Genomic DNA, 57,126 nt, shown 5'->3' with positions numbered 1-57,126 from the left:
TGTGGTCGGCCAACAGCCGCTGATCGAGCCTGGCCAGAGCCACACCTACAGCAGCGGTGCGGTGATCAGCACCCGCGTCGGCACCATGCAGGGCAGCTATCAGATGTTCGCCGAAGACGGCAAACGCTTCGATGCCCAGATCGCCCCGTTCCGCCTGGCCGTGCCCGGGGCGCTGCACTGATGGCCACCTACGCCGTCGGGGACCTGCAAGGCTGTCTGCAACCACTCAAGTGCCTGCTCGAACGCGTGCGCTTCGACCCGGCCGTCGATCGCCTGTGGCTGGTGGGCGACCTGGTCAACCGCGGCCCCGAGTCCCTCGAGACCTTGCGTTATCTCTACTCGATCCGCCATGCGCTGGTCTGCGTGCTGGGCAACCATGACCTGCACCTGCTGGCCGCCTGGCACAACGTCGAGCGCCTGAAGAAGAGCGACACCCTGCGCGAAGTCATCGAAGCCCCGGACGCCGACCAGCTGTTCGAGTGGCTCCGCCAGCAGAAACTGCTGCACTACGACGAAACCCGCGGCATCGCCATGGCCCATGCCGGTATCCCGCCGCAATGGACCCTGGGTAAAGCGCTGGAGCTGGCGGCGGAGGTCGAGGAAGTGCTGCGCGACGACAATCGCCTGAAACTGTATCTGGACGGTATGTACGGCAACGAGCCGAACAAGTGGAGCAAGGACCTGGCCGGCGTCGAACGCCTGCGAGTGATCACCAACTACTTCACCCGCATGCGCTTCTGCACCGCCACCGGCAAGCTCGACCTCAAGAGCAAGGAAGGCGCGGACAGCGCGCCCAAAGGCTATAAACCATGGTTCGCTCACCCGGACCGCCGCTCGCGCCATGTGAAAATCATCTTCGGTCACTGGGCAGCCCTCGAAGGCCGGGTCGACGCCCCCGGTGTGATTGCCCTGGATACCGGCTGTGTCTGGGGGGGCGCGATGACCCTGTACAATGTCGACAGCGGCGAATTCCACCGCTGCGACTGCACCCGCGAAGGCACCCCTCGCCCGCCGGCATCTCTCAACGATCAGCCATGAAGGAACCGCACCCATGAGCGAATTCAAGCGTATCTCCCCAGAACAAGCCCTCGCCCTGCGTGCCGAAGGTGCGATCGTTGTCGATATCCGCGACCCACAGGCGTTTGCCGCCGGCCATATCGCCGGCGCCACTCATCTGGATAATCACTCGGTAGCCGACTTCATCCGCAGCGCCGACCTGGACGCGCCTACACTGGTAGTCTGCTACCACGGCAATTCCAGCCAGAGTGCCGCCGCCTACCTGGTCGGCCAGGGCTTCTCCAACGTCTACAGCATCGATGGTGGCTTCGAACTGTGGCGTAACACCTACCCGGCGGAAACCGCCCAGGGCAGCGCCGAATAATTTTTTCATTTTTCCTGCAGCCCGCGCTTGGCGCGGGCTAGCGCCCGACCTGACGAACGGTCGTAGGCGTCTTCTCCGCTCCCCGCCCTTGACCTCTCGTATAACCAACTATCCTTAAGCCCAGGCCATCCAAAAAAGGGGAGAGCCGGTACACCGGCGTGCGGGTCATCGGTAGCGTTACAGGGTGTTCTGGGGGGTATACAGCAACCGGCAAAACCGGTTGCATGCCAGCATCGGCTGACTGATCCGGCGTCGTCTCCACGTATCGAGCGAGGTGACGTCATGAGCATTTTTAGCCACTTCCAACAACGTTTCGAGTCCACCCGCCAGGAAGAACTTTCGCTGCAGGAGTACCTCGAGCTGTGCAAAGAGGATCGCAGCGCCTATGCCTCGGCGGCCGAGCGGCTGTTGCTGGCCATCGGTGAACCAGAGCTGATCGACACCTCAAGCAACTCCCGGCTGTCGCGGATCTTCTCCAACAAGGTGATCCGCCGCTATCCGGCCTTTGCCGACTTCCATGGCATGGAAGAGTGCATCGACCAGATCGTCTCCTACTTCCGCCACGCAGCCCAAGGCCTGGAAGAGAAGAAACAGATCCTTTACCTGCTGGGTCCGGTGGGCGGCGGCAAGTCGTCGCTGGCCGAAAAACTCAAGCAGCTGATGGAAAAGGTGCCGTTCTACGCCATCAAGGGCTCGCCGGTCTTCGAGTCGCCACTCGGGCTGTTCAACGCCACCGAGGACGGTGCGATCCTCGAGGAAGAATTCGGCATTTCGCGCCGCTATCTCAATACCATCATGTCGCCCTGGGCCACCAAGCGCCTGCAGGAGTTCGGCGGCGACATCAGCAAGTTCCGGGTGGTGAAGCTCTATCCGTCGATACTCAACCAGATCGCCATCGCCAAGACCGAACCAGGTGACGAGAACAACCAGGATATCTCGGCCCTGGTCGGCAAGGTGGATATCCGCAAGCTCGAGGAGTTTCCGCAGAACGACGCCGATGCCTACAGCTACTCGGGCGCGCTGTGCCGGGCCAACCAGGGCCTGATGGAATTCGTCGAGATGTTCAAGGCGCCGATCAAGGTGCTGCACCCGCTGCTCACCGCTACCCAGGAAGGCAACTACAACAGTACCGAAGGCCTGGGGGCGATCCCCTACACCGGTATCCTGTTGGCCCACTCCAACGAATCGGAATGGCACACCTTCCGCAACAACAAGAACAACGAAGCGTTCATCGACCGTATCTACATCGTCAAGGTGCCGTACTGCCTGCGCGTCAGCGACGAGATCAAGATCTACGACAAGTTGCTGATCAACAGCTCGCTGGCCAAGGCTCATTGCGCTCCCGACACACTGAAGATGCTCGCCCAGTTCACCGTGCTTTCACGCCTCAAGGAGCCGGAGAACTCCAACATCTACTCGAAGATGCGCGTCTACGACGGCGAGAACCTCAAGGACACCGACCCCAAGGCCAAGTCGATCCAGGAGTACCGCGACTCCGCGGGCGTCGACGAAGGCATGAACGGCCTGTCGACCCGCTTCGCCTTCAAGATCCTCTCCAAGGTATTCAACTTCGATCCGCATGAAATTGCCGCCAACCCGGTGCACCTGCTGTACGTGCTGGAACAGCAGATCGAGCAGGAGCAGTTCCCCGCCGAAGTACGCGAGCGCTACCTGCGCTACCTCAAGGAGTACCTGGCGCCGCGCTACATCGAGTTCATCGGCAAGGAAATCCAGACCGCTTACCTGGAGTCCTACAGCGAGTACGGCCAGAACATCTTCGACCGCTACGTGCTGTATGCCGACTTCTGGATCCAGGATCAGGAGTACCGCGACCCGGAGACTGGCGAGATCCTCAACCGCATCGCCCTCAACGAGGAGCTGGAGAAGATCGAGAAGCCGGCCGGCATCAGCAATCCGAAGGACTTCCGCAACGAGATCGTCAACTTCGTGCTGCGCGCCCGTGCCAACAACAATGGCAAGAACCCCAGCTGGCTCAGCTACGAGAAGCTGCGGGTGGTGATCGAGAAGAAAATGTTCTCCAACACCGAAGACCTGCTGCCGGTCATCAGCTTCAACGCCAAGGCCAGCAAGGAAGACCAGCAGAAGCACAACGATTTCGTCACCCGGATGGTGGAACGTGGCTACACCGACAAACAGGTACGCCTGCTGTCGGAATGGTACCTGCGGGTCAGGAAATCGCAGTAAAAGCGGCACGTCCCGGGCGCTTGGCGGTGTGCCCCGGCACACCGCCGGCCCGTGGCGGCAGCGACTGCTTTTACTTGCAGCTCGTAGCTTGAAGCTTGCAGCTGTACCCAGCTACCGGAGGGCCCATGAGCTACGTTATCGACCGACGCCTGAACGGCAAGAACAAGAGCACGGTCAACCGCCAGCGCTTCTTGCGGCGTTACCGCGAGCACATCAAGAAAGCCGTCGAAGAGGCCGTGAGCCGCCGTTCCATCATGGACATGGAGCACGGCGAGCAGATCAGTATCCCGGGGCGTGACATCGACGAACCGGTGCTGCACCACGGTCGCGGCGGCAAGCAGACCATCGTTCATCCAGGTAACAAGGAGTTCACCGCCGGCGAACACATCGCCCGGCCACAGGGTGGCGGCGGTGGCGGCGGGCGCGGGAAGGCCGGCAACTCCGGCGAGGGCATGGACGATTTCGTGTTCCAGATCACCCAGGAAGAATTCCTCGAATTCATGTTCGAGGACCTGGAGCTGCCCAACCTGGTCAAACGCCACCTTACCGGTGCCGACACCTTCAAGACCGTGCGCGCCGGCATTGCCAACGAGGGCAACCCTTCGCGCATCAACATCGTGCGCACCCTGCGCTCGGCCCACGCCCGTCGCATCGCCCTGACCGGCAGCAGCCGTGCGCTGCTGCGCGAGGCGCAAAAGGAGCTGGACCGACTCAAGGTCGAAGAGCCCGACAACTTCACCGACATCCAGGATACCGAGGCCGAGATCGAGCGCCTCAAGGCGCGCATCAATCGCCTGCCCTTCCTCGACACCTTCGACCTCAAGTACAACCTGCTGATCAAGCAGCCCAACCCCAGCTCCAAGGCGGTGATGTTCTGCCTGATGGATGTCTCCGGCTCCATGACACAGGCTACCAAGGACATCGCCAAGCGTTTCTTCATCCTGCTGTACCTGTTCCTCAAGCGTAACTACGACCGCATCGAGGTGGTGTTCATCCGCCACCACACCAGCGCCCGCGAAGTGGACGAGGAAGAGTTCTTCTACTCCCGCGAGACCGGCGGCACCATCGTCTCCAGCGCGCTCAAGCTGATGCAGGAAGTCATGGCCGAGCGCTACCCGGCCAGCGACTGGAACATCTATGCCGCCCAGGCCTCGGACGGTGACAACTGGAACGACGATTCGCCGATCTGCCGCGACATCCTCGCCAACCAGATCATGCCGCATGTGCAGTACTACACTTACGTCGAGATCACCCCACGCGAACACCAGGCGCTGTGGTACGAGTACGAGCGCATCGGCGAAGCATTTCCCGACACCTTCGCCCAGCAGCAGTTGGTATCGGCCGGCGATATCTACCCGGTCTTCCGTGAACTCTTCCAGCGCAGGTTAGCCACATGACCGCCAGAGAGCAGAGACGCCAACCCATTTCCACCGGCTCCGAATGGACGTTCGAGCTGATCCAGACGTACGACCGCGAGATCAGTCGCCTGGCCGCCCGCTACGCCCTGGATACCTACCCCAACCAGATCGAAGTCATCACCGCCGAACAGATGATGGACGCCTACGCCTCGGTCGGCATGCCGCTGGGCTATCACCACTGGTCCTACGGCAAACAGTTCCTCAGTACCGAGAAGTCCTACAGTCGGGGTCAGATGGGCCTGGCGTACGAGATCGTGATCAATTCCGATCCGTGCATCGCCTACCTGATGGAAGAAAACACCATGTGCATGCAGGCACTGGTGATCGCCCACGCCTGCTATGGCCACAACAGTTTCTTCAAGGGCAACTACCTGTTCCGCACCTGGACCGACGCCAGTTCGATCATCGACTACCTGGTGTTCGCCAAGCAGTACATTGCCCAGTGCGAGGAGCGTCATGGCATCGACGCCGTCGAGGACCTGATCGACTCCTGTCATGCGCTGATGAACTATGGCGTGGATCGCTACAAACGCCCCTACCCCATCTCCGCCGAAGAGGAACGGCGCCGGCAGAAGGAGCGTGAAGAGCACCTGCAACGGCAGATCAACGACCTCTGGCGGACCATTCCCAAGGGCGCCGAAAAGGGTGGCGACAGGGACGATGCGCGCTTCCCGGCCGAGCCCCAGGAGAACATTCTCTACTTCATCGAGAAGCATGCCCCGCTGCTCGAACCCTGGCAGCGCGAGGTGGTGCGCATCGTGCGCAAGATCGCCCAGTACTTCTACCCACAACGCCAGACCCAGGTGATGAACGAAGGTTGGGCGACCTTCTGGCACTACACGCTGATGAACGATCTCTACGACGAGGGCCTGATCACCGAGGGCTTCATGATGGAGTTCCTCCAGTCACATACCAGCGTGGTGTTCCAGCCAGGCTTCGACAGCCCCTACTACAGCGGCATCAACCCGTATGCCCTGGGCTTTGCGATGTACACCGACATCCGTCGCATGTGCGAGGCCCCCACCGAGGAAGATCGCCGCTGGTTCCCGGACATCGCCGGCAGTGACTGGCTTTCGACCATCAAGTTCGCCATGAGCAGCTTCAAGGACGAAAGCTTCATCCTGCAGTACCTGTCGCCCAAGGTGATGCGCGACCTCAAGCTGTTCAGCATCCTCGACGATGACCAACGTGACGACCTGCTGGTCCCGGCGATCCATGACGAAGCCGGCTACCGCACCATCCGCGAGCAACTGGCCGCCCAGTACAACCTGGGCAACCGTGAACCCAACGTGCAGATCTGGAGCATCGATCGCCGCGGCGACCGCTCGCTCACCCTGCGCCACCAGCAGCACAACCGCAAACCCCTGGGTGATTCCACCGAAGAGGTGCTCAAGCACCTGCACCGCCTGTGGGGCTTCGATATCCACCTGGAGACCGTTCAGGGCGACCAGGTGATGAAGACCCACCACATGCCGCCACGCGGCGAGCACAGCGAGGCCGGCGACTACGGGCGCATGGACCTGGCCGTGGTGCACCACCTCTAGCGGCAGCCCACCTCCATTGCTGCCGACAAGGTATCCTGTCGCCAGTAATGGAGGTTCCACATGCAGATCTACAAGGTTGGCGGCGCCGTGCGCGACCGTTTGCTCGGCCGTCCGGTCAGCGACATCGACTGGCTGGTGGTCGGCGCCACGGTCGAACAGATGCAGGCCGAGGGCTTTCGCCCGGTTGGTGCCGATTTTCCGGTATTCCTTCACCCCAGGACGGGCGAGGAATATGCCCTGGCCCGTACCGAACGCAAGAGCGGGCGCGGGTATGGCGGTTTCACCTTCCACGCGAGCCCCGAAGTCACCCTGGAGGAGGATCTGGTTCGTCGCGACCTGACCATCAATGCCATGGCCGAGGACGAGCACGGCAACCTGCACGACCCTTACCATGGCAAGACTGATCTCGAGCAGCGACTCCTGCGCCATGTTTCCCCGGCATTCGCCGAAGATCCCCTGCGGGTACTGCGCGTTGCCCGCTTTGCCGCTCGCTACGCGCCGCTGGGCTTTCGTGTGGCCAATGAGACGTTGCAGCTGATGCGCCAAATCGCCGAATCAGGCGAACTACAGGCGTTGACCGCCGAGCGCAGCTGGAAGGAGATCGAGCGTGCGTTGATGGAAAGTGAGCCGCAGGTATTCATTGAGGTGCTGCGCAGCTGCGGCGGGCTGAACGAGCTGATGCCCGAGCTTGAGGGCGCCAGTACACTGGCCGCGCTGTACCAGGCGGCAAGGCACCAGCAGCCGCTGGCGGTGCGCTGGGCGTGCCTGCTGCGCGGACTGCAACCTGCCGCGCTGAAGGCGCTTAACCAACGCTTCAAGGCGCCACGTGAATGCCAGGAGCTGGCGATGCTGGTGGGGGAGTTTGCCGATCGGGCGGACCAGGCTCCGCAACTGGAACCTGCAAGCCTGCTGGAGATGCTGCAGAAGTTCGACGTGTACCGACGGCCACAGCGCTTCGAGGACTTCATCGCCGCCTGCGAGATGGCGGCGCTGGGTTCAGGTTATCCACAAGGCGAGTACTTGCGCGGGGCCGCTGAAGCGGCGCGCGCCGTGGATGTGAAACCGTTGCTGGAGGCCGGGCTTGCCGGCCAGGGCCTGGGTGAAGCGCTGAAAGGTGAACGACTGAAAGCGCTCGAAGCCTACAAGGCTGCTTGACCTGCCCGGCCCCTTCGCAGGTAGACCCGCGAAGAGGCCGGCGCAGGCTAAGCAGGGGTCAACTGCAACCCGCGCCATTCGAACGGTACCGGCGCCAGTACCTGCTCGATGCGCGCTTCCCGCCACAACTGCCCCATGGACTTGCCCTCGCCCGGGTGCACCAGCTCCGGGGCGAGCAACGACAGCGGCCAGAGCACGAAAGCGTTCTTCAGGATCTCCGCGCGCGGCAACACCAGCCCATCGAATGTCCCGCACAGGTCATCGAACATCAACACGTCGATATCCAGCGGCAGCCCCTTGCGGTCCGGCGCGTAGCGGCCATTGTCGGCCTCGATGAACTTGAGCCGGCGGTCGAGTTCCAGCAGCGGCAGTTCGGTGCGCCCGCGCACCACCAGGTTGTAGAAAGGGCCACTCTTGATCCCCACGGCCTGGCTCTCGAACACCGCGGAACACTGCATGTCTTTGAGGATGCCGGCGAGGGCATCGAGCCCGGCACACAAGTGCCGCTCACGCTCGATGTTGCTGCCCAGCCCAAGGTATACCGTGCTCAGAGACATCCGCGCTCGATCTCCACGCCTACACCACCACGGGCCGCCGGTACCGCGCCCGGCTTGGTGAGTTTCAGGCGCACCCAGGGAATGTTGAATTCCGCCATCAACACCGCGACCAAGCGCTCGGCGAAGGTCTCGACCAGCTCGAAACGGGCCTGTTCGGCGAACGCCTGGATACGTGCCGAGACACTGGCATAGTCCAGTGCCAGCGACAGATCGTCACCGGCCGCCGCCGGGCGGTTGTCCCAGGCGAAGCTCAGGTCCAGGCGCAGGCACTGGCGAATATCCCGCTCCCAGTCATAGGCGCCGATCACGGTATCGACTTCCAGGCCTTCGATGAACACTCTGTCCAAGCACTTCTCTCCACAGCACGACAAGGGCGACGGGCGCCGTTAGAATCAGGGCGTCCTCGCCCGGAATAGTTAGCATGTTTTGGTCACTGGCGCTGCTTGCCTACCTGCTCGGCTCTCTGTCCTTCGCCATTGTCCTGAGCCGCCTCAGTGGCAGCCCCGACCCGCGCTCCAGCGGTTCCGGCAATGCCGGCGCCACCAACATGCTACGCCTGGCGGGCCGCAAACTGGCGATCCTGACGCTGCTCGGCGACCTGTGCAAGGGCATGTTGCCCGTGCTGTTGGCACGCCTGGCCGGCCTCGACCAGCAAGAGCAGGCCTGGGTAGGCATCTGTGCGGTGCTCGGCCACCTGTTCCCGGTGTACTTCCGCTTCAAGGGCGGCAAGGGCGTGGCCACCGCCGCCGGCATGCTCATGGCGCTGTACTTTCCAGCCGCCCTGCTGGCCATCGGCGCCTGGTTGCTGACCTTCTACCTGACCCGCACCAGCTCGCTCGCGGCGTTGATCGCCACACCGCTGACGCTGCCCTTGCTGGCCTGGCGCGAGCCTGAGGCGCTGCTGCCGATGACCGTGCTGACGGTGCTGATCGTCTGGCGCCACCGCCGCAACCTGCGTGACCTGTTCGCCGGGCGCGAACGCCACTTCTGATGCGTTCGCACAAGCCCGGCTCACTTCATACTGCCGGCAACTGCTCCATCGGCCAGCGCGCCTGCACGCTGATCGCCAGGTCCTGCTGCTGCCCGGCCAACAGACGCTGGCAACCGGCATAGGCGATCATCGCACCGTTGTCGGTGCAGAAGCGTGGGCGGGCGTAGTAGACGTTGCCCTTGATGCTGGCCAGCATCTCTTCCAACGAAACGCGCAAGGCCTTGTTGGCGCTCACGCCGCCGGCGATGACCAGGCGCTTGAGGCCGGTCTGCTTGAGGGCGCGCTTGCACTTGATGGTCAGAGTCTCCACCACCGCCTGCTGGAACGCCAGCGACACGTCGCAACGGGTTTGCTCGTTGTCGTCCCCGGCATCGCGGCATTGCTGCCAGGTATTCAGGGCAAAGGTCTTGAGGCCGCTGAAGCTGAACTGCAGGCCGGGGCGGTCGCACATCGGCCGCGGGAACACGAAGCGCCCGGGCGTGCCTTGTTCGGCCAGGCGGGCGATCTCGGGTCCCCCCGGATAATTGAGGCCGATCAGCTTGGCGGTCTTGTCGAAGGCTTCGCCGGCCGCGTCGTCCAGGCTCTCGCCCAGCAGTTCGTACTGGCCGATGCCATCGACCCGCACCAGCTGGGTATGGCCACCTGAAACCAACAAAGCGACGAACGGAAACTGCGGCGGTTGCTCTTCGAGCATCGGCGCCAGCAGATGGCCCTCCATATGGTGCACACCGATCGCCGGAATATCCCAGGCGAACGCCAGTGCCTGGGCGCAAGAGGCGCCCACCAGCAGCGCGCCGACCAGGCCCGGGCCTGCGGTATAGGCGATGGCGTCGATCTCGGTGGCGACGCAGTCGGCCTCCTGCAGCACCTGGCGAATCAGGGGCAGCATGCGTTTGACGTGATCGCGCGAGGCGAGCTCGGGCACCACGCCGCCATAGACGCGGTGCAGGTCGATCTGGCTGAACAGCGCGTCGGCCAGCAGGCCGCGTTCACTGTCGTATAATGCGACGCCAGTTTCGTCGCAGGATGTTTCCAATCCCAGTACTAGCATGGGTCCGTGCCTTGTGGAGGCTGAATTCGAAGGCGCGCATGATAGTCCCCGTGCCCGGTGCCGACCAGCGGTTTTCGATCAGAGGCTTTGCATTCCGGCCAGCTAAGGGTTAACATCCGCAACCCCTGAAAACCGACGTTCTCCAGCACACCTTATGTTTTGCCAGGAGCACGTCTACCCCGGTAATGAATTAAGGTAGCCCTGGATGCCAGCCGTCAAAGTTAAAGAGAACGAACCCTTCGACGTAGCTCTGCGTCGTTTCAAGCGCTCCTGCGAAAAAGCCGGTGTACTGGCTGAAGTTCGTAGCCGCGAGTTTTACGAGAAGCCGACCGCCGAGCGTAAGCGCAAAGCCGCTGCCGCTGTTAAGCGTCACGCGAAGAAAGTTCAGCGCGAACAGCGCCGCGCCGTTCGTCTGTACTAAGTACAGCCGTTCTACGCAAAGCTTCTGCCATGCCCGGCCTCGCGCCGGGCTTATGGTAGCGGTTGCTTGAAACCCTTGGCCATGCGCCTGGGGCGCCCCGGCAAAAGCCATGGGCAACCTGCCTCAACGCGTCAGAACTGGTCTTTGGCCAGGCGTGCACGTCTTTTCTGACGAGCCCTCACCGGCTACCGACGAGCACACACCTCTTCCTGCGACACCCCACGCCAAACCCGCGCACAAGCGTTTAGACTTGCCAGTTGCCAGATGACGAGGCTGCCATGGCCGGGCTGATTCCCCAGAGCTTTATCGATGATCTTCTCAACCGCACCGACATCGTCGATGTGGTGAGTTCGCGCATCCAGCTGAAAAAGACCGGCAAGAATCTCTCCGCCTGCTGCCCGTTCCACAAGGAAAAGAGCCCCTCCTTCACCGTCAGCCCCGACAAGCAGTTCTACTATTGCTTCGGTTGCGGCGCTGGGGGTAACGCCCTTGGCTTTGTCATGGACCACGACAACCTGGACTTCCCCCAGGCAGTCGAGGAGCTGGCCCGCGCGGCCGGCATGGAAGTCCCCCGCGAGGAAGGCCGCCGCGGGCAGAAGCCACGCCAACCGACAGACTCGCCGCTGTACCCCTTGCTGGAGGCGGCCAGCGAGTTCTATCGCCAGGCCCTGCGCAGCCACGCCACCCGCAAGGCGGCAGTGGAGTACCTCAAGGGGCGCGGCCTGTCCGGCGAGATCGCCCGCGACTTCGGCCTGGGCTTCGCGCCGCCGGGCTGGGACAACCTGCTCAAGCACCTGGGTGCCGACTCGCTGCAACAGAAAGTGATGATCGACGCCGGCCTGCTGATCGAGAACGCCGAAAGCGGCAAGCGCTATGACCGCTTCCGCGACCGGGTAATGTTCCCGATCCGCGACAGCCGCGGCCGGGTCATCGCCTTTGGCGGCCGGGTGCTGGGCGACGACAAGCCCAAATACCTGAACTCCCCGGAAACCCCGGTGTTCCACAAGGGCCAGGAGCTGTACGGCCTGTACGAGGCACGCAAGCACAACCGCAACCTCGACGAGATCATCGTCGTCGAAGGCTACATGGACGTCATTGCCCTGGCCCAGCAGGGCTTGCGCAATGCGGTGGCCACCCTCGGCACGTCCACCAGCGAGGAGCACCTCAAGCGCCTGTTCCGCGTAGTGCCCAGTGTGCTGTTCTGTTTCGACGGCGACCAAGCTGGCCGCAAGGCCGCCTGGCGCGCCCTGGAGGCGACCCTGTCGAGCCTGCAGGACGGCCGCCGCGCACGCTTCCTGTTCCTGCCCGAAGGCGAAGACCCGGACAGCCTGGTGCGCGCCGAAGGCACCGATGCCTTCCAGGCCCGCATCAACCAGCACGCCCAGCCACTGGCCGACTATTTCTTCGAGCAGTTGAGCAACGAGGCCGACCCGCGCTCTCTGGAAGGCAAGGCGCACATGGTGACGCTGGCCGCACCGCTGATCGAAAAGGTCCCGGGCGCCAACCTGCGCCAACTGATGCGCAACCGCCTGAAAGACATTACCGGCCTCGACCCGCAGCAGATGGAGCAACTGGCCCAGAGCGCGCCAGCACCCAGCGCACCGGATTACGACCCCGGCTACGACTACGACGCCATGGCAAGCTACGCGCCTGACCATGGCGACATGCACTACCAGCCCGACTATGCCGCGCCACAACAGGAGCAACGCCCCTGGACTCCGAACAAAGGTGGCGGCAAGAAGCAGTGGGACGGCAAACCCTGGGACAAGAAAGGTGGCAAGCCGTGGCAGCGCGATGGCCAGCGCGGCGAAGCGCCGCCACGGGTACCCGCGCCAGTGGAACCACCGACGCTCTCGGCCCTGCGCACCTTGCTGCATCACCCGCTGCTGGCCGGCAAGGTCGAGGATGCCAGCCACTTCGCCGACGAAGAGCAACTGTACAGCCAGCTGCTCGTGGCCCTCATCGAGGCCGCGCAGAAGAATCCTAAGCTAAGCTCAATGCAGCTGATCGCACGCTGGCACGGGACCGAACAGGGTCGCCTGCTGCGCGCCCTGGCGGAAAAGGAATGGTTGATCGATGCCGACAACCTTGAACAACAGTTTTTCGACACTATAACTAGCTTGTCCGCTCGCCAGCGCGAGCGCAGCCTGGAACATCTGCTCAGGAAAGCGCGTCTAAGTGAACTGAGTACAGAGGAAAAATCTCAGCTGCTTACCCTGCTGAGCCGTAATGTTCCCGCACAAAACCCGACCTCATCTGGCGCGTGAGGTCCATGCTCGGGTATAATCCTCGGCTTGTTTTTTGCCCGCCAAGACCTTCAGTGGATAGGGTGTTATGTCCGGAAAAGCGCAACAGCAATCTCGTATCAAAGAGTTGATCACCCGCGGTCGTGAGCAGGGCTACCTGACTTACGCGGAGGTCAACGACCACCTGCCAGAGGATATTTCAGATCCGGAGCAGGTGGAAGACATCATCCGCATGATCAACGACATGGGGATCAACGTATTCGAGAGTGCTCCGGATGCGGATGCCCTGTTGTTGGCGGAAGCCGACACTGACGAGGCCGCAGCCGAAGAGGCCGCCGCCGCATTGGCGGCTGTCGAGACCGATATCGGCCGCACGACCGACCCGGTGCGCATGTACATGCGCGAAATGGGTACCGTCGAGCTGCTGACCCGCGAAGGCGAGATCGAAATCGCCAAGCGTATCGAGGAAGGCATCCGTGAAGTCATGGGCGCCATCGCTCACTTCCCGGGTACTGTCGACTACATCCTCGGCGAATACGACCGTGTCACCTCCGAAGGTGGCCGTCTGTCCGACGTTCTCAGCGGTTACATCGACCCTGACGACAACATCGCCGCACCGACCGAAGAAGTACCGATCCCGGGTGCCAAGGCCGCTGCCGCGAAGGAAGAAAGCGACGACGAAGACGAAGAGAACGCCGATGGCGACGACGAGGAAGAGGCCGAAAGCGGTCCGGATCCGGTTGTTGCCGCCCAGCGTTTCGGTGCAGTCAAGGATCAGCTGGTCGATACCCTCAAAGTGCTGAAGAAGCACGGTCGAGGCCATAAAGACAGCATCAGCGCCATGCAGGCGCTGGCCGACCTGTTCATGCCGATCAAGCTGGTGCCGAAGCAGTTCGACGTTCTGGTCGAGCGCGTACGCGGTGCCCTGGATCGCCTGCGCCAGCAAGAACGCGCCATCATGCAACTGTGCGTGCGTGACGCGCGCATGCCGCGTGCCGACTTCCTGCGCCTGTTCCCGAGCAACGAGACCGACCAGACCTGGTCCGGTGACCTGGCCAAGCGCAACACCAAATGGGCCGCAGCCCTGGGTGAGAAAAACGCCGCCATCGTCGCTTGCCAGCAAAAACTGATCGACCTCGAGACCGAGACCGGCCTGACCGTCGCCGAGATCAAGGACGTCAACCGCCGCATGTCCATCGGTGAAGCCAAGGCTCGCCGCGCCAAGAAGGAAATGGTCGAGGCGAACCTGCGTCTGGTGATCTCGATCGCCAAGAAGTACACCAACCGCGGCCTGCAATTCCTCGACCTGATCCAGGAAGGCAACATCGGCCTGATGAAGGCGGTGGACAAGTTCGAATACCGTCGCGGCTACAAGTTCTCGACCTACGCCACCTGGTGGATCCGCCAGGCGATCACCCGCTCGATCGCCGACCAGGCGCGCACCATCCGTATCCCGGTGCACATGATCGAGACGATCAACAAGCTCAACCGTATTTCCCGCCAGATGCTGCAGGAAATGGGTCGCGAACCGACCCCGGAAGAGCTGGGCGAACGCATGGAAATGCCTGAGGACAAGATCCGCAAGGTCCTGAAGATCGCCAAAGAGCCGATCTCCATGGAAACCCCGATCGGTGACGACGAAGATTCGCACCTGGGCGACTTCATCGAGGACTCCACCATGCAGTCCCCGATCGACGTGGCCACGGTCGAAAGCCTCAAGGAAGCGACCCGTGACGTGCTCTCGGGCCTGACCGCACGCGAAGCCAAGGTTCTGCGCATGCGTTTCGGCATCGACATGAACACCGACCACACCCTCGAAGAAGTCGGCAAGCAGTTCGACGTGACCCGCGAGCGGATCCGTCAGATCGAAGCCAAGGCGCTGCGCAAGCTGCGTCACCCGACGCGAAGCGAGCATTTGCGCTCCTTCCTCGACGAGTAAAGACGAACCCCGGCCCAGGCCGGGGTTTTTCTTATGTGACAGAAGGTCGTGGCCCCTGTCTACCCAGCGGGCGGGAAGCCCGTCTACACTCGAATCAGACCCCCTGATCGAGAGGCCGCTATGCCCCTGATGCCGGCCTTCCTGTTGCTGATCCTGCTCGCCTGGAACACAACGGCCGGCGCCCTGACCCTGACCGACGAGGAACAAGCCTGGCTCAGCGCCCACCCGCAGCTGCGCCTGGGCGTCGATGCTTCATGGCCGCCGTTCGAATTCCGCGACCAAGAAGGTCGCTACCAGGGATTGGCCGCCGATTACATCGCCTTGATCCAGGAACGCCTGGGGATCACCCTCAAGCCGATCGAGCCCAGCAGCTGGACCGAAGTCCTCGCGCAGGCACGCAGCAACCGGCTCGACCTGCTGCCCGGCATCATGTCCACCCCGGAACGGCAGGGCTACCTGGCCTTTACCCGCCCTTACCTGGACTTCCCGATCGTCATCCTCGCCCACTCCGGCGGCGCGCAACCGCGCAACCTCAAGGACCTCTACGGCCTGAAGATCGCCGTGGTGGAGAACTACGCCCCCCATGAGCTGCTGCGCACCCACCACCCGGACCTCAACCTGGTGGCCATGCCCAATGTCAGCTCCGCCTTGCAGGCCCTGGCTACCGACGAGGTGGACGCGGTAGTCGGCGACCTCGCTTCGAGTATCTGGAGCCTGCGCCAGCTCAAGCTCGACGGTTTGTATGTAAGCGGAGAAACGCCGTACCGCTACCAGCTGGCCATGGCCGTGCCGCGGGAACAGAAGATGCTCGTCGGTATCCTCGACAAGGTCATGGCCGACATGAGCAGCAGCGAAGTCAGCCACATTCAGCAACGCTGGGTGGGCAACGTCGTAGACCAACGGACTTTCTGGCACGACGTGCTGCTCTACGGCCTCCCGGCCGTGCTGGTGCTGATGGCCATCCTGGCAGTGGTGATTCGCATCAACCGCCGACTGAGCTCGGAGATTTCCCGGCGCATCGCTCTGGAACAGGAACTGCGCAGCAGCGAATACCACTACCGCGGCCTGATCGAGAGCCTGTCAGCGGTGGCCTGGGAAGCCGATGCCAACGACTTCAGCTACAGCTATGTGTCGCCGCACGCCGAGGACCTGCTCGGCTACCCGACGGGAGAGTGGCTCAAGCCGGGCTTCTGGCGCAGCATCCTGCACCCCGAAGATGCCCTGTGGGCGCAGGCCTACTGCGACAGCGAAACAGCCGCCGGGCGCGACCACAGCCTCGACTACCGGGTGATCCGCGCCGACGGCCATACGCTATGGGTGCGCAACATCGTCAGCATGATCGAACACGGCCACAAGTCGCTGATGCGCGGGTTGATGATCGACATCAGCGAAACCAAGCACACCGAAGATGCCCTGCGCCTGTCGGAGCAGAAGTTCGCCTCGGTGTTCCAGCAGTGCCCGGACATCCTGATCATCGCCCGGCACAGCGACGGCTGCCTGCTGGAGGTCAACGAAGCCTTCGAGGAACTGATCGGCCTGAGCCCGGCGCAAGTGATCGGCCGCACCGCCACCGAGCTCGGCCTGTGGGGCGTGGCCGGTACCGGCCCGGCCCTGCTCGAGCGCCTGCATCGCGGCGGCATCCGCAACCTGGAAATGACCTTCCGCCGCAACAACGGCGAGTTGTTCACCGGGCTGACCTCGGCCGAGACCTTCGACCTCGACGGCATGCCGGCGCTGGTGGTGGCGATCCGTGATATCAGCCAGTTGAAGGAAACCCAGCAGCAATTGCAGACCTCCGAGGAGAAGTTCGCCAAGGCCTTCCACGCCTCACCCGATGGCCTGTTGCTGTCACGCCAGAGCGACGGCCTGCTGCTGGAGGTCAACGAAGGCTTCTGCCGCCTCACCGGCTACGACATCAGCCCAACGGTCGACCAGACCTCGCTGGACCTGGGTATCTGGGTCGACCTCAACGAGCGCCAACGTCTGGTCGATCAACTGCAGCGTGACGGTTTCGTGCGCGATTTCAGCTGCCACATCCGCCGCAGCGACGGGCAGATCCGCCTCTGCGAACTGTCCGCCCGGCCATTGCCCATCGGCGGCGTCGACTGCATGCTGACCATCGCCCGCGATATCACCGAACGCCACCTGATGCAGGAGAAGCTGCAACTGGCCGCCACGGTGTTCGAGAACACCGCCGAGGGCGTGCTGATCACCGACACCGACCAACGCATCAGCGCGGTCAACCGCGCGTTCAGCGAAATCACCGGCTACAGCGAGATCGAAGCCCTCGGCCAGACCCCGCGCCTGCTCGCCTCCGGCCAGCATGACAGCGCCTTCTACGTCGCCATGTGGCACCAGTTGACCGCCGAAGGCCACTGGCAGGGCGAGATCTACAACAAGCGTAAGAACGGCGAACTCTACCCCGGCTGGCTGACCATCAGCGCCGTGCGCAACCACGAACGCGAGATCACCCACTTCGTCGCCGTGTTCGCCGATATCTCCAGCCTCAAGCACGCCCAGGCCAAGCTCGACTACCAGGCCCACCACGACCCGCTGACCGGCCTGCCCAATCGCGCCCTGTTCGAAAGCCGCCTGCAGGCCGCGCTCAGTTGCGCCCAGGTATCCAACCGACAAGGCGCGGTGCTGTTCCTCGACCTCGACCGCTTCAAGCACATCAACGACAGCCTCGGCCACCCGGTGGGCGACCTGTTGCTCAAGGGCATCGCCCAACGCCTCAAGGAGCAGGTGCGCGATGTCGACACCGTGGCCCGCCTGGGCGGCGATGAGTTCATCATCCTTTTGCCCGGCCTGCACAAGCCCAGCGACGCCAGTGCCATCGCCAACAAGCTGCTGGCCGGCTTCCACGCACCGTTCCAGGCCGGCGAGCACGAGTTCTTCACCAGTGCCAGCATCGGCATCAGCCTGTACCCACAAGACGGTACCGATGTCGCCAACCTGATCCGCAACGCCGACGCCGCCATGTACCGCTCCAAGGCCAAGGGCCGCAACCGGGTCGAGGCCTACACCCGCGAACTGACCACCCAGGCCAGCGAGCGCATAGCCCTGGAGCACGAACTGCGCCGCGCCATCGAGCGCAATGAGCTGAGTCTGTGCTACCAGCCCAAGTTCAGCCTCAAGACCCAGAGCCTGGTGGGCGCCGAGGCACTGATTCGCTGGACCCACCCAACCTTCGGCGACGTGCCACCTGAGCAGTTCATTCACCTGGCCGAGGAGAACGGCACCATTCTCCAACTTGGCGACTGGGTACTGGAGCAAGCGTGCCGGCAAATGCACGCCTGGAAAACGGCCTACCACGCCTTCGGCCCGCTCTCGATAAACCTCGCCGGCGCCCAGCTGCGCCAGCCCAACCTGGCGCGGCGCATCGAGCAACTGCTGCGCAACTACCAGCTCAAGGCGGGCGACCTGCAACTGGAAATCACCGAAAACTTCATCATGAGCCAGGCCGAAGAGGCGCTGAGCGTACTGCACCAACTCAAGCAACTGGGCGTGCAGCTGGCCATCGACGACTTCGGCACCGGCTACTCCTCGCTCAGCTACCTCAAGCGCCTGCCGCTGGACATCCTCAAGATCGACCAGTCATTCATTCGGGGCCTGCCCGACGACCCCCACGACGCCGCCATAGCCCGCGCGATCATTGCCCTGGGCCGCAGCATGCAATTGACGATCATTGCCGAAGGCGTGGAGAACCAGGCGCAGCAGCGCTTCCTCGCCGCCGAAGGCTGCGAGCAGATCCAGGGCTACATCGTCAGCCTGCCCCTGCCACCGAACGAATTCGCGGCGACCTTTCTTCGCATAGCACAAACGGATCTTTCGGATGGCACGCTATCTAAACCCTCGTTATAATCCAGCGCACTTGCTGAGGGCCTATAGCTCAGTTGGTTAGAGCAGAGGACTCATAATCCTTTGGTCCACGGTTCGAGTCCGTGTGGGCCCACCATCTTCGAAGCCGCGCATTGCGCGGCTTTTGCGTTTTTGTGGGGCCGGCATCGCCTACGCCGCCCGGCCTGACTTTTGCTCGACGACTATTCGCACACAATCTACTCGTCAGCCGGCTCGAAGCGCTCGCCACGAAACACCCGACGTGGATTGCCACGCTCGATGCGGTGATGGAACAACCGCCGCTCCGCGCGCAGTTCGCTGTCGACCTGCTCTGCCTGTTGCGCCAGGCGTTGACCGATGAACAGCAGCGCCAAGCGCTTGTTGGCGTGCTGGCTACGCTCGCTCTGTACCTTGACGCTGACGCCGCTGGCCAGGTGCGTGGCGCGCACTGCCGAGTCGGTGGTGTTGACATGCTGACCACCCGGCCCGGACGAACGCAAGGTCTCGAAGTGGATCTCGCTCGCCAATTCCGGTGCCGGTGGCGCAAACCGTGCGCCCCCAAAGAACCAGTTCTTGCGCGCATGCCCCGGCCGGTACGGACTGCTGCACGTCCATTGCAGCGAGCCCGTCCAGTGATCCGCCAGGCGCTCGGCCTGCTCGCCATCCAGTGCCAGCAACACCGAGCGCAAGGTACCGCGCCGCGGCCCCGGCTCTTCTTCGAGTATCCGTACCGCCACGGCCTGGGCATCCGCTTCGGCCTGCAGCCTGAGCAATGCCTTGGCCACTGCCAGGGCACATTCTTCCGGCCCCTGAGCCGCCGAGAGTTGCAGTAGGATCATCAGCAGCACCCTCCGCGCGTCTTGTAGGTGAGCACCGGTTTCAGTCGTGCCAGCACGCGAACCAACCCCGCTTCACGCAAGGCACCCACCACCGAGTCGATAGCCTTGTAGGCCTCCGGCGCTTCCTCGTAGATCAGCGCCCGGTCGGCGCAGATCACGCGGCTGCCTAGTGCCGTACGACTCAGTTGCTCGACGCTGTAGCGCGAGGCGAGGCGGTCCTTGCACTCGCTGCGCATCCATTTGCGTCCGGCGCCATGGGCCAGGGACAACAGGCTGCGCTGGTCGGCGATCGGCTGTACCAAGTAGCTGTAGTCGCCGCGCGAACCAGGGATCACCACCGCCCCCTGATCCGACGGTGTGGCGCCTTTGCGATGCAGCCAACCATCGAGCCCGTCGACCTGCGCTGGCGACACCAGGTTGTGGTTGATGTCGAGCAGTACATCGCCATCGGCACGCAAGCGGTCGAGCATGCGCCGGGCAATCAACTGACGGTTGGCTTCGGCAAAACGCAGCGCGCCGTCGTGCCGGCCCAGGTAATGAGTGCTGGCCTCGCTGCCCGCCTCCAGTCCGTGATGACCGAACAGGTCGACCTGCTCACGCAAGATCGCCTCGCCCAATCCACGCGAGCCGCTGTGCACCAGCAACAGCAGGTGTTTGCGCTCGATGCCCAAGGCTGCCAGGGCCGCATCGTCGTAGTTTTCATCGAGTTGCTGCAGCTCGGCGAAGTGGTTACCACCACCAATGGTGCCTAGAGAACGCTCGTGCCCCGTGGCAGGCAAACCGAGGCTGGCGACGGCCTCCTGCCACGTCTCGTCGAGCGGCAGGTCGAGGTTGCCAAGGCGTTTCTCCAGCTTGTCCAGATGCAGCTTGGCGGTCGGGATGTCCGTGCGCCACAGCGCCATGCCACAGCCGATGTCATTGCCGACCAGCGCCGGGTACAAACGCCCCACGGAAAAGAATGCCGCGCCGACCGGATAGCCACGCCCCGGATGCAGGTCCGGCATGCCGGCCACCCGATGCATGCCCCCTAGGCGAGCGGTGGTTTCGAGTTGTTGGATCGCTTTTCCTTCGATCCAGGTGTCGTCCGCGGCGACCAATACGGCGCCGTCGGACAAATTGCGAATGCAAGTGCCCATAGTCCAATCCTGATGGGTTGAAACAAAAAAATGTTCGGATTGGCAGGCCAGAGGCCGGGCGTTGCGGTACCGCTAACGAGTAGCGGCGAATGCGATCAAGCCAGGCGCGACCTGCAAAGGGTGATCAACTGTTGCATGATGTACCTCCTTTGCTGTCGGGTGAGAGAAGGCGGGCATCTTAGGTGTGTAATTCCCACCTTGCAACAACCTTGATCACATTTTTACCAGGAGAACAACGTCATGGCCGAAAAACCTGACCGCTCCGCGGTACAAAAAGCAATACACTGGCGGCACAGTGCCCAGCTTCCACTCATTTTCGCCAAATTACGCTAAACACCAGTAACCACGCTACTTCCAGCTAACTATGCCTACGCTAACCTACGCACGGTTTCACTGGGTTTGCAGCGTCTCCAGGCAACTCATAATCCTTTGCTCCACGGTTCAAGTCCGTGTGGGCCCACCACCTTCAAAGCCGCGCACTGCGCGGCTTTTGTGTTTCTGCCTGCGTACATCCCCGCTAATTGTCCTGTTGTCACCTGGCATTTTTGCCAGATGTCCAACGCTGCCTAACTTGTTAAACCTGAAGCACCGCAATATTGCGCTGACGAAAAGTTACAACCTTCAGGCTATTACGTTGTTAATTCGTGCCTGACCTGTGCTCCAGACCGGACGGAAATCAACGCATACTCAATGTGATCGGGAGACTTGGCTTGGACGACTCAATGGGCAAGACATGGATGCGTTTGGCGGCGATAGCGGCGGTAATTTCGAACATGACCGCCTGTGCCGCCCCTGCGCAAGCCCCACGCACGATCATGCCGGGTGCTGCACAGAGCAAAGCGCCCTTGCTGCTTTCAACCGATCCGGGAGCTGAGCGCTTCATCCCGGTGGGCAAACTTCTTACTGGCACTGGAAACTACAACTGCACGGCAACTTTGATCGCGGGGGCGGACACGCCCGCTCCGGATCATCCGGCGCTGATACTGACGGCCGGACATTGCGTCGAAGAATCTGATGACAATACCGTCATTGTTGATCGACCGGGAGAAAAGGCCTGGTCATTTACACCTGCCTTTTTCATTGATACCCAGCCAAAACATGTATCGTTTGGCATTGCCCGAGTGGTGTATGCCACGATGAAAGACGTGGATCTGGCAGTGCTGCAGTTGGATTCGACTTACGGTGACCTGGCATCACACGGCGTATTTCCACTGCGCCTTGCGACAGCGACCACTTCGCCAGAAACGCCCATCGAGTTGACACACATTCCGGTGACTGGCGTGCCGCCGGAGGAGCGTTTCCTGAGGTACTCGCAGTGTCGAGCGGATGCGTACCAGTTTATTTACGAGGCCTATATTCCGTGGCGATGGTCTGAAGCCATGCCCAATGATTGTCAGGGGGTTGCTGGCGGCACCTCTGGCTCACCGGTGTTTGCACAGGATGGCAAGGACGTGATTGCGGTGCTGAACACTACCGCGACACCGGGTTATGTGGGGTGTGGCCCTGGTCGCCCCTGCGAACTGACGGGCGAGGGGCTGCCTGTCCCCCGTGAAGGAAGCAGCTACGCTATCCCCGTGGAACGCCTAGCCCTGGCCCTGAAGGCCGATAGCACGGTGGACCTGAGCCAGCTCGATCCCGGGCATGGGGTGACGTTGACGCGGACAACTTTCAGCTGGTCGACACGAAGTAACGAAGTGATCGATGGCGAACTTGTGCCAGCTCAATTGAATCTGAAGATAGGCATCGACGATGGTTTCGACGTCGTGCGTTACAAGATCGGGTTGGCCAATTCGACCCACTGTGCCGACATCGACGGATACAGTGCGCCAACCCCCATCGAAGAACAGCCGCTGATCGCACAGCAAATGCCCAAGCAAGAAGGGATCTATGCCGCCTGTGTCATTGGCAGAAGTGCGAACGGCACTTGGCAATCGCCAAGCCATGCGACCGTGAGATTGCGACGAATCGACGAGACACCACCAACCATGGTGCCCGGAGTTTCAGAACGTGACCTTGGCGGATACCTCCAGGTGAGGCCTGAATATGTCCCGTGGGAAGTGACCACCCTGCGTGTGAAACATGGTCCGGCCGGTGTTGTAGATTGCGATACGCCAGACGGTTATGCACGCCATCGAAATAATCACTGGTACCCTGTGGAAAACCAATCCGGACCCTGGAGATTCTGTGCATACGGCGCTGACGATGCGGGTAATATAGGCCCCGCTGTGACCCGTGATTTCTAGTCAACGGAATCGCCTTCACGGGTTCAGGCCGATAAGTGCATGATGCCCGGCGCAGCGGCAAAGTGCCTTTAGCACACCCGTTCTATTTCGCCATCACGACCGCGTTTCTAGAATCCCTCCATCGCTTCGGCACCGGGTCGGAGCCCAGTGATCGAGGGAACGTCACATGAACATCCAAGGAACGCTTGGGACCCTGCTCGTTGTACCGATGCTGGCCACGCTCGCAGGTTGCGTGGCACCGGGCTCCTACAACCAGGGCCAGCAGCCCAGCCAGATGGCCGGCGGCAATGCCCCGTGCACGCCCAGCGCAACCGACAACCTGATCTCCACAGGCCGCAGCCTGCTCAGCATCGCCAACTCCGTGCTCGAAACCAAGAACAGCATGAATGGCACTTCAGCCACCTATGACCAACGCATGCAGCTTGCGGAGAACGCGCAGAAGGTCAACAAAGGCAACCAGATGCTCGACAATGTCGAGAGCATGACTGCTGGCCTGAAGTCGCCCTGCGCCACGGCGCAAACCAGCGCATCACGTTGATCAAATCCGACCAGGGCTGCGCAGCAGCCCCGGTCGTAAACGTCTATCGGCGATTCAAGCCGACGCCAGCACCTTGCAGCCACGCCGCGAAATCTCGATCCTCGTGTAACTTGCCTCACCCAGCCCGCTGATCCGGTCAAGACAGGCGGCAGGGTCGTGCAGCGGCAGCTCCAGCAACTGCCGGGTATCGCGCTCCCACCAGCGCGATGCGAGCAGGCGCTCGATCATCGCTTCCGGATATCGATAACGCACGACTTTGGCTGGAAAGCCCGCCACCACGGCATAGGGCGGCACATCCCGAGTCACGAGGGCGCGAGTGGCGACAATCGCGCCCGTGCCCACTTCGACGCCCTCCATGATCATCGCACCTTCGCCGATCCACACGTCATGGCCAATGCGTGCCGGCGTGCTCGGCGGCTCGTATTGCCACTGGGTACCGGTGAACTGGAAAGGGTGGGAACTCAGCCAGTCAGTGGGATGAGCGTATTTTTCCTGGCCGATGACCACCGCGCTGCCGATCGAGCAATAGCGCCCGATCGACTCGACCACCTGCAGCGACCCGCCACTGCGGATATAGGTGTGAGCCCCGATCGAGACATCCAGGGTGGCGGCGCTGACCGCCACATCGCCGATGCGCACCTCGGCCTCGAGCGCCAGCCTGGCGCGCTTGCCGAACTTGGAAATGCCCGTGCTCACCTTGCAACCGTGTTGGCGAATCCATCGCCGCCAGTACCAGTCCTTGAACTTCATGGGTCAATCACTCCTGCCATGGTCCAGGCTGCCGAGCGGCAGCGGCCCGCTATCGTACCGCCTTGCCAACGTAATGCCAGCCCTGGGCGCCTTGCGCGAATCGGTCGCGCTTGCATAGGCTAGCAGCTCGACAAAAGAGACCTACCATGCCGGCCACCTCCTCCATCACCCTCGACGCCATCGATCGCCAGTTGATCTCCCTGTTGCAGATCAACGCCCGCGAAAGCGTCGCCACGCTCGCCCGCCAACTGGGGATCGCCCGTACCACGGTGAACTCGCGCCTCGAACGCCTGGAACGCAACAAAGTGATCACCGGCTATGGCGTGCGCCTGGGGCAACGCCTGATCGGCGGCGGCCTGCAGGCGTACGTGGGGATCAAGGCGCAGCCGCGCTCAGGCAAGGACATCGTGCGCCACCTGAGCGCCATGGGGCAGGTCCAGCAGTTGTGCGCGGTCAGTGGCGAATTCGACTATGTGGCCTGGCTGCTCAGCGACTCACCGGAGCAGCTGGACCAGTTGCTCGACCTGATCGGCAGCCTCGACGGGGTGGAGAAGACCACCACGTCGATCATCCTCAGCAGCAAGGTGGACCGCGGGCAGCCAGGCTGAGGCCCTCAGGCCTCCATCGCGTCGAGCAGCCCCTCCAGCAGCGCCCGTACCGTTTCCGCCGAATGCAGGATCGACCAGATCATCGCCCGCCCCGCCTCGGGGGCATGGTGCTGGGCATAGTCGTCGGCTATTTCCTGGATGGCCCGGGCCAGCATGCTGGCGTGAACCAGGGCGTCGGCGGCATCGACGCCGGGGCGTACGGTAAAGATGGGGGGATGACTGGACTGGCAGGAGCAGAAGGACTGCTCGGTGGTCGGGTTCAGAGTGAGGGGTGGGTCGGGGACGATCTTTTTCATGGTGTTGCCTCCATTACCGGCTCAAGGAGGCCACCACGCAACCTTCTCACGGGAATGGGTGGCAGCCATGGGCGGGGTGAGAACCGGCGAAGTTGGAGGCTACATTCCGGCCAGGCAAAACCTGCCCGCGCACAGCTGCCATGACAGCATGCCTCCAGTTTGATCGCCGGGTTCTCACGCCCGATCACCGAATAGGCGGTGACCGGCTGAAGTTAACCGCGAAGGTTTACCCGCACAGCCAGACCGGAGCGACAGGGCTTGTAGGATAGGTCTCGTTAAATTTCACGTCTGTAGGAAATGGTCTGACAAACAAAAACCTAGCATCCTCCCAATGACATATCCGGCAACTCTCCCCCGCCAGCACTCCCTCGATCCACGTTTAGGCTGATGACATCTGCCCTATTGACGTAGCACAAACCTCACCACAAACTATACGCGAATCACGTACAAAAAATGGATGCCCTATTTATCGAGCTGCCCGCTTTCGAGCGCTTTCGCAGCCAGTATCTGGACGATGAAGATTTCCGGTCTCTGCAACGTGTACTGCTTCTGCATCCCCATGCGGGTGACGTCATCAAGGGAACGGGCGGCCTCAGGAAGGTGCGTTTCGCCGATGCACTACGCCATAAAGGCAAGCGAGGCGGCACCCGGATCATCTATTACTGGTGGCAGGCTGGGCTGCAGTTCTGGCTTTTCACGCTTTACGGAAAGGAAGTCCAGGATGACTGACATCGCAGCAACGCCAGGCCCTGAAGAACCTGCTTGAACGCGAATACCTGATGAGGACGACCAATGCCACGCAACATCTTCACTGAACTCACCGAAGGTTTCGACGCCCTTGCCGATGAGCGCGCCGGCAAACTGACCCTGCGTTCGCACAAGGTAGCCTTCGAGGAACTGGCCCCGCTGGCCCCCAATGAACTGACCGAGCTGCGCCAGCGCCTGAACATGTCCCGGGCGGTGTTTGCCGCGTACCTGCGCACCAACGCCCGCACCCTGGAGAGCTGGGAGCAAGGCCGCTCCAAGCCCAACGCCCAGGCCGTGGCGCTGATTCGGCTGGTGCAGAAGTACCCTGAAACCGTCGAGCACCTGGCGTCATTGAGCTGATTCGTCATTTTTTAATAAACATCAATCATCAAGACGAAATAAATCACATAACGACGTCAGTTTTCACCTTATTAACGAACACCCCACTTCATAAAATGGCCACCAGGCATTCTCTATACTCAGGCTCCGCCCCCTGCGCAGCCCCTGGCAAGGTCATTACATGAACAAGAAAAACCGCCACCCCGCCGACGGCAAGAAACCCATCACCATCTTCGGCCCGGACTTCCCCTTCGCCTTCGACGACTGGCTGGAGCACCCGGCCGGCCTGGGCAGCATTCCCGAGGCGCGCCATGGCGAAGAGGTGGCGATCGTCGGTGGCGGTATTGCCGGGCTGGTGGCGGCCTACGAGCTGATGAAGCTGGGCCTCAAGCCCGTGGTGTACGAAGCTTCCAAGCTGGGTGGCAGGCTGCGTTCGCAGGTGTTCAACGGCACCGACGGCATCGTCGCCGAACTGGGCGGCATGCGCTTCCCGGTATCGTCCACCGCCTTCTACCACTACGTCGACAAGCTGGGCCTGGAGACCAAGCCCTTCCCCAACCCGCTGACGTCGGCATCGGGCAGCACGGTGATCGACCTTGAAGGCCAGACCTACTACGCCGAGAAATCCGCCGACCTGCCTCAGCTGTTCCACGAAGTGGCCGACGCCTGGGCCGACGCCCTGGAGAGCGGCGCGCAGTTCGCCGACATTCAGCAGGCCATTCGCGACCGCGACGTACCGCGCCTGAAAGACCTGTGGAACAAACTGGTGCCGCTGTGGGACGACCGCACTTTCTATGACTTCGTCGCCACCTCGCGCTCGTTCGCCAAGCTGAGCTTCCAGCACCGCGAGGTGTTCGGCCAGGTGGGCTTCGGCACCGGCGGCTGGGACTCGGACTTCCCCAACTCGATGCTGGAAATCTTCCGCGTGGTGATGACCAACTGCGACGACCACCAGCACCTGGTGGTCGGCGGCGTCGAGCAGGTGCCGCAGGGCATCTGGCGCCATGTACCGGAGCGCTGCGCCCACTGGCCGGCGGGCACCAGCCTCAGCACGCTGCATGGCGGCGCGCCGCGCACCGGGGTCAAGCGCATTGCCCGCGCCAGCGATGGGCGCCTGGCGGTCACCGACAACTACGGTGACGTACGCCACTACGCTGCTGTGCTCACCACCTGCCAGAGCTGGCTGCTGACCACCCAGATCGACTGCGAAGAGTCGCTGTTCTCACAGAAGATGTGGATGGCCCTGGACCGCACGCGCTACATGCAGTCGTCGAAGACCTTCGTCATGGTCGATCGCCCGTTCTGGAAGGACAAGGACCCGCAGACCGGCCGCGACCTGATGAGCATGACCCTCACCGACCGCCTGACCCGCGGCACCTACCTGTTCGACAACGGCGACGACAAGCCGGGGGTGATCTGCCTGTCCTACGCCTGGATGAGCGACGCCCTGAAGATGCTGCCGCACCCGACCGAAAAGCGCGTGCAACTGGCACTCGACGCGCTGAAGAAGATCTACCCCAAGACCGATATCGCCGGGCATATCATCGGCGATCCGATCACCATCTCGTGGGAGGCCGACCCGCACTTCCTCGGCGCCTTCAAGGGCGCGCTGCCGGGCCACTACCGCTACAACCAGCGCATGTACGCACACTTCATGCAGGCCGACATGCCCGCCGAGCAGCGCGGCATCTTCATCGCCGGTGACGACGTATCGTGGACCCCGGCCTGGGTCGAAGGCGCGGTGCAGACGTCGCTCAATGCCGTGTGGGGTATCATCAACCACTTCGGTGGCCAGACCCACCCGGACAACCCCGGCCCGGGCGATGTGTTCCACGAGATCGGTCCGATCGCCCTGGCCGACTGAGCGAAGGAGTAGCGCCATGCGCATCGCCCTGTACCAGGGCACGCCAAAGCCATTGGACGTGCCCGGCAACCTCGAGCGCCTGCAGCACCAGGCCCAGCTGGCCGCTGCCCGCGGCGCGCAATTGCTGGTGTGCCCGGAGATGTTCCTCAGCGGCTACAACATCGGCCTGGACCAGGTGGAACGCCTGGCCGAGGCCGAGGACGGCCCCTCGGCGATGAGTGTGGTCGAGATTGCCCAGGCGCACCGGATTGCCATCGTCTATGGCTACCCCGAGAGGGGCGAGGACGGCGCGATCTACAACAGCGTGCAGTTGATCGACGCCCATGGCCGCAGCCTGTGCAACTACCGCAAGACCCACCTGTTCGGTGAGCTCGACCGCTCGATGTTCAGCCCGGGCGCCGATCACTTCCCGGTAGTCGAGCTGGACGGCTGGAAGGTCGGTCTGTTGATCTGCTACGACATCGAGTTCCCGGAGAACGCCCGGCGCCTGGCGCTGAACGGCGCTGAGCTGATCCTGGTGCCGACAGCGAACATGGCGCCCTACGACTTCGTCTGCCAGGTGACCGTGCGCTCGCGGGCGCAGGAGAACCAGTGCTACCTGGTATATGCCAACTACTGCGGCAGCGAGGGCGAGATCCAGTATTGCGGGCAGAGCAGCATCATCGGGCCGGACGGCGATGTGCTGGCGATAGCCGGCCACGAGGAAGGACTGTTGCTGGCAGATCTGCAGCGCGAGCGGATATTGAAAGGGCGGGAAGCGTTTCCCTACTTGGCGGACCTGCGTCGGGATCTGCACTGATTGGGGCCACATTGCGGTCCATCGCCACGACAAGCCGGCTCCCGTAGGGGGCCAGCCAGAACAGACAACCTCAGCATTGCGCGCTAGCATGGCGTCATGTCCGACGCCATCCGCCACCTTACCCTTGCCAACGGCCTGCGCCTGACCCTGCGCCATGCCCCGCGCCTCAAGCGCGCTGCGGCAGCGCTGCGGGTGCATGCCGGCAGCCACGATGCCCCGGCGTGCTGGCCGGGCCTGGCACACTTTCTCGAACACCTATTCTTCCTCGGCACCGCGCGCTTCCCGCTGGACGACGGCCTCATGCGCTATGTCCAGGGCCTGGGTGGCCAGGTCAACGCCAGCACCCGCGAACGCACCACCGACTTCTTCTTCGAAGTGCCGCCCACGGCGCTGGCTGGCGGGCTGGAGCGTCTGTGCCAGATGCTCGCCGAACCGGACTTCGCCATCGAGCGCCAGCGCCGCGAACGCGAGGTGATTCATGCCGAGTTCATCGCCTGGTCGCGCAACCCCGAAGCCCAACGCCAGTTCACCCTGTTGCAATCGGTGTCGGCGCGCCATCCGCTGAGCGCTTTCCATGCCGGCAACCGCTACAGCCTGCCGCTGGAAAGCCCGGCCTTCCAGCAAGGGCTGAGACTGTTCCATCAACGCCACTATCAAGGCAAGCAGCTCACCTTGAGCCTGGTCGGTCCGCAGTCACTGGATGAGCTGGCACAACTGGGCAGACGATACGGCGAGTTGTTCGCCCAGGGTGCGAGCACCGTCCGCAATCCGCCGCCCGCCTTGCTCGAAGCGCCTTTGCGCCAGCCAACTGCATGGGGTGCCCGTCATGACTGGCTGTTCGCCCATGACCGCGCGCCGGAAGGCGCAGAGCAGGCGCTTGAATTGTTACTGGCCCAGCTCACCGACAGCCGGCTTGGCGGTTGGCTGGATGCCTTGCGCAAACGGGGCTGGCTGCAGGACTGCAAGGCGCAACAACTCCACGCCCATGCCGGGCAGCTGCTCTGGCATGTCCAGTTGCAGCTGTCGGACGAGGCCTGCCTGGCCGAGGCCCGGGCGCTGCTGCATGGCTGGCTGGGTTTCCTACGACAGCAGGATCCGGGACAGCTGAACCTGCGCTTCACTCAACTGCAGCAACGCCGGGAACAAGCTGGCAGCGCGCTCGAACTGGCCCAGCGCGACAGCGCCGGCCGGCCATTCAGCGGCCTGTCCGCCCAAGGCCTGACCGCCTTCGATGCACTGTTGGCCGACCTGCCATCCATGGTTGCGGGAGACTGGCAACTGCCCCCCGAGGAAGCACTGCTGGCAGACGCACTGCCCACGATCGGCAGGGCATTGCCAGCCGCGCTCGGTATCGGCCACTGCCTGCCGCCAGCACGCCAGTTCGCGGCCCTGGACCTGCGCTGGCAGGTTCCGTCACCTCTGCGCCAACGCCTGTGGACCGTTCTCGAGCACAGCCTCCGACCGTTGCGCGAGCGTGCCACGCAGGCGGCATTGCAACTGGGCTTCGAGGCCTGCGGTGAGTACTGGCAGTTGCGCCTGGCGGGGCATCCCCTGGCCGTGATCAACGCCACGCAAGAGGCGCTCGCGTTGCTGCGCGCGCCTGCCAGGCAGCATTGGCACGCGCCAGCAGCAGCCGAAGCACCCTTGATACCGATCCGCGCCTTGCTCAAGGCACTGCCGGACACCTTGCTGATGGACGCAATGCAACCACTACCGTCCTGCACGCCGGACCAGGCGCAGCTCGATTCACTCTGGCAGCAGGCTCGGTGGCAGGGGTTGGCGCAAGGATTCGACGCGGCGCAGCAGGGGGCGCTGGGAACCGTGTTGCAAGGCCTCATGGGCCAGCCTGCCGAGCCTTCAGCGCCACGCCCGATCCAGGGACGCCACTGGCGGCAAATCCAGACTCCGGGCAGCGAGCCCGCACTGTTGCTGTTCTGCCCGTTGCCTGCGCATCTGCAGCCCACCGGTCGCCTGCTCGCCCAGCTGTTGCAAGGCCCGGTCTATCAACGCCTGCGCGTCGAGTTGCAGTTGGGTTATGCAGTGTTCAGCGCCTTTCGTCAGATCGAAGGCTACGGTGGACTCCTGTTCGGCGTGCAATCGCCGCACGCCAGCCACGCAGAGATCCTTGGCCACCTGCTGGATCTGCTGCGCCATGGTGCCACGCTGGACGCCGCTGCCCGTGCGCAGTTGGCAGACCAGTTCGACGAAGCGGCGATGAGCAACGCCGATGTCGTGCAATGGGCCTGGCAGGCACATATGGCGACACATAATCCGGACCTTTCGCGCATGCAGCGGTCTATTCTCAACGTCGAACAAGCTCAGTTGGACGAACTTCTGCAGCAACTCATCGACGCCAGGCACGGTTGGCTGTGCATGGCCAATGCCGCCGCCCCAGACGCAAAATGGCGATGACGCATGGGAGGATTGTTACCGTTTGTGCAAGGGCACATTTCGAATAATTAACCTTTCGGTACAATTTTTTCTTGTAAGATAGCGCAATCTCGGTCAATGGAACCTCTCGTGCCTGAGAGAACCCAATAATGAACCGACCACCTCAAACCCATCCGGAAGGAGCAAACCCATGTGGACCAAACCTGCATACACTGACCTGCGTATCGGCTTCGAAGTGACCATGTACTTCGCCAACCGCTAAGCGGCAGTGCGTTACGACGCCTCGGCCCGCCGGGGCGTTGTCGTTTTTCGGATCAGCGTTTACGAGGGCGCGCATGTACATCCAGATTCTCGGTTCCGCCGCCGGTGGCGGCTTCCCCCAGTGGAACTGCAACTGCGTCAACTGCAAGGGCTACCGCGACGGCACCCTGCGCGCCACGGCGCGTACCCAGTCGTCCATCGCCCTGTCCGACGACGGCGAGCACTGGATCCTGTGCAATGCCTCACCGGACATCCGCGCCCAGCTCCAGGCCTTCGCGCCAATGCAGCCGGCCCGTGCCCTGCGTGACACCGGTATCGATGCCATCGTCCTGCTCGACAGCCAGATCGACCACACCACCGGCCTGCTCAGCCTGCGCGAAGGCTGCCCGCACCAGGTGTGGTGCACCGACATGGTCCACCAGGACCTGACCACCGGCTTCCCGCTGTTCAACATGCTCAGCCACTGGAACGGCGGGCTGGTGTGGAACCGCATCGAGCTCGCTGGCAGCTTCGTCATCGACGCCTGCCCGAACCTGCGCTTCACTCCCTTCCCGCTGCGCAGCGCCGCGCCGCCCTATTCGCCGCACCGTTTCGACCCGCACCCCGGCGACAACCTCGGGCTGCTGGTGGAGGACACCCGCACCGGCGGCAAGCTGTTCTACGCGCCGGGCCTGGGCCAGGTCGACGCCAAGCTGCTGGAGATGATGCATGGCGCCGACTGCCTGCTGGTCGACGGCACCCTGTGGGAGGATGATGAGATGCAGCGCCGCGGCGTCGGCACCCGCACCGGCCGCGAGATGGGCCACCTGGCGCAGAATGGCGCAGGCGGCATGCTCGAGGTGCTGGACGGCTTCCCACGTCAGCGCAAGGTGCTTATCCATATCAACAACACCAACCCGATCCTCGACGAAGACTCGCCGGAACGTGCCGAAGTACAGCGCCGCGGCGTGGAAGTCGCCTTCGATGGCATGAGTATCGAGTTGTAAGGAGGCCCTGTGAGCGACGCAACGCCGATGTCCCCTGCCGAGTTCGAGCAGGCCCTGCGCGCCAAGGGCGCCTATTACCATATCCATCACCCCTACCACGTGGCGATGTATGAAGGCCGCGCCAGCCGCGAGCAGATCCAGGGCTGGGTGGCCAACCGCTTCTACTACCAGGTGAACATCCCGATGAAGGATGCGGCGATCCTGGCCAACTGCCCGGACCGCGAAATCCGCCGCGAATGGATCCAGCGCCTGCTCGACCACGACGGCGCACCCGGCGAGGACGGCGGCATCGAGGCCTGGTTGCGCCTGGGCCAGGCCGTGGGTCTGGACCCCGAGCAGCTACGCAGCCAGGAGCTGGTGCTGCCCGGCGTGCGCTTTGCCGTCGACGCCTACGTCAACTTCGCCCGCCGCGCCAGCTGGCAGGAGGCCGCCAGCAGCTCGCTGACCGAACTGTTCGCCCCGCAGATCCACCAGTCGCGCCTGGACAGCTGGCCGCAGCACTATCCGTGGATCGACCCGGCCGGCTATGAATACTTCCGTACCCGCCTGGGCCAGGCCCGGCGTGATGTGGAACACGGCTTGGCGATCACCCTGCAGCACTACACCACCCGCGAAGGGCAGGAGCGCATGCTGGAGATCCTGCAATTCAAGCTGGATATCCTGTGGAGCATGCTCGACGCCATGAGCATGGCCTATGAACTGAACCGCCCGCCGTACCACAGCGTCACCGCCGAGCGGGTCTGGCACAAGGGGATCGCCCTATGAGTTTCGACCGTCAACAAGTGCCCGCCTGGCGCCCCGGCTATCGTTTCCAGTACGAGCCCGCGCAAAAGGGCCACGTGCTGCTATACCCCGAGGGGATGATCAAGCTCAACGACAGCGCCGGCCTGATCGGCGGGCTGATCGATGGCCAGCGCAGCGTCGCCGCGATCATCGGCGAGCTGCAACAGCAGTTCCCCGGTGTGCCCGAAGTCGCCGACGACATCGAGCAATTCATGGAGGTGGCCCGTGCCGAACACTGGATCACCCTCGCCTGAGGTACCGGTCGGCCTGCCGCTGTGGCTGCTGGCCGAACTCACCTACCGCTGCCCGCTGCAGTGCCCGTACTGCTCGAATCCGCTGGATTTCGCCGAGCAGGGCAAGGAGCTGAGCACCGAGCAGTGGTTCAAGGTGATGGCCGAAGCCCGCGAGATGGGCGCCGCGCAGATCGGTTTTTCCGGCGGCGAGCCGCTGGCGCGCCAGGACCTCGCCGAGCTGATCGGCGAAGCCCGGCGCCTGGGCTACTACACCAACCTGATCACCTCCGGCATCGGCCTGACCGAGCAGAAGATCGCCGCGTTCAAGCAGGCCGGGTTGGACCATATCCAGATCAGCTTCCAGGCCAGCGACGAGCAGGTGAACAACCTGCTGGCCGGCTCGAAGAAGGCTTTCGCGCAGAAACTGGAGATGGCTCGGGCAGTGAAGGCCCACGGCTACCCGATGGTGCTCAACTTCGTCACCCATCGGCACAACATCGACCGGATCGACCGCATCATCGAGCTGTGCATCGCCCTTGAGGCCGACTTCGTGGAGCTCGCTACCTGCCAGTTCTACGGCTGGGCGCACCTCAACCGCCTTGGCCTGCTGCCGACCCGCGCCCAGCTGGAACGGGCCGAGCGCATCACCAATGAGTACCGCGACAAGCTCAAGGCCGAAGGCAGCCCGTGCAAGCTGATCTTCGTCACCCCCGACTACTACGAAGAGCGCCCCAAGGCCTGCATGAATGGCTGGGGCAGCCTGTTCCTGACCATCACCCCGGACGGCACCGCCCTGCCCTGCCATGGCGCGCGCCAGCTGCCGGTGCAGTTCCCCAATGTGCGCGACCATGACCTGCGCCACATCTGGTACGACTCGTTCGGCTTCAACCGCTTCCGGGGCTATGACTGGATGCCCGAGCCGTGCCGCTCGTGCGACGAGAAGGAAAAGGACTTCGGCGGCTGCCGCTGCCAGGCCTTCATGCTCACCGGCGATGCCAGCAAGGCCGACCCGGTGTGCGCCAAGTCACCGGACCACGGCATCATCCTCAAGGCCCGCGAAGAAGCCGAGCACGCCACGTTGGAGATTGAACAGATGACCTTCCGCAACGAGCGCAACTCCCATGTCATTGCCCGCGGCTGAGTTCAGCGCCACCCAGGCGGTGGCCGCCGGGACCGACTTCGCCGAACTGAAGGTCGGCGAACACGGTGTGTTCTGGAACGAGTTCCGGCCCGCCGATGGCGCTTGTCGGATCTGGCATTGGCGCGACCACCAGGCACGCTGCCTGACCCCGGACGGGTTCAGTGTGCGCAGCCGGGTCTACGAGTACGGTGGCGGCAGCTTCAGCCTGAGCGACGAAGGGCTGGTGTTCGTCAACGAACAGGACCAGCAGGTCTACCTGCAGGCACTGGACGGCAGCTTGCCGCGCCGGCTCACCCATGCCGACGACCGCCGCTACGGTGATGTGCAGTGGCATGCGGGCCTGGTTCTGGCCGTCGAGGAACACCACGGGGAGCAGGTCGAGCATCGTCTTGTGGGTCTCACTGCAGAGCATCGGCAGATCCTGGCAGAAGGCGCCGACTTCTATGCCTCCCCCACACTGAGCCACGATGGATGCCGCCTGGCCTGGATCGAGTGGGACCGGCCGGCGCAACCCTGGACCGTCACCCGCCTGATGTGCCGGGAACGCGAATCTTCTGGCGCCTGGGGCGCGGCACGCTGCGTCGCCGCGCAGGACGAATCCTTGCAGCAGCCCCGCTTCGATGAGCAAGGCCGCTTGTACTGCCTTTCCGATCGCGACGGTTTCTGGCAACCCTGGGGCGAACTCGACGGACACTGGCAACGCCTGCCCGCCACATCCGCAGACCACGCCGCCGCTCCCTGGCAGCTAGGCGCCAGCACCTGGCTGGCCCTCGGCGCCACCAGCTATCTGGCCAGCTGGTTCGAGGGCGGTTTCGGGCAACTGGGGTTGCGCCGCGACAGCGGCGAAGTGGAACGTTATGCCAGTGCATACACGCGGTTCCGTAGCCTGGCCTTGGATAAGGAGCGGATCTATGCAGTGGCCGCCTCGCCGATCAGCCCAGCAGCGGTGATCGCCATCGACCGGCGCAGCCACGAAGTCGAAGTACTGGCAGGCGGCGCCGAGGTACTGCCGGTGGAATGCATCAGCCGCCCACAGCCGATCCGCTATGCCAGTGGCGATGGCTCGGCCCACGGTTTCTTCTATCCAGCCATGCAAGGTACGGCCGGCCTACCCCCACTGGTGGTGTTCATCCATGGCGGCCCGACCTCGGCCTGCTACCCGGTGCTCGACCCGCGCATCCAGTACTGGACCCAACGCGGCTTCGCCGTCGCCGACCTCAACTACCGAGGCAGCAGCGGCTACGGTCGCGCTTATCGCCAGGCGCTGCACCTGTGCTGGGGCGAATGCGACGTCGAGGACGCCTGCGCGGCAGTCAGGCATCTTGCCGAGCAGGGCCTGATCGACCCGGCCCAGGCCTTCATCCGCGGTGGCAGCGCCGGGGGCTACACCACCCTGTGCGCCTTGGCCTTCCAGGATGTGTTCCGTGGCGGCGCCAGCCTGTACGGCGTCAGCGACCCCGAAGCGCTGGGCCGAGCTACCCACAAGTTCGAAGGCGACTACCTGGACTGGCTGATCGGCGACCCGCAACGCGATGCCGAGCGATATCGCCAGCGCACACCATTGCTGCACGCCGGGCGAATCAAGGTACCGGTGATTTTCTTCCAGGGTGAACTGGATGCGGTGGTGGTACCGGAACAGACACGCAGCATGCTTGAAGCCCTCAAGGCCAATGGCATCGAGGCCGAGGGGCATTTCTACGCGGGCGAGCGACATGGCTTCCGCCAGGCGGCGAACCTTGCGCATGCGCTTGAGGAAGAGTGGAAGTTCTACTGCCGGTTGCTAGGCCGGTAACTCACCTGGGGCTGCTACGCAGCCCCAGTCTTCAGCGCTTGGCAATGATGTACACCGCGTGCACGATCCCGGGGATGTAACCCAGCAAGGTCAGCAGGATGTTCAGCCAGAACGCGCCACCGAACCCTACCTGGAGGAAAACGCCCAGCGGCGGCAGGATGATGGCGATGATGATGCGGATGAAGTCCATGCAATGCGCTCCTTGAAGGTGTATCAACACAGACTAGCCGCACCTGCCGGAGGTTCCACCGGGCAAAAAAACGCCCCTGGCCATGTATTTCAGACCAGAGGCGATGCGCAGGAACGCGAGACGGTTCGTTGAAATTCTGTACGTCGGCTGCCGGGTCAGGCCGGCACTTCACGGCGATTGTGCTGTTGGGCATGCAGCCGGGTGAACGCCCGGGCCAGGCGCAAGAGCATCTCGTCGATGTTGCCCTTGCTCACGGTCAATGCCGGCGAGAAGCGCACCACGTCGGCCTGCGGCGCATTGAGCAGCAAGCCTTCCTGCAACGCAGCCTCGACCAGCTGCGCCGCGGCACCCTCACGCAGTTGCAGCCCCCACAACAGCCCCTGGCCGCGCACTTCGCCCTGGCCGTAGCGACCAGCCAGGCGGCTGAGGCCATCGCGCAGGTGGCGACCACTGTCCATCACCTGTTCGAAGAACCCCGTCTCCAGCACGGCCTGCAGCACAGCCAGCCCGGCAGCGCTCATCAATGCGTTGCCATGGTGGCTGCCTTCCAGCTCGCCCGGCTCGGCGCAGCAGGCACGCCCGCGGGCCAGCAGCGCGGCCAACGGCACACCGCCGCCCAGGCCTTTGCCGAGGGTGATGATGTCGGCCCGCACGCCGTAGGTTTCTTCTGCCAACAGGGCGCCGCAACGTCCTACACCGGTCTGCACCTCATCGAGGATCAGCAGAATGCCCAGCTCACGGCACAACCGCTCGACACCCTGGAGGTACTCACGGGTGGCCGGGATCACGCCGGCCTCACCCTGTATCGGCTCGAGCATGATCGCCACGGTGCGCGAGTCGACCGCCGCATGCAGCGCCGCCAGGTCGTTGAACGGCACCTTGCTGAAGCCCGGCAAGCCGGGCTCGCAACGGTTGCATGGCAGCGGGTCGGACGCCGACAACGCCCCGAGCGTGCGCCCATGGCAGCCTTGGCTCGCGGTAATGATGTGATAGGCGCCGTTGCGGTGCAGCTGACCCCATTTGCGCGCCAGCTTGATCGCACCCTCGCAGGCCTCGGCGCCACTGTTGAGCAGGTAGGCCTGATCACTGCCGGTACGCTGGCACAGCAACTCGACCAGGTTCAGCAGGCCGCGACTGTGGTAGCCCGCGCCAGGATTGATCAAGGCCTGGGCCTGGTCGCCCAGGGCCTTGACCAGCACGCTCGGGCTGTGACCCAGGCTGTTCACCGCGCAACCCTGGGTGAAGTCCAGGTAGGCGTGACCCTCGTCGTCCCACAACCACGACCCCTGGCCTCGCACAAACACGTGCGGCGCACGCTCGATGCTGGGCATCAGTCGCTCGCGGGAGCACTGCGCGGCGGCGGGCACGCTCACCGAGGCACGCTCGGGCTCAGCGACAGCGGGTGCCGAACGGCGCAGGTTGAACAGGTTCATCGGGACTCCGGCCAATCACGGTGGTGGGCGTTCAAGGTTCCGGTCTGGCGCCGGAATTGAATATTCTGCCTTGCCTATCAAAAGTGTTTTTCAGCTGGGGTAACAATCGCCGGGATAAGCGCTGTAACCCGTTGGAATACGGCGATAGACTAGGCCTCTGGTCGTTTCGCGGCCATTTCGTTTTCTCAGCTTTTTCGATAAGTATCACTTATGGATTTTCGCCAACTGCGTTACTTCGTCGCGGTCTATGAAGAAGGCCATGTGGGCCGCGCCGCCGAACGCCTGTCGCTGTCCCAGCCCGCGCTGTCGCAGCAGATTCGCCAGCTGGAGCACAGCCTCGACCTGAGCCTGTTCGAACGCAGCAACAAACGCCTGCTGCCCACGCTAGCCGCGCATACCCTGTACAACCACGCCGTGCCCTTGCTCGATGGCCTGCAACGGGCCCATGAGGCCATGGGCAACTTCAAGGGCCAGTCGCTGCGCACCCTGGCCATCGGCGTACTGCAGACCGTGCGACCAAGCCTGGTGCCGCAGTTGCTGGAGCGGGTGCGCAAAGCCCAGCCGCACCTGGTGGTACAGATCTATGAACTGTCGGGGTCGGAGATCGAGCGGCGCCTGCTCAACGGTAGCCTGGACATCGGCATCAGCTACCTGCCGCCACGCCAGCCAGGGCTGCATGGCTTGCTGCTGTACGAAGATGAACTGCAGTTGGTCATCCCCCGTAGCCACCCGTTGAAGGACTTCAAGAAGGTCTCGATCCGTCAGGCGGCCGAGTTGCCGATGCTGATGCTTGGCGAGGAATTCCAGATCCGCCAGATCTGGAAGGCGCAGCTGGCCAGCCAAGGGCGCAGGCCGCAGGTGCAGGCCGAGATGAACAACATGGCGGGGATCCTCGACAGCCTGGCGCACACGGCGCTGGTGACCATCCTGCCGGGCCGGGCCAAGGATGCCGCGCAGGACGACCAGGAGCTACTGTGGAAGCCCCTCAGCGAGCCACGTATTCCACTGAAGGTAGGCCTGGTGTTCCGTGACGCGCAACGCCAACAGGCCTCGGTCGAGCTGCTGCGCAGCTTGCTGGAGGAGGAGGCCGACCCACGCCAACTGGGGATATCGCCGCTGGACGCGCTTGGCTGAAACACGCGCACAAAGAAAACCCCGCCTAAGCGGGGTTCTCCAGACTGTTTCCCTTCGACATCCCTATCATCCCGCCATCCTGGCAGGAAATCCTTCTTGTCCCTGTTCTATCTTTTCGCGCTTCCTGCGCAACTTCCTTGTAAGGCGTCCTGCTCTGTCCATTGCGCGTCCTGCGCTACGTCCATGTAAGAAAGAGTAACCGTGGATCCAATCTTAGGAAAGAGGCGAAACGTCACTACGTCGTGTAAGCCAAAGCTTACAAAAGAGATCCATTCATAAACATGCGCCGCCGACCAAACAAAAAGGCCGCCCCCGCAGCCGAAATTGCATCCGGTGTGGGGGCGGCCTCATGCCGCAACAGGGCTGCCAGGCAGCCCGGCGGGGTCAGAACTGCGCAGCGTCCAGCAGGTACAGCGACTCGCTACCGGCCTTTACCGAAGCTGCCAGCGAATGAACTCGCGGCAGCAGGCGGGCAAAGTAGAACCGTGCCGTGCCCAGCTTGGCGCCATAGAAATCAGCATCCCCTTCACCGGCCTTGGCGGCACGCGCCATCAGTGCCCACATGTAGGCATAGGCGACATAACCGAATGCGTGCAGGTACTCGACCGAAGCCGCGCCGATCTCATTGGGGTTGCCCTTGGCCTGATCCAGCACCCAGTTGGTCAGCTCGTCGAGCTGGTCGAGGGAGGCTGCCAGGGGCTTGGTGAACTCGCCAAGGTCAGCGGCGCTGGCGCCGATGAACTCGCGGATCTCGTCGGCGAACAGCTTGTAGTAGGCGCCACCACTGGCCACCACCTTGCGACCGACCAGGTCCAGTGCCTGGATACCGTTGGTGCCTTCGTAGATCTGGGTGATGCGCACATCGCGCACCAGCTGCTCCTGGCCCCATTCGCGGATGTAGCCATGGCCGCCGAAGACCTGCTGGCCATGCACGGTGCACTCCAGGCCCAGGTCGGTAAGGAAGGCCTTGGCCACCGGGGTCAGCAACGCCACCAGTTCCTCGCTGCGCTTGCGGGTCGCGGCGTCTTCGCTGTACTTGGCGCTGTCGAGCTGCATCGCCACATAGGTGGAGAACGCGCGGCCGCCTTCGGTCAGCGCCTTCATGGTCAGCAGCATGCGCCGCACGTCCGGGTGGACGATGATCGGGTCGGCCACTTTGTCCTTGGCCTGCGGGCCGGTCGGGGCGCGACTCTGCAGACGGTCACGGGCGTATTCCACGGCATTCTGGTAGGAACGCTCAGCCGAGGCCAGGCCCTGGATGCCGACACCCAGGCGCTCGTAGTTCATCATGGTGAACATGGCCGCCAGGCCCTTGTTCGGCTCGCCGACGATATAGCCGACCGCTTCGTCGAAGTTCATCACGCAGGTGGCCGAGCCCTGGATGCCCATCTTGTGCTCGATCGAGCCGCAACTGGCCGGGTTGCGCGCGCCGAGGCTGCCATCTTCGTTGACCAGGAACTTGGGCACCAGGAACAGCGAGATGCCTTTCGGGCCTGCCGGTGCATCCGGCAGCTTGGCCAGTACCAGATGGATGATGTTCTCGGTGAGGTCATGCTCGCCACCGGTGATGAAGATCTTGGTGCCGCTGACCTTGTAGCTGCCATCAGCCTGGGGCTCGGCCTTGGTGCGGATGATGCCCAGGTCGGTACCGGCGTGGGGCTCGGTGAGGCACATGGAGCCGGCCCAGACACCGCCGTACATGTTCGGCAGGTACTTTTCCTTGAGCGCTTCACTGGCGTGGGCGTTGATCGACAGGCAGGCGCCGGCGGTCAGCATCGGGTACAGGCCGAAGGCCAGGCTCGAGGCATTGACCATTTCCTCGACCTGGGCGGAAACGACCTTGGGCATGCCCATGCCACCGAAGAGCGGATCGCCGCCAACGCCGACCCAGCCCCCTTCGGCATAAGTGTTGTATGCCTCGATGAAGCCCGCCGGGGTGCGCACCGAGCCGTTGTCCCAGTGGCAACCCTCTTCGTCGGCGGCACGGCTCAACGGCGCGATGGTCTTGCCGGTGACCTTGCCGGCCTCCTCCAGCACGGCCATGGCCGTATCGGCATCGACTGCCTCGGCAAGGCCGGGCAGTTGCGACCAGAGCGTGGCCACGTCGAAGACTTCATTGAGGACGAAGCGCATATCGCGCAGGGGCGCTTTATATTCAGCCATGACAACCTCTCGCTATAAGGGTCGGGGCGGCCCGTGAAGGCCGCGGCACTGGGATGACCGCAGTGTAACCGAACAACTTTTACGAGACATAGGGTCATCATGCGACCGAATGGTCAGGCATAGTCACGCGCTAACCCGCCATGCGCACGGCCCCACGCCGCGACTGCTGACCAAAGGTCATGACGCAGTTACGCCCCGCTCCCTTGGCGCTGTACAGCGCCTGGTCGGCGGACTTGAGCACTTCGTCGGGGTTGCGGTGCTCGACCTGGCGCTCGGCGACACCGATGCTGATGGTCACCGACACCGTAGTGTTGGCGCCGCCCCCACGGCGCTGGCGACCGGTGGAGTCATCCTGCGGTCGGCTGTTCTGGTCGCGCAACTGGATCGCATAGTTGGCGATCATCTCGCGCACCGCCTCCAGGTGCGGCAGGCATTCTTCGGCGGTCTTGCCGGCGAACACCAGGGCGAACTCCTCGCCACCGTAACGGTAGGCGCGCCCGCCCCCGGTCACCTTGGACAAGCGGCTGGCAACCAGGCGCAACACCTGGTCGCCGACATCGTGACCATGGGTGTCGTTGAATTTCTTGAAGTGGTCGACGTCGGTCATGGCGATCACATAGTTGCGCCCCAGGCGTTGCATGCGCTCGTTCAGGGCGCGCCGCCCCGGCAGGCCGGTCAGCTCGTCGCGGAAGGCCATCTGGTAGGCCTCATGGGATACCGCGGCGGCGATCATCAGCATCACCTGGCTGCACATGATGTTCAGGGTGAACGGCAGGATGAAGGTCTTGGGCAGCATCCAGAAGATGCCGATCAGGCCGATGATCTGCGCGGCATGCAACGGCCTGGGCTCACGCAGGTACTGCACCACCAGCAGGATGAATACCGCCAGGAACAGCGGATAGGCCAACTGGATGAGGCTCATCCACTGGCCATGCAGCGAGGGCCAGCGGATCTCGGCCAGCCAGCCCAGCAGCGCCTCGGGGAAACTTTGCTCCAGCGCCACCGCCACGCTGCTCACGGCGAACAGCACGGCGAACCGGGCCAGCAGGTCCTGGGCCAGGTGCGTACGCTCCTGCCAGGCGCCATACAGGCCGAACAGCGCCGGCAACAACAGGCAGACCAGGTGGAAGATCACCGCGGCATCCTCGCGGACCCGGCCATTGTCGCGGTAGAAGTCGGTCTGGGTGTCGAGCAGGAAATAGGCGATGTACACCGTGACCATCAGGAACAGCTCACGCTGGCGGCGGTACACGGCACAGTAGGCGCCCCCCAGCAAAAGCACCAAGGTGGGTAGAACGTTGAACAGCGATGTGAAGAAGACGCTGAGGTCCCTCACATAGGCTGCCGCAAGCCCTGCCAACAACAGAATCAGCGAAGGCAGGAAGTGGCTCGCGCGTACAGCGGATAGACGAAACAAGGGTAATCTCCGACCCGGCAGATCAATAATGGCATTGTGCCCCTACTTCATCGGCAGCGCACATGAATAGATGAATTTACGGACGCTTTAACGGCAAGGATGGCGGCCAGCTTGAGACTTTCTCGTAACTGGATGCGACATTCCCCTATAGACGTACTCCATCACGGGGCATGGGTGTGCCCCGCGCCAAGCGGCTTCGCGCAAAGTCGCAGGCAAAAAAAAACCGCCTGCCGGTAAGGGCAGGCGGTTTCGTGCAACCGTCTTGGCTTAGATGGACAGACCGAAGTCTTCTTCCTTCATCGCCATCAGGTTGTCGGCGCCGGACAGAATGGCCGCCACGTGGGTGCGGGTACGCGGCAGGATGCGCTGGAAGTAGAAGCGCGCAGTCTGCAGCTTGGCGGTGTAGAACGCCTCTTCGCTGGTGCCGGCCGCCAGTTTCTCGGCTGCCAGGCGGGCGATGTCGGCCCAGAAGTAGGCCAGGCACGCATAGCCGGAGTACATCAGGTAGTCCACCGAAGCGGCACCCACTTCCTCGCGGTCCTTCATCGCGGCCATGCCGATCTTCATGGTCAGCTCGCCCCACTCCTTGTTGATCGCGGCCAGCGGCTCGACGAACTCCTTGGTGGCGGCATTGCCTTCCTGGGATTGGCAGAACTTGTGAACGATCTTGGTGAAGCCCTTGAGCGCCTCGCCCTGGGTCATCAGCACCTTGCGGCCGAGCAGGTCGAGCGCCTGGATGCCGGTGGTGCCTTCGTACAGCATGGAAATACGGCTGTCGCGTACGTTCTGCTCCATGCCCCATTCGGCGATGAAGCCGTGGCCGCCGTAGATCTGCACACCGTGGTTGGCAGACTCGAAACCGACTTCGGTCATGAATGCCTTGGCGATCGGGGTCAGGAAGGCCAGCAGCGCGTCGGCCTTCTTGCGCTCTTCCTCGTCCTGGCTGTACTTGACGATGTCCACCTGCTTGGCGGTGAAGTAGACCATGGCGCGGTTGCCTTCGGCGAACGCCTTCATGGTCAGCAGCATGCGGCGCACGTCCGGGTGGACGATGATCGGGTCAGCGGCTTTTTCCGGTGCTTTCGGGCCGGTCAGCGAGCGCATCTGCAGGCGATCGCGGGCATATTTCAGGCCGCCCTGGAACGCCACTTCGGCGTGGGCCAGGCCTTGCAGCGCGGTACCCAGTCGAGCGGTGTTCATGAAGGTGAACATGCAGTTCAGGCCCTTGTTGGCCGGGCCGATCAGGTAGCCGGTGGCACTGTCGAAGTTCATCACGCAGGTGGCGTTGCCGTGGATGCCCATCTTGTGCTCGAGCGAGCCGCAGCTCACGCCGTTGCGCTCGCCCGCGCCGCCTTCGGCGTTGGGCAGGAACTTCGGCACGATGAACAGCGAGATCCCCTTGGTGCCGGCCGGCGCATCGGGCAGGCGGGCCAGGACGATGTGCACGATGTTATCGGCCATGTCGTGTTCACCGGCCGAGATGAAGATCTTGGTGCCGGACACTTTGTAGCTGCCGTCGGCCTGAGGTTCGGCCTTGGTGCGCAGCATGCCCAAGTCGGTGCCGCAGTGCGGTTCGGTCAGGCACATGGTGCCGGTCCATTCGCCGGACACCAGTTTGGTCAGGTAGGTCTCCTGCTGCTCGGGGGTACCGTGCTCGGAGATGGTGTTCATCGCGCCATGGGACAGGCCTGGGTACATGCCCCACGACCAGTTCGACTCACCGACCATTTCGCTCAGGGCCAGGCCCAGCGACTCAGGCAGGCCCTGGCCGCCGTGCTCGGCGTCGTGGGCCAGGCTCGGCCAGCCGCCTTCGACGAACTGCTGGTAGGCTTCCTTGAAGCCGGTCGGGGTCTTCACGCCCGCCTCGCTCCAGGTGCAGCCTTCCAGGTCGCCGACGCGGTTCAGCGGGGCCAGTACCTCTTCACAGAACTTCGCGCCTTCCTGCAGGATCGCGTCGACCATGTCGGGCGTGGCGTCCTGGCAGCCCGGCAGGCTCTGATAATGCGCCTCATAGCCGAGCAGTTCGTCGCGGACGAAGCGGATATCACGCAAGGGGGCTTTGTAATCAGGCATTGCGATGAACCTCTGTGATGAGTTCGGTAGGGAGACCGCGGGTACCGACCAGCTCTTGGCGGCTTTCGGTCAAACAGTTGTTTGAAACTTACGTTTAGGAGGCCTCGCTGTCAAGGAGGGCTAACAATGGCATTTATGCCGCCGAATATGACGATTCAGCCAAACACCCTCAAACGCATCGCGGGGCAAGCCTGCTCCCACGAATGGAAGCGGGCTTGCCCCGCGAAGTAAGCGAATGTGGTTCAGCGAATCAGGCGTAGGTGTCGATGAACCGACCGAGCATTTCATCGGAAGCCTTGGCGACTTTGGCACCCAGTTCGACTTCGTGCTTGCCCAGGGCCAGTTGCACGGTGCTGGTGGCCAGATCCATCTGCTGGCTGCGGTCAACGCCACGCAGGCGCTCGGCCTGGTAGTCGCTGGACTGCCCGCTGGCACCACGCTCGACGGCACCGCTGGCGATCTGCTGGGCGGCCTGGTCAACCCGGTTCTGCCCGTTCTGGATGGCACCCAGGCCCGCGTAGAAGGCGGAACTCGCATTGATTTCCATGTCAGGACTCCATGACGCGGGATGATGAACAGGCCTTATTAAAGCAGCAGACCGGGAAAAAGGCCCGTTTAAATCCCTAATAGCCTAGTGCCAGCTGATAGGTAAAGGCCTAATCCAACAGGTCCAGGTGCAAATGCTCCGCCACCGCGGCGGCGCTCGCCTGCTTCAACCAGGGTACGCGCCCCAGGCATGGCGCGGGCAGCCGCTCGGCCAGGCTCGACAGGTTCTCCTCCAGACGCGATGTCCGCGGATCGACGATGTTCGCCACCCAACCGGCCAGTTGCAGGCCGTCGCGGGCGATGGCCTCGGCGCTGAGCAAGGCGTGGTTGATGCACCCCAACCGCACCCCTACCACCAGGATCACCGGCAGTTTCAGGGCAATGGCCAGGTCTGACAGGTTGGCATGGTCGGACAACGGCACCCGCCAGCCGCCGGCCCCTTCGATCAAGGTGAAGTCGGCGTGCTGCGCCAGCACCTGCTGCATCGCATCACGCAACACCGGCACGCTCAACACCACCCCCGCCTCGTGCGCCGCCACGTGTGGAGCGATGGCCGGCTCGAAAGCGAAAGGATTGACCGCTTCATAGGGCAGTTTGACCGAGCTTTCATCGATCAACGCCAGGGCATCGCTGTTGCGCAACCCTCTGGGCGTCACCATGCACCCGGATGCCACCGGCTTGGCCGCCAGCGTGCTCAGCCCCGACTGCATCGCCGCATGCAGCAGACCCGCGGCGATGGTGGTCTTGCCGACATCGGTGTCGGTGCCAGCAACAAAATAGGCCTGGCTCATGTCACTGCTCCCCGGCCAGCGGTTTGCGCAAGACGCCATACACCACCTGATAGGTGGCAGGCAGCCCCTGAGGCTGGCGGAACTGTTCATAGGCCTGCAACAGGCCCTGCATCCGCGCACGTCCGGTCAACCCCGATGGGCGCCCCGGATTGAGGTTGTGCGCACCCAGGGCCTTGAGCTCATGGGTCAGGCTGCGCACGTCGGGGTAATGCAGTACATGGGGACGTCGCTCCAGGTCGATCAGCTCCATGCCGCTGTCCCCGCATAGACGCTGGTAATCCTCGAAACGCCGGAAGCGATTGACGTGCACCATGCCATCGACGGCTTGCCAGCTGGCACGCAACTCATCGAGGGTGCCCACGCACAAGCTGCTGAACGCCAGCACCCCGCCTGGACGCAGCACCCGCCGCGCCTCACCCAGCACGCTGGCAAACTGGCCGCACCACTGCACCGCCAGGCTGCTGAACAGCAGGTCGACACTGCCATCGCGCAACGGCAGACGCTCGGCGTCACCTGCCACATGGTGCCGGGCGCCGCCGTGCTCACGGGCATGGCGCAACATGCCCTCGGCGATGTCCACCGCCACACCATCGGCATCGTTGAAGCGCTCGGCCAGGACCCGGCTGAAATGGCCGGTGCCACTGCCCATGTCCAGCCAGCGCGCCGGGGCGAACCCTGCGGGCAGTTTCTCCAGCAGCGCCATGCCTACGGCGCGCTGCAAGGCCGCGACACTGTCGTAGCTGGCCGCGGCGCGGGAAAACGAAGCCGCCACCTGGCGCTTGTCCGGCAGGGCACCGGGCAAGGTGGGCTGGGAAAGATCAGTCATCGCCACTCTCATGCAGGAAACTCTTGATGCCCGCCGCCAGCTCCTGTGGGTACTCCAGCAGGAAGGCGTGGGAACTGTCTTCGACCAGGCCGACTTCCACGTCGGGCAACAGGTCGCTCAGGGCCTTGGCAGCCTCCACCGGCACCAGCGCGTCACTGCCGGCGAACAGGTGCAGCTGCGGGCCGCCGTATTGCTCCAGGGCAGCGCGTGTATCAAGGCTGGCCAGCACCTCCAGCCCGTTGGCCAGGTACAACGGATCGGTGTCGGGCACGCCGACGCCCAGTTGGCGCAGCAAGGTGCGCGGTTGCTGCGCGCCGTCGCTGCACAAGGTACGGAAACGCTTGAGGGTCACCTGGGTATGGCTGCGGCAGCCATCAAGGAAGGTACCGAAGGTATCCGGTGCCATCCCGTGCGGCCAATCCGGCCGAGCGACGAAACTGGGGTTGCTGGCCAGGGTGAGCAAGCCGCAGCAATGATCGCCGCGCTTGTGCGCCAGGGCGCTGGCGAGCATGCCACCCAGCGACCAGCCGCCCAGCCACACGTCGTTGGGCAGCTGGCGATCGAGGTGGTCGACCCAGGCCAGCGGGTCGTTGTCGGGCAGGTCCGGCAACGGCATCAGTTCGACCTGCAGGCGCGGGTCTTGGGCACGCAGGCTGGCGGCTAGCGGCTCCAGTGAGGCGGTGCCCAGGCCCCAGCCGGGCAGAAGGATCATTCGGTTACGCATCGGCGGACTCCAGCTGTGGATAACACTCGGCCAATGCATTCAACAATAGCTGCACCTGCGCCTCACTGTGGGCAGCGCTCAGGGTCACCCGCAGACGGGCACTGCCGGCGGGCACGGTGGGTGGGCGAATCGCCGTGACCAGCAGCCCGCGCTCGCGCAGCAAGCGGGACAATGCCAACGCCCGCCCCGCATCGCCGATAAGGATCGGCTGGATCGCGGTGTGGCTGTCCATCAGGGTCAGGCCTATCTCCTCGGCGCCGGCACGGAACTGCCGGACCAGCGCGGCCAGGTGCTCACGCCGCCAGCGCTCCCGGCGCAGCAGCTCCAGCGCCTTGAGCGTGGCGCACGCCAATGCCGGCGGCTGGCTGGTGGTGTAGATGTAGGGCCGGGCGAACTGCACCAGTGCCTCGATCAGGTCCTCGCTGCCGGCAACGAAGGCGCCGGCGGTGCCACAGGCCTTGCCCAGCGTGCCGATCAGCACCGGCACGTCATCGACACCCAGGCCGAAATGCTCGACCAGGCCGCCGCCATTGGCGCCCAAGGTACCAAAGCCATGGGCATCGTCGACCATCAGCCAAGCGTCGCGGCTGCGGGCGGCATTGGCCAGGGCCGGCAGGTCGGCGCAATCGCCATCCATGCTGAACACGCCATCGGTGACCACCAGGGTATTGCCGGTGGCTTTCTCCAGGCGACTGCTCAGGCTGGCCGGATCGTTGTGCAGGTAGCGGCTGAAGCGGGCGCCGCTGAGCAGCCCGCCGTCGAGCAGGGAAGCGTGGTTGAGGCGGTCCTGCAAGACTGTGTCGCCCTGCCCCACCAGCGCGGTGATGGCCCCGAGGTTGGCCATGTAGCCGGTGGAGAACAGCAACGCGCGAGGGCGCCCGGTCAACCCGGCCAGCGCTTCTTCAACGGCATGGTGCGGCGTGCTGTGGCCGATCACCAGGTGCGAGGCGCCACCGCCGACACCCCAGCGCTCGGCGCCATCGCGCCAAGCCTTGATCACCTCGGGGTGATTGGCCAGGCCCAGGTAGTCATTGCTGCAGAAGGCCAGCAGCGGCTGGCCATCGACCACCACCTGCGGCCCTTGCGGGCTGTCCAGCAGCGGCCGTTGCCGATAGAGGTCCGCGCCACGCCGTTCGGCCAGCCGCGCGGCGAGATCGAAGGCCATGCTCAGGCCGAGGCTGCGTCGTAGAACAGCTCGCTGCTGCGCTGCTCGACCAGCGCCTGCTCGATGGCGGCCTGGTGCACTTCGTCGGCGTGCTCTTCGCGGGCTTCCGGCTGGATACCCAGGCGGGCGAACAGTTGCATGTCCTTGTCGGCCTGCGGGTTGGCCGTGGTCAGCAGCTTCTCCCCGTAGAAGATCGAGTTGGCCCCGGCCATGAACGCCAATGCCTGCATCTGCTCGTTCATCTGCTCACGACCGGCCGACAGGCGCACGTGGGACTTGGGCATGAGGATCCGGGCCACGGCGAGCATGCGGATGAAGTCGAACGGATCGACGTCTTCCTCGTCGGCCAGCGGCGTGCCGGCAACCTTGACCAGCATGTTGATCGGCACCGACTCCGGGTGCTCGGGCAGGTTGGCCAGCTGGATCAACAGGCCTGCGCGGTCGTCCAGCGACTCGCCCATGCCAAGGATGCCACCGGAGCAGATCTTCATGCCGGCGTCACGCACGTAGGCCAGGGTCTGCAGGCGTTCGCTGTAGGTACGGGTGGTGATGATGCTGCCGTAGAACTCCGGCGAGGTGTCGAGGTTGTGGTTGTAGTAGTCCAGGCCGGCCTGGGCCAGGGCCTGGGTCTGCTCCTGGTCGAGCTTGCCGAGGGTCATGCAGGTTTCCAGGCCCATGGCCTTGACCCCTTTGACCATCTCCAGCACGTAGGGCATGTCCTTGGCCGAGGGGTGCTTCCAGGCCGCGCCCATGCAGAAGCGGGTCGAACCGATGGCCTTGGCCCGGGCGGCCTCCTCCAGCACCTTCTGCACTTCCATCAGCTTCTGTTTTTCCAGCCCGGTGTTGTAGTGGCCGGACTGCGGACAATATTTGCAATCTTCCGGGCAGGCGCCGGTCTTGATCGACAGCAGCGTGGAGACCTGCACACGGTTGGGGTCGAAATGCGCGCGGTGCATGGTCTGGGCCTGGAACAGCAGGTCATTGAACGGCTGCTGGAACAGTGCCTTGACCTCGGCCAGGGACCAGTCGTGACGGGTTGTTGCAATTGCGCTGGCGCTCATCGGCGTTTCCTTATCTATGGTCTGACTGACGCCGGGACAGGAAAACCCTCCAGCGCATCACGGATAGCTCGCATAGTCACGGAAGGCCCATGAACTGTCAACCAATCAAGAAGATACTGGTTTACATCTGTACAAATATCGATCAATCCTGTTTGCTTTGCGACGAGCCCGCAGGGCAGCCCTATCCCCTGTGCCTCGCCTGCGAGCAGGCGCTGCCCTGGCTGCAAGAGCAATGCTGCCGTTGCGCGCTGCCCCTGGCCTTGGACGACCTTCTCTGCGGCAGTTGCAGCCGCCGCCCACCGGCATTCAAACGGGTGATCGCGCCCTGGCATTACGGCTTTCCCGTCGACAGCCTGATAAGCCGCTTCAAGCACAACAGCCAGTGGCCCCTGGGGCGGTTGCTGGCCCAACTGCTCGGCCACAGCCTGAGCCAGCACTATCACGAAGGCTTGCCACGGCCTGACCGCTTGTTGCCCGTTCCCCTGGCCGGACGACGACTGCGCCAGCGCGGCTTCAACCAGGCGGCGATGCTCGCCCGCTGGCTCGCCAGACAATTGCGCCTGCCCTGCGACGAGCACTTGCTGCAGCGGGTGCGCGATACACCGGCGCAACAGGCGCTCGGCGCCAAGGCCCGGCAACGCAACCTGCGACAGGCTTTTGGCCTCGCCCCGGGCAGTGAACTGGAGGGCCTGCACCTGGCGCTGGTCGACGACGTGCTGACCACCGGGGCGACCGCGCAGACCATCGCCCGGTTGCTGCGCAAGGCCGGTGCCCGGCGGGTGGATATCTACTGCCTGGCGCGCACACCGCGCCCGGGCCAGGCTTGACTTGACCCGGTGACGGCGGCAACGTCGCGGGACCTACACCACGCCTGATGCCCGCCCATGTCCCTGCCCGCCTTGCTCACCCAGCACATCGCCCGCCGCCCACAGCGCATCGCCCTGCTGCAACATGTCGCCGAGCAGGGATCCATCACCCGCGCCGCCAAGGCCGCGGGGATCAGCTACAAGGCTGCCTGGGATGCCATCGACGAACTCAACAACCTGGCCGCACAGCCCCTGGTGGAACGCAGCACCGGGGGCCGCGGCGGCGGTGGCGCCCGGCTGTCCGCCGAGGGCGAACGGGTACTGCGCCTGTACCAGCGCCTGCAGGCGTTGCAGGCAGAAATCCTGGAATCCGCCGAAGACAGCAACGACCTCGCGTTGCTCGGCCGGCTGATGCTGCGCACCAGTGCGCGCAACCAGTTGCAAGGGCGGATCAGCGGGCTGCGCCGCGAAGGCCGGCATGACCGCATCAGCCTGGACCTGGGCGGCGGCCTGGAGATCGAGGCCTTGATCACCCGGGGCAGTACCGAGCGGCTGGAGCTGGCACTGGGGGGCACGGTGGTGGCGCTGCTGAAGGCGGGGTGGGTGCAGTTGCTGGGGCCGGACGAGCTGGCGGAGCAAGGCAGCAATTGCCTGAAGGCCAAGGTCGAGGAGCTTGTCGGTGAGCAGGACGGTCCAGTCGAGGTGCGCCTGGCACTGGGTAACGGGCAGACCTTGTGCGCTTTCGCCGAGGCTGACTGGCTGGCGCAGTATCAAGTCGGGCCGCAGAGCATGATGCGGGTGCAGTTCCATCCGTCGTTCGTGTTGCTGGGGGTGCCGGTCTAACCGGCTACGACAAGGGCGGGGCCTGCCATGTGATTGGGGTAACATGCAGCCACGCCGTCCCCGCGCCTGGAGCCTTTCATGTCCCACCCCTTCGACACCCTCACCCCCGACCTCGTGCTGGACGCCGTGGAAAGCCTGGGCTTTCTCAGCGATGCGCGGGTGCTGGCGCTCAACAGCTACGAAAACCGTGTCTATCAGGTGGGCATCGAGGGGGAACAACCGCTGATCGCCAAGTTCTATCGCCCTGGGCGCTGGAGCGATGCGGCAATCCTCGAAGAACACGCCTTCACCGCCGAGCTGGCGGAGTGCGAAGTGCCCGTGGTGGCGCCGCTGTTGCACGAGGGCCGCTCCCTGTTCGAGCACCAGGGGTTTCGCTTTGCCCTGTTCCCGCGCCGTGGCGGCCATGCTCCGGAGCCGGGCAACCTCGATCAGCTGTACCGCCTGGGTCAGTTGCTCGGGCGCTTGCATGCCGTGGCGGCCATCCGACCATTCGAACACCGTGAGCAGCTGGCTGTGGACAACTTTGGCCATGCCTCGCTCAACACCCTGCTGGACGGCGGCTTTGTTCCTCGCGAGCTGCTGCCGGCTTTCGAATCCGTGGCCCGTGACCTGCTCAAGCGGGTCGAGGATATCTACGCCCGCACCCCGCACCAGCGGATCCGCCTGCACGGCGACCTGCACCCCGGCAACCTGATGCACCGCGACGACGTCTACCATGTGGTCGACCTCGACGACTGCCGCATGGGCCCGGCGGTGCAGGACCTGTGGATGATGCTTGCCGGCAGCCGCGAGGAACGCCTCGGCCAGCTGGCCGAACTGATCGACGGCTACAACGAGTTCCACGACTTCGACCCGCGCGAACTGGCCCTGATCGAGCCGCTGCGTGCGCTCCGCCAGCTGCACTACAGCGCCTGGCTGGCGCGGCGCTGGGATGACCCGGCATTCCCGCGCAGCTTCCCGTGGTTCGGCCAGCCGCGCTACTGGGGTGACCAGATCCTGGCCCTGCGTGAACAGATGGCCGCTCTCGATGAACAACCGTTGAAATTGTTCTAGAAGCGCGCCGCGCTCTGTCTACAATAGGCGTCGCTTTATTTAGCTACCTAAGCAAGGATTCTGCATGCACGCCGCAAACCCGCGTCGCGGGTATATTCTGGGCCTTGGCGCCTACATCATCTGGGGCCTGTTCCCCCTGTACTTCAAAGCGATCCAGAGCGTCCCGGCGGTGGAAATCATCGTACATCGGGTGCTTTGGTCGGCACTGTTCGGCTCGCTCCTGCTGCTGGTATGGAAACACCCCGGCTGGTGGCGCGAACTGCGCGACAACCCCAGGCGCCTGGCCATCCTGGCCCTGAGCGGCACGCTGATCGCCGGCAACTGGCTGACCTATGTGTGGGCGGTGAACAACGGGCGCATGCTCGAAGCCAGCCTGGGCTACTACATCAACCCGCTGATCAACGTACTGCTGGGCATGTTGCTGCTCGGTGAGCGCCTGCGCCGCCTGCAATGGCTGGCAGTGGGCCTGGCGGCCCTTGGCGTGGCGCAACAGGTCTGGCAGGTCGGCAGCCTGCCCTGGGTATCGTTGGTGCTGGCCCTGTCGTTCGGCTTCTACGGCCTCATCCGCAAGCAGGCGCCAGTCGCGGCGCTGCCCGGCCTGGTGGTCGAGACCTGGATGCTGGTACCACTGGCGATCGGCTGGCTGCTGCTGCACCCGACGGCCAACAGCGCCAGCCTGGCGTTTTTCAACAGCAGCGAGGCCCTATGGCTGATCGCCGCCGGCCCGGTCACCCTGATACCCCTGGTGTGCTTCAACGCCGCCGCGCGCCACCTGCCGTACACCACCCTGGGCTTCCTGCAGTACCTGGCGCCGACCTTGGTGCTGCTGCAGGCGGTGTGGCTGTTCGATGAGCACCTGACCTCCAGCAACCTGCTGGCGTTCGCGTGCATCTGGGCGGGGCTGGCGGTGTACAGCGTCGATGCCTGGCTGAGTTTGCGCAAGCGCGCCTGATCAATTAATGATCAAACGACTGGAGGCCACGAAATGCGTGGCCTCCAGCAAGGTCTCCAGAGGTTATCCACACCCTCGTCCCCGTGGTTTGTGCACAAGCGACTGATAACTGGGTGTTTTTTGCTCAATGCTGGCTAACCAGCGTGGTTATTGGGCTGTAGAGGTACGCCCCCAGGTTATCCACAGGGGCGTCCCCGTTAAATCGGGATAACCGTGGGAGCGGCGGTTCGCCGTTGCGACTTGCCCCGCGATTGCCCGCAATCAATCCTCCGGCCGCAACCGCAACTCCACCATCAGGTCATCCGCCAGGCTCTCCAACCTTGCCTGCAAATCATCCAGCGACAAGGTCAACGGCAGCGCCAGCAGCGCATCGGCCTGGAACAACGGCTCGCTGCTCATCGGTGCCGGGCGCACCTCGGTGCTCAGACGCTCCACGTTAACCCCAAGCTCGGCCAGCAGGCGGGTAATGTCGCGAACGATGCCGGGCCTGTCGTTGCCCACCAGTTCCATCGCGATCGGTTTCCAGGTGCAGGACGGCTCGATGCCGCTTTCGGCGATCAACACTCGAATGCCGTGGTCGCCCAGTTTCTGCAACGACTCGACCAGTTCGGCGTAGTTCTCCGCCGGTACCGCCACCCGCAGGATCCCGGCGAACTGGCCGGCCATGCGTGACATGCGGCTTTCCAGCCAGTTGCCATTGTGATCGGCGATGCACTGGGCGATACGTTCTACCTGCCCGGCCTTGTCAGGGGCGATCACGGTCAGTACAAGATGGTCCACGGGGCCACTCCTTCATTCGTCTGCAAGCGCCGCCGCAGATGGGGGCGATACGGGGATCGAATCAGTATAGGCAAGGCGCGGCAACCTGCCGCAGGACAGTCAAGGCAACTCATCGTGTACTGTTTCAAGATTTATCTGGAACAATCCACCTGTTTTTTGCGAACATGTCGTCTCCCAGCGTGACCCCATGCGACCAATCGGTCGCAGAGCGACGCTTTTAGTCTGATGTTTACCTGCCTGCTGCTTCATGTAGTATGCATCGGCGCGGACTACAAAAACGTCGTTTCGATGTCTGCCAAGGCGCCTGTGAAAATACGCCAACCGCCCGCCGGCCCGTCTGGCGAGCCGCACCCAGCCGCCCCGGATCACGCGGGCATGCACTGGTGCCGTGTTTAGAGAAGCGCTACAGGCTTAATACAGAAGAGCGAAAGCGAAATAGCTGAGCAGAGGTGAGGCAAGCAATGACTGGATACGTTCAAGTCGGTGGCCTTCAGGTCGCCAAGGCCCTGTACGACTTCGTCAACGACGAAGCGATCCCTGGAACCGGCATCAAGGCCGATGCGTTCTGGGCCGGGGCGGCAGAGATCATTAAAGACCTCGCTCCGAAGAACAAAGCCCTGCTCGCCAAGCGCGACGAGCTGCAAGCCAGGATCGACGCCTGGCACCAGGCCCGCAAAGGCCAGGCCCACGACGCCGTGGCCTACAAGGCGTTCCTCGAGGAAATCGGCTACCTGCTGCCCCCTGTTGAGGACTTCCAGGCCACCACCCAGAACGTCGATGAAGAGATCGCGGTCATGGCCGGCCCGCAGCTGGTGGTGCCGGTGATGAACGCCCGCTTCGCCCTGAACGCCGCCAACGCCCGTTGGGGCTCGCTGTATGACGCGCTGTACGGCACCGATGCCATCAGCGATGAAGGCGGCGCTGAAAAAGGCCAGGGCTACAACAAGGTCCGTGGCGACAAGGTGATCGCTTTCGGCCGCGCCTTCCTCGACCAGGCCGCGCCACTGGCCGCCGGCTCCCATGTCGACTCCACCGCCTACCGCATCGAAGGCGGCAAGCTGGTAGTCGCGCTCAAGGGCGGCAGCAACAGCGGCCTGCGTGACGATGCCCAACTGATCGGCTTCCACGGCGATGCCGCCGCGCCGACCGCCGTGCTGCTCAAGCACAACGGCCTGCACTTCGAGATCCAGGTCGACGCCAGCACCCCGGTCGGCAGCACCGACGCCGCCGGCCTGAAAGACATCCTGATGGAATCGGCACTGACCACCATCATGGACTGCGAAGACTCGGTCGCCGCCGTCGACGCCGACGACAAGGTCATCGTCTACCGCAACTGGCTGGGCCTGATGAAAGGCGACCTGGCCGAAAGCGTGAGCAAAGGCGGCAAGACCTTCACCCGCACCATGAACCCGGATCGCGAATACGCCGCGCCCAATGGCGGCAGCGTGACCCTGCACGGCCGCTCGCTGCTGTTCGTGCGCAACGTCGGGCACCTGATGACCAACCCGGCGATCCTCGACGCCCAGGGCAACGAAATCCCCGAAGGCATCCAGGACGGCCTGTTCACCAACCTGATCGCCCTGCACAACCTCAACGGCAACACCAGCCGCAAGAACACCCGTACCGGCAGCGTCTACATCGTCAAGCCGAAGATGCATGGCCCTGAAGAGGTGGCGTTCGCCGCCGAGATCTTCAGCCGCGTCGAAGACCTGCTGGGCATGAAGCGCAATACCGTCAAGGTCGGCATCATGGACGAGGAGCGCCGTACCACGGTCAACCTCAAGGCCTGCATCAAGGCTGCGGCCGAGCGCGTGGTGTTCATCAACACCGGCTTCCTCGACCGCACCGGTGACGAGATCCACACCTCCATGGAGGCCGGCGCCGTGGTGCGCAAGGGCGCCATGAAGAACGAGAAGTGGATCGGTGCCTACGAGAACAACAACGTCGACGTCGGCCTGGCTACCGGCCTGCAGGGCCGCGCGCAGATCGGCAAGGGCATGTGGGCCATGCCCGACCTGATGGCCGCCATGCTCGAGCAGAAGATCGCCCACCCGCTGGCCGGCGCCAACACCGCCTGGGTACCGTCGCCGACCGCCGCCACCCTGCACGCCCTGCACTATCACAAGGTCGACGTGCAGGCCCGTCAGCGCGAGCTGGCCCAGCGTGCCCCGGCCTCGGTGGACGACATCCTGACCATCCCGCTGGCCGCCGACACCAACTGGTCGGCCGACGAGATCCGCAACGAGCTGGACAACAACGCCCAGGGCATCCTCGGCTACGTGGTGCGCTGGATCGACCAGGGCGTGGGCTGTTCGAAAGTGCCGGACATCAACGATGTCGGCCTGATGGAAGACCGTGCCACCCTGCGGATTTCGGCCCAGCTGCTGGCCAACTGGCTGCGCCATGGCGTGGTCACCCAGGAGCAGGTGCTGGAAAGCCTCAAGCGCATGGCCGCGGTGGTGGACAAGCAGAACGCCGGTGACGCCCTGTACCGCCCGATGGCGCCGAACTTCGATGACAACATCGCGTTCCAGGCGGCGATCGAGCTGGTGATCGAGGGTGCCAAGCAACCGAACGGCTACACCGAGCCGGTCCTGCACCGTCGTCGCCGCGAGTTCAAGGCGCGCAACGGGCTGTAAGCAGCCAGTAACACATCGCGGGGCAAGTCGCCTCGG

The 57,126-nt window shown here is 63.7% G+C and carries 50 protein-coding genes, 1 tRNA gene and 1 pseudogene (1 of these 52 only partly in view); 33 read left to right on the top strand and 19 right to left on the bottom strand.

Annotated elements, in window-relative coordinates:
• From apaG to ACODS9_RS17940, 7 genes are all read left to right on the top strand, one after another.
• Positions 1-181 carry the final stretch of a Co2+/Mg2+ efflux protein ApaG gene (gene apaG, locus ACODS9_RS17970; protein WP_401107818.1) on the top strand. The gene continues 200 nt to the left of window position 1, outside the view, so 181 of the gene's 381 nt are visible here — the last part of the coding sequence; its start codon lies beyond the left edge, outside the window; it ends in the stop codon at positions 179-181.
• Positions 181-1,038, top strand: a complete 858-nt coding sequence (locus ACODS9_RS17965; RefSeq protein WP_489094411.1) for a symmetrical bis(5'-nucleosyl)-tetraphosphatase — start codon at positions 181-183, stop codon at positions 1,036-1,038. The genes apaG and ACODS9_RS17965 overlap by 1 nt, the downstream gene beginning before the upstream one ends.
• Positions 1,039-1,051: 13 nt before the next feature.
• Positions 1,052-1,381 (top strand): thiosulfate sulfurtransferase GlpE, encoded by a 330-nt coding sequence (gene glpE, locus ACODS9_RS17960; protein ID WP_046857381.1) that lies wholly within the window; start codon positions 1,052-1,054, stop codon positions 1,379-1,381.
• A 282-nt stretch (positions 1,382-1,663) separates the two neighbouring features.
• Positions 1,664-3,586: a PrkA family serine protein kinase gene (locus ACODS9_RS17955; RefSeq protein ID WP_023629260.1), complete on the top strand. Its 1,923-nt coding sequence runs from the start codon at positions 1,664-1,666 to the stop codon at positions 3,584-3,586.
• 125 nt (positions 3,587-3,711) lie between these two features.
• A complete protein-coding gene (locus tag ACODS9_RS17950) occupies positions 3,712-4,983 on the top strand; it encodes a YeaH/YhbH family protein (RefSeq protein WP_046857382.1) in 1,272 nt (423 codons plus the stop codon).
• Entirely contained in the window at positions 4,980-6,548 is a 1,569-nt protein-coding gene (locus tag ACODS9_RS17945; protein WP_277502554.1) for a SpoVR family protein, read from the top strand. Before ACODS9_RS17950 ends, ACODS9_RS17945 begins: the two co-directional genes overlap by 4 nt.
• Before the next feature lie 60 nt (positions 6,549-6,608).
• On the top strand, positions 6,609-7,703 hold the full coding sequence (locus ACODS9_RS17940) for a multifunctional CCA addition/repair protein (protein WP_489094410.1): 1,095 nt from the start codon (positions 6,609-6,611) through the stop codon (positions 7,701-7,703).
• Between the two features lie 47 nt (positions 7,704-7,750).
• On the opposite strand, the gene folK is transcribed toward ACODS9_RS17940, so the two are convergent.
• Together folK and folB are read right to left on the bottom strand one after the other, a co-directional pair.
• Positions 7,751-8,260, bottom strand: a complete 510-nt coding sequence (gene folK, locus ACODS9_RS17935) for a 2-amino-4-hydroxy-6-hydroxymethyldihydropteridine diphosphokinase (protein ID WP_046857385.1) — start codon at positions 8,258-8,260, stop codon at positions 7,751-7,753.
• Positions 8,251-8,607 carry a dihydroneopterin aldolase gene (gene folB / locus ACODS9_RS17930; protein WP_046857386.1) on the bottom strand — a complete coding sequence of 119 codons (357 nt, stop codon included), beginning with the start codon at positions 8,605-8,607 and terminating at the stop codon, positions 8,251-8,253. The genes folK and folB overlap by 10 nt, the downstream gene beginning before the upstream one ends.
• 74 nt (positions 8,608-8,681) lie before the next feature.
• On the opposite strand from folB, the gene plsY reads away from it, so the two are divergent.
• Positions 8,682-9,251 carry a glycerol-3-phosphate 1-O-acyltransferase PlsY gene (gene plsY, locus ACODS9_RS17925; protein ID WP_046857387.1) on the top strand — a complete coding sequence of 190 codons (570 nt, stop codon included), beginning with the start codon at positions 8,682-8,684 and terminating at the stop codon, positions 9,249-9,251.
• Positions 9,252-9,276: 25 nt separating this feature from the next.
• Here plsY and tsaD read toward each other — a convergent pair whose 3' ends face one another.
• Positions 9,277-10,302, bottom strand: coding sequence for a tRNA (adenosine(37)-N6)-threonylcarbamoyltransferase complex transferase subunit TsaD (tsaD, locus tag ACODS9_RS17920; protein WP_046857388.1), 1,026 nt, complete (start codon positions 10,300-10,302; stop codon positions 9,277-9,279).
• Between the two features lie 205 nt (positions 10,303-10,507).
• Here tsaD and rpsU point away from each other — a divergent pair, with 205 nt between their 5' ends.
• The 5 genes from rpsU (at position 10,508) to ACODS9_RS17895 (ending at position 18,866) form a co-directional block, all read left to right on the top strand.
• The gene (gene rpsU / locus ACODS9_RS17915) at positions 10,508-10,723 is read left to right on the top strand and encodes a 30S ribosomal protein S21 (protein WP_003255575.1); all 216 of its coding nucleotides are present in this window, start codon (positions 10,508-10,510) and stop codon (positions 10,721-10,723) included.
• Between the two features lie 278 nt (positions 10,724-11,001).
• Positions 11,002-12,990: a DNA primase gene (dnaG, locus tag ACODS9_RS17910; protein ID WP_046857389.1), complete on the top strand. Its 1,989-nt coding sequence runs from the start codon at positions 11,002-11,004 to the stop codon at positions 12,988-12,990.
• 67 nt (positions 12,991-13,057) lie between these two features.
• A complete protein-coding gene (gene rpoD, locus ACODS9_RS17905; protein WP_046857390.1) occupies positions 13,058-14,908 on the top strand; it encodes an RNA polymerase sigma factor RpoD in 1,851 nt (616 codons plus the stop codon).
• Positions 14,909-15,028: 120 nt separating this feature from the next.
• Positions 15,029-18,772 carry an EAL domain-containing protein gene (locus ACODS9_RS17900; RefSeq protein WP_489094409.1) on the top strand — a complete coding sequence of 1,248 codons (3,744 nt, stop codon included), beginning with the start codon at positions 15,029-15,031 and terminating at the stop codon, positions 18,770-18,772.
• Positions 18,773-18,789: 17 nt separating this feature from the next.
• Positions 18,790-18,866: transfer RNA gene (locus tag ACODS9_RS17895), tRNA-Ile, on the top strand.
• Between the two features lie 100 nt (positions 18,867-18,966).
• Here the strand turns inward: ACODS9_RS17895 and prfH are convergent.
• The gene (gene prfH, locus ACODS9_RS17890; RefSeq protein WP_489094408.1) at positions 18,967-19,587 is read right to left on the bottom strand and encodes a peptide chain release factor H; all 621 of its coding nucleotides are present in this window, start codon (positions 19,585-19,587) and stop codon (positions 18,967-18,969) included.
• On the bottom strand, positions 19,587-20,723 hold the full coding sequence (locus tag ACODS9_RS17885; RefSeq protein ID WP_401107800.1) for an RNA ligase RtcB family protein: 1,137 nt from the start codon (positions 20,721-20,723) through the stop codon (positions 19,587-19,589). The genes prfH and ACODS9_RS17885 overlap by 1 nt, the downstream gene beginning before the upstream one ends.
• A gap of 722 nt (positions 20,724-21,445) precedes the next feature.
• Here ACODS9_RS17885 and ACODS9_RS17880 point away from each other — a divergent pair.
• Together ACODS9_RS17880 and ACODS9_RS17875 are read left to right on the top strand one after the other, a co-directional pair.
• Positions 21,446-22,966: a trypsin-like serine peptidase gene (locus ACODS9_RS17880; protein ID WP_489094407.1), complete on the top strand. Its 1,521-nt coding sequence runs from the start codon at positions 21,446-21,448 to the stop codon at positions 22,964-22,966.
• A 166-nt stretch (positions 22,967-23,132) separates the two neighbouring features.
• Positions 23,133-23,504, top strand: coding sequence for a hypothetical protein (locus tag ACODS9_RS17875; protein WP_094011514.1), 372 nt, complete (start codon positions 23,133-23,135; stop codon positions 23,502-23,504).
• Positions 23,505-23,558: 54 nt separating this feature from the next.
• Here the strand turns inward: ACODS9_RS17875 and ACODS9_RS17870 are convergent, their stop codons facing one another.
• Positions 23,559-24,254 (bottom strand): CatB-related O-acetyltransferase, encoded by a 696-nt coding sequence (locus ACODS9_RS17870; protein WP_401107792.1) that lies wholly within the window; start codon positions 24,252-24,254, stop codon positions 23,559-23,561.
• Positions 24,255-24,400: 146 nt separating this feature from the next.
• Between ACODS9_RS17870 and ACODS9_RS17865 the strand changes: the two genes are divergently transcribed.
• Positions 24,401-24,862 (top strand): Lrp/AsnC family transcriptional regulator, encoded by a 462-nt coding sequence (locus ACODS9_RS17865; RefSeq protein ID WP_094011516.1) that lies wholly within the window; start codon positions 24,401-24,403, stop codon positions 24,860-24,862.
• 5 nt (positions 24,863-24,867) lie between these two features.
• On the opposite strand, the gene ACODS9_RS17860 is transcribed toward ACODS9_RS17865, so the two are convergent.
• Positions 24,868-25,158, bottom strand: a complete 291-nt coding sequence (locus ACODS9_RS17860) for a DUF3077 domain-containing protein (protein ID WP_263159527.1) — start codon at positions 25,156-25,158, stop codon at positions 24,868-24,870.
• Positions 25,159-25,611: 453 nt separating this feature from the next.
• Between ACODS9_RS17860 and ACODS9_RS17855 the strand changes: the two are divergent.
• The 11 genes and pseudogenes from ACODS9_RS17855 (at position 25,612) to ACODS9_RS17805 (ending at position 36,494) form a co-directional block, all read left to right on the top strand.
• Positions 25,612-25,973, top strand: a pseudogene (locus tag ACODS9_RS17855) (toxin).
• Positions 25,951-26,265, top strand: a complete 315-nt coding sequence (locus ACODS9_RS17850) for a helix-turn-helix domain-containing protein (RefSeq protein ID WP_023630006.1) — start codon at positions 25,951-25,953, stop codon at positions 26,263-26,265. Before ACODS9_RS17855 ends, ACODS9_RS17850 begins: the two are co-directional and overlap by 23 nt.
• Positions 26,266-26,425: 160 nt before the next feature.
• The gene (locus ACODS9_RS17845) at positions 26,426-28,108 is read left to right on the top strand and encodes a flavin monoamine oxidase family protein (RefSeq protein ID WP_401107786.1); all 1,683 of its coding nucleotides are present in this window, start codon (positions 26,426-26,428) and stop codon (positions 28,106-28,108) included.
• A gap of 16 nt (positions 28,109-28,124) precedes the next feature.
• Complete coding sequence (locus tag ACODS9_RS17840) at positions 28,125-28,907, top strand: carbon-nitrogen hydrolase family protein (protein WP_489094406.1); 783 nt, start codon at positions 28,125-28,127, stop codon at positions 28,905-28,907.
• Positions 28,908-29,003: 96 nt separating this feature from the next.
• Entirely contained in the window at positions 29,004-31,319 is a 2,316-nt protein-coding gene (pqqF, locus tag ACODS9_RS17835; RefSeq protein WP_489094405.1) for a pyrroloquinoline quinone biosynthesis protein PqqF, read from the top strand.
• A 169-nt stretch (positions 31,320-31,488) separates the two neighbouring features.
• Entirely contained in the window at positions 31,489-31,560 is a 72-nt protein-coding gene (gene pqqA, locus ACODS9_RS17830) for a pyrroloquinoline quinone precursor peptide PqqA (RefSeq protein WP_003243383.1), read from the top strand.
• 73 nt (positions 31,561-31,633) lie between these two features.
• Positions 31,634-32,545 carry a pyrroloquinoline quinone biosynthesis protein PqqB gene (gene pqqB, locus ACODS9_RS17825; protein ID WP_046857399.1) on the top strand — a complete coding sequence of 304 codons (912 nt, stop codon included), beginning with the start codon at positions 31,634-31,636 and terminating at the stop codon, positions 32,543-32,545.
• A gap of 27 nt (positions 32,546-32,572) precedes the next feature.
• A complete protein-coding gene (gene pqqC, locus ACODS9_RS17820; protein ID WP_217869718.1) occupies positions 32,573-33,310 on the top strand; it encodes a pyrroloquinoline-quinone synthase PqqC in 738 nt (245 codons plus the stop codon).
• Complete coding sequence (gene pqqD, locus ACODS9_RS17815) at positions 33,307-33,582, top strand: pyrroloquinoline quinone biosynthesis peptide chaperone PqqD (protein ID WP_046857401.1); 276 nt, start codon at positions 33,307-33,309, stop codon at positions 33,580-33,582. The genes pqqC and pqqD overlap by 4 nt, the downstream gene beginning before the upstream one ends.
• The gene (gene pqqE, locus ACODS9_RS17810; protein ID WP_489094404.1) at positions 33,554-34,702 is read left to right on the top strand and encodes a pyrroloquinoline quinone biosynthesis protein PqqE; all 1,149 of its coding nucleotides are present in this window, start codon (positions 33,554-33,556) and stop codon (positions 34,700-34,702) included. Before pqqD ends, pqqE begins: the two co-directional genes overlap by 29 nt.
• A complete protein-coding gene (locus ACODS9_RS17805) occupies positions 34,683-36,494 on the top strand; it encodes a S9 family peptidase (protein ID WP_489094403.1) in 1,812 nt (603 codons plus the stop codon). The genes pqqE and ACODS9_RS17805 overlap by 20 nt, the downstream gene beginning before the upstream one ends.
• 31 nt (positions 36,495-36,525) lie before the next feature.
• On the opposite strand, the gene ACODS9_RS17800 is transcribed toward ACODS9_RS17805, so the two are convergent.
• On the bottom strand, positions 36,526-36,684 hold the full coding sequence (locus ACODS9_RS17800) for a YqaE/Pmp3 family membrane protein (protein ID WP_009681539.1): 159 nt from the start codon (positions 36,682-36,684) through the stop codon (positions 36,526-36,528).
• 155 nt (positions 36,685-36,839) lie between these two features.
• Positions 36,840-38,117: an aspartate aminotransferase family protein gene (locus ACODS9_RS17795; RefSeq protein WP_102681907.1), complete on the bottom strand. Its 1,278-nt coding sequence runs from the start codon at positions 38,115-38,117 to the stop codon at positions 36,840-36,842.
• Positions 38,118-38,327: 210 nt separating this feature from the next.
• Between ACODS9_RS17795 and ACODS9_RS17790 the strand changes: the two genes are divergently transcribed.
• Positions 38,328-39,251 carry a LysR family transcriptional regulator gene (locus ACODS9_RS17790; protein ID WP_489094402.1) on the top strand — a complete coding sequence of 308 codons (924 nt, stop codon included), beginning with the start codon at positions 38,328-38,330 and terminating at the stop codon, positions 39,249-39,251.
• A gap of 384 nt (positions 39,252-39,635) precedes the next feature.
• Here the strand turns inward: ACODS9_RS17790 and ACODS9_RS17785 are convergent, their stop codons facing one another.
• The 9 genes from ACODS9_RS17785 to bioB all read right to left on the bottom strand — a co-directional run bounded on the left by ACODS9_RS17785 (position 39,636) and on the right by bioB (position 50,017).
• A complete protein-coding gene (locus tag ACODS9_RS17785; protein ID WP_489094401.1) occupies positions 39,636-41,414 on the bottom strand; it encodes an acyl-CoA dehydrogenase C-terminal domain-containing protein in 1,779 nt (592 codons plus the stop codon).
• A gap of 130 nt (positions 41,415-41,544) precedes the next feature.
• Positions 41,545-42,831 (bottom strand): GGDEF domain-containing protein, encoded by a 1,287-nt coding sequence (locus ACODS9_RS17780; RefSeq protein WP_046857406.1) that lies wholly within the window; start codon positions 42,829-42,831, stop codon positions 41,545-41,547.
• 267 nt (positions 42,832-43,098) lie between these two features.
• The gene (locus ACODS9_RS17775; RefSeq protein WP_046857407.1) at positions 43,099-44,904 is read right to left on the bottom strand and encodes a phenylacyl-CoA dehydrogenase; all 1,806 of its coding nucleotides are present in this window, start codon (positions 44,902-44,904) and stop codon (positions 43,099-43,101) included.
• Between the two features lie 250 nt (positions 44,905-45,154).
• On the bottom strand, positions 45,155-45,451 hold the full coding sequence (locus tag ACODS9_RS17770) for a pyrroloquinoline quinone biosynthesis protein PqqE (protein WP_401107763.1): 297 nt from the start codon (positions 45,449-45,451) through the stop codon (positions 45,155-45,157).
• Positions 45,452-45,560: 109 nt separating this feature from the next.
• The gene (gene bioD, locus ACODS9_RS17765) at positions 45,561-46,241 is read right to left on the bottom strand and encodes a dethiobiotin synthase (protein ID WP_367857317.1); all 681 of its coding nucleotides are present in this window, start codon (positions 46,239-46,241) and stop codon (positions 45,561-45,563) included.
• Between the two features lies 1 nt (position 46,242).
• Positions 46,243-47,067, bottom strand: coding sequence for a malonyl-ACP O-methyltransferase BioC (bioC, locus tag ACODS9_RS17760; RefSeq protein WP_489094400.1), 825 nt, complete (start codon positions 47,065-47,067; stop codon positions 46,243-46,245).
• Entirely contained in the window at positions 47,060-47,791 is a 732-nt protein-coding gene (locus tag ACODS9_RS17755) for an alpha/beta fold hydrolase (RefSeq protein WP_489094399.1), read from the bottom strand. The genes bioC and ACODS9_RS17755 overlap by 8 nt, the downstream gene beginning before the upstream one ends.
• A complete protein-coding gene (bioF, locus tag ACODS9_RS17750) occupies positions 47,784-48,956 on the bottom strand; it encodes an 8-amino-7-oxononanoate synthase (protein ID WP_489094398.1) in 1,173 nt (390 codons plus the stop codon). Before bioF ends, ACODS9_RS17755 begins: the two co-directional genes overlap by 8 nt.
• Before the next feature lie 2 nt (positions 48,957-48,958).
• A complete protein-coding gene (gene bioB / locus ACODS9_RS17745; RefSeq protein WP_046857413.1) occupies positions 48,959-50,017 on the bottom strand; it encodes a biotin synthase BioB in 1,059 nt (352 codons plus the stop codon).
• 89 nt (positions 50,018-50,106) lie between these two features.
• Here bioB and ACODS9_RS17740 point away from each other — a divergent pair, with 89 nt between their 5' ends.
• The 4 genes from ACODS9_RS17740 to rarD all read left to right on the top strand — a co-directional run bounded on the left by ACODS9_RS17740 (position 50,107) and on the right by rarD (position 53,671).
• Positions 50,107-50,844: a ComF family protein gene (locus ACODS9_RS17740; RefSeq protein WP_489094397.1), complete on the top strand. Its 738-nt coding sequence runs from the start codon at positions 50,107-50,109 to the stop codon at positions 50,842-50,844.
• A 57-nt stretch (positions 50,845-50,901) separates the two neighbouring features.
• Positions 50,902-51,666, top strand: coding sequence for a TOBE domain-containing protein (locus tag ACODS9_RS17735; protein WP_046857415.1), 765 nt, complete (start codon positions 50,902-50,904; stop codon positions 51,664-51,666).
• A 78-nt stretch (positions 51,667-51,744) separates the two neighbouring features.
• Positions 51,745-52,719 (top strand): serine/threonine protein kinase, encoded by a 975-nt coding sequence (locus tag ACODS9_RS17730; RefSeq protein ID WP_489094396.1) that lies wholly within the window; start codon positions 51,745-51,747, stop codon positions 52,717-52,719.
• A gap of 64 nt (positions 52,720-52,783) precedes the next feature.
• A complete protein-coding gene (gene rarD / locus ACODS9_RS17725; RefSeq protein WP_489094395.1) occupies positions 52,784-53,671 on the top strand; it encodes an EamA family transporter RarD in 888 nt (295 codons plus the stop codon).
• Between the two features lie 261 nt (positions 53,672-53,932).
• Here rarD and ACODS9_RS17720 read toward each other — a convergent pair whose 3' ends face one another.
• Complete coding sequence (locus ACODS9_RS17720; RefSeq protein ID WP_046857418.1) at positions 53,933-54,451, bottom strand: glycine cleavage system transcriptional repressor; 519 nt, start codon at positions 54,449-54,451, stop codon at positions 53,933-53,935.
• A 461-nt stretch (positions 54,452-54,912) separates the two neighbouring features.
• Here ACODS9_RS17720 and ACODS9_RS17715 point away from each other — a divergent pair, with 461 nt between their 5' ends.
• Entirely contained in the window at positions 54,913-57,090 is a 2,178-nt protein-coding gene (locus tag ACODS9_RS17715; RefSeq protein WP_489094394.1) for a malate synthase G, read from the top strand.
• Positions 57,091-57,126 lie beyond the last annotated feature (36 nt).

This window comes from Pseudomonas sp. FG36, from assembly GCF_057809275.1.
This window is presented reverse-complemented; position numbering and strand designations above follow the sequence as displayed.

Coding starts and splice junctions, on each gene's coding strand:
- ACODS9_RS17965 (WP_489094411.1), top strand. CDS start 181: ATGGCCACCTACGCCGTCGGGGACCTGCAAGGCTGTCTGCAACCACTC.
- pqqB (WP_046857399.1), top strand. CDS start 31,634: ATGTACATCCAGATTCTCGGTTCCGCCGCCGGTGGCGGCTTCCCCCAG.
- rpoD (WP_046857390.1), top strand. CDS start 13,058: ATGTCCGGAAAAGCGCAACAGCAATCTCGTATCAAAGAGTTGATCACC.
- ACODS9_RS17735 (WP_046857415.1), top strand. CDS start 50,902: ATGTCCCTGCCCGCCTTGCTCACCCAGCACATCGCCCGCCGCCCACAG.
- ACODS9_RS17850 (WP_023630006.1), top strand. CDS start 25,951: ATGCCACGCAACATCTTCACTGAACTCACCGAAGGTTTCGACGCCCTT.
- ACODS9_RS17755 (WP_489094399.1), bottom strand. CDS start 47,791: ATGCGTAACCGAATGATCCTTCTGCCCGGCTGGGGCCTGGGCACCGCC.
- prfH (WP_489094408.1), bottom strand. CDS start 19,587: ATGATCCTACTGCAACTCTCGGCGGCTCAGGGGCCGGAAGAATGTGCC.
- pqqC (WP_217869718.1), top strand. CDS start 32,573: ATGTCCCCTGCCGAGTTCGAGCAGGCCCTGCGCGCCAAGGGCGCCTAT.
- ACODS9_RS17845 (WP_401107786.1), top strand. CDS start 26,426: ATGAACAAGAAAAACCGCCACCCCGCCGACGGCAAGAAACCCATCACC.
- ACODS9_RS17715 (WP_489094394.1), top strand. CDS start 54,913: ATGACTGGATACGTTCAAGTCGGTGGCCTTCAGGTCGCCAAGGCCCTG.
- ACODS9_RS17865 (WP_094011516.1), top strand. CDS start 24,401: ATGCCGGCCACCTCCTCCATCACCCTCGACGCCATCGATCGCCAGTTG.
- ACODS9_RS17775 (WP_046857407.1), bottom strand. CDS start 44,904: ATGCCTGATTACAAAGCCCCCTTGCGTGATATCCGCTTCGTCCGCGAC.
- folK (WP_046857385.1), bottom strand. CDS start 8,260: ATGTCTCTGAGCACGGTATACCTTGGGCTGGGCAGCAACATCGAGCGT.
- ACODS9_RS17800 (WP_009681539.1), bottom strand. CDS start 36,684: ATGGACTTCATCCGCATCATCATCGCCATCATCCTGCCGCCGCTGGGC.
- ACODS9_RS17840 (WP_489094406.1), top strand. CDS start 28,125: ATGCGCATCGCCCTGTACCAGGGCACGCCAAAGCCATTGGACGTGCCC.
- pqqF (WP_489094405.1), top strand. CDS start 29,004: ATGTCCGACGCCATCCGCCACCTTACCCTTGCCAACGGCCTGCGCCTG.
- ACODS9_RS17950 (WP_046857382.1), top strand. CDS start 3,712: ATGAGCTACGTTATCGACCGACGCCTGAACGGCAAGAACAAGAGCACG.
- bioB (WP_046857413.1), bottom strand. CDS start 50,017: ATGAGCGCCAGCGCAATTGCAACAACCCGTCACGACTGGTCCCTGGCC.
- ACODS9_RS17885 (WP_401107800.1), bottom strand. CDS start 20,723: ATGGGCACTTGCATTCGCAATTTGTCCGACGGCGCCGTATTGGTCGCC.
- dnaG (WP_046857389.1), top strand. CDS start 11,002: ATGGCCGGGCTGATTCCCCAGAGCTTTATCGATGATCTTCTCAACCGC.
- ACODS9_RS17795 (WP_102681907.1), bottom strand. CDS start 38,117: ATGAACCTGTTCAACCTGCGCCGTTCGGCACCCGCTGTCGCTGAGCCC.
- rpsU (WP_003255575.1), top strand. CDS start 10,508: ATGCCAGCCGTCAAAGTTAAAGAGAACGAACCCTTCGACGTAGCTCTG.
- plsY (WP_046857387.1), top strand. CDS start 8,682: ATGTTTTGGTCACTGGCGCTGCTTGCCTACCTGCTCGGCTCTCTGTCC.
- glpE (WP_046857381.1), top strand. CDS start 1,052: ATGAGCGAATTCAAGCGTATCTCCCCAGAACAAGCCCTCGCCCTGCGT.
- ACODS9_RS17730 (WP_489094396.1), top strand. CDS start 51,745: ATGTCCCACCCCTTCGACACCCTCACCCCCGACCTCGTGCTGGACGCC.
- ACODS9_RS17790 (WP_489094402.1), top strand. CDS start 38,328: ATGGATTTTCGCCAACTGCGTTACTTCGTCGCGGTCTATGAAGAAGGC.
- bioD (WP_367857317.1), bottom strand. CDS start 46,241: ATGAGCCAGGCCTATTTTGTTGCTGGCACCGACACCGATGTCGGCAAG.
- bioF (WP_489094398.1), bottom strand. CDS start 48,956: ATGGCCTTCGATCTCGCCGCGCGGCTGGCCGAACGGCGTGGCGCGGAC.
- ACODS9_RS17785 (WP_489094401.1), bottom strand. CDS start 41,414: ATGGCTGAATATAAAGCGCCCCTGCGCGATATGCGCTTCGTCCTCAAT.
- pqqD (WP_046857401.1), top strand. CDS start 33,307: ATGAGTTTCGACCGTCAACAAGTGCCCGCCTGGCGCCCCGGCTATCGT.
- rarD (WP_489094395.1), top strand. CDS start 52,784: ATGCACGCCGCAAACCCGCGTCGCGGGTATATTCTGGGCCTTGGCGCC.
- bioC (WP_489094400.1), bottom strand. CDS start 47,067: ATGACTGATCTTTCCCAGCCCACCTTGCCCGGTGCCCTGCCGGACAAG.
- ACODS9_RS17805 (WP_489094403.1), top strand. CDS start 34,683: ATGTCATTGCCCGCGGCTGAGTTCAGCGCCACCCAGGCGGTGGCCGCC.
- ACODS9_RS17955 (WP_023629260.1), top strand. CDS start 1,664: ATGAGCATTTTTAGCCACTTCCAACAACGTTTCGAGTCCACCCGCCAG.
- ACODS9_RS17770 (WP_401107763.1), bottom strand. CDS start 45,451: ATGGAAATCAATGCGAGTTCCGCCTTCTACGCGGGCCTGGGTGCCATC.
- tsaD (WP_046857388.1), bottom strand. CDS start 10,302: ATGCTAGTACTGGGATTGGAAACATCCTGCGACGAAACTGGCGTCGCA.
- ACODS9_RS17945 (WP_277502554.1), top strand. CDS start 4,980: ATGACCGCCAGAGAGCAGAGACGCCAACCCATTTCCACCGGCTCCGAA.
- ACODS9_RS17875 (WP_094011514.1), top strand. CDS start 23,133: ATGAACATCCAAGGAACGCTTGGGACCCTGCTCGTTGTACCGATGCTG.
- ACODS9_RS17860 (WP_263159527.1), bottom strand. CDS start 25,158: ATGAAAAAGATCGTCCCCGACCCACCCCTCACTCTGAACCCGACCACC.
- ACODS9_RS17870 (WP_401107792.1), bottom strand. CDS start 24,254: ATGAAGTTCAAGGACTGGTACTGGCGGCGATGGATTCGCCAACACGGT.
- ACODS9_RS17900 (WP_489094409.1), top strand. CDS start 15,029: ATGCCCCTGATGCCGGCCTTCCTGTTGCTGATCCTGCTCGCCTGGAAC.
- ACODS9_RS17880 (WP_489094407.1), top strand. CDS start 21,446: ATGGGCAAGACATGGATGCGTTTGGCGGCGATAGCGGCGGTAATTTCG.
- ACODS9_RS17940 (WP_489094410.1), top strand. CDS start 6,609: ATGCAGATCTACAAGGTTGGCGGCGCCGTGCGCGACCGTTTGCTCGGC.
- ACODS9_RS17740 (WP_489094397.1), top strand. CDS start 50,107: ATGAACTGTCAACCAATCAAGAAGATACTGGTTTACATCTGTACAAAT.